General features: G+C 73.7%; 46 protein-coding genes, 1 tRNA gene and 2 pseudogenes. 34 read left to right on the plus strand and 15 right to left on the minus strand.

The annotated features are described in order from the left end of the window. From VGH76_RS07905 to VGH76_RS07920, 4 genes are all read left to right on the plus strand, one after another. A partial coding sequence (locus VGH76_RS07905) for a cytochrome c oxidase subunit I (RefSeq protein ID WP_331556083.1) occupies positions 1-955 on the plus strand: 955 nt, incomplete at its 5' end. 62 nt (positions 956-1,017) lie between these two features. Beyond that, positions 1,018-2,241 carry a phosphoserine phosphatase SerB gene (gene serB / locus VGH76_RS07910; RefSeq protein WP_331556131.1) on the plus strand — a complete coding sequence of 408 codons (1,224 nt, stop codon included), beginning with the start codon at positions 1,018-1,020 and terminating at the stop codon, positions 2,239-2,241. Continuing rightward, positions 2,241-3,053 (plus strand): peptidyl-tRNA hydrolase, encoded by an 813-nt coding sequence (locus VGH76_RS07915; RefSeq protein WP_331556084.1) that lies wholly within the window; start codon positions 2,241-2,243, stop codon positions 3,051-3,053. Before serB ends, VGH76_RS07915 begins: the two co-directional genes overlap by 1 nt. Continuing rightward, positions 3,050-3,889 (plus strand): hypothetical protein, encoded by an 840-nt coding sequence (locus VGH76_RS07920; RefSeq protein ID WP_331556085.1) that lies wholly within the window; start codon positions 3,050-3,052, stop codon positions 3,887-3,889. The genes VGH76_RS07915 and VGH76_RS07920 overlap by 4 nt, the downstream gene beginning before the upstream one ends. 75 nt (positions 3,890-3,964) lie before the next feature. Here VGH76_RS07920 and VGH76_RS07925 read toward each other — a convergent pair whose 3' ends face one another. Next, positions 3,965-6,055 (minus strand): ATP-dependent DNA helicase, encoded by a 2,091-nt coding sequence (locus tag VGH76_RS07925; RefSeq protein ID WP_331556086.1) that lies wholly within the window; start codon positions 6,053-6,055, stop codon positions 3,965-3,967. 130 nt (positions 6,056-6,185) lie between these two features. Between VGH76_RS07925 and VGH76_RS07930 the strand changes: the two genes are divergently transcribed. Then, positions 6,186-6,950: a hypothetical protein gene (locus tag VGH76_RS07930; RefSeq protein ID WP_331556087.1), complete on the plus strand. Its 765-nt coding sequence runs from the start codon at positions 6,186-6,188 to the stop codon at positions 6,948-6,950. A 16-nt stretch (positions 6,951-6,966) separates the two neighbouring features. On the opposite strand, the gene VGH76_RS07935 is transcribed toward VGH76_RS07930, so the two are convergent. Together VGH76_RS07935 and VGH76_RS07940 are read right to left on the minus strand one after the other, a co-directional pair. Continuing rightward, positions 6,967-7,533 (minus strand): isochorismatase family protein, encoded by a 567-nt coding sequence (locus VGH76_RS07935; RefSeq protein ID WP_331556088.1) that lies wholly within the window; start codon positions 7,531-7,533, stop codon positions 6,967-6,969. 55 nt (positions 7,534-7,588) lie between these two features. Beyond that, complete coding sequence (locus VGH76_RS07940) at positions 7,589-8,872, minus strand: nicotinate phosphoribosyltransferase (RefSeq protein WP_331556089.1); 1,284 nt, start codon at positions 8,870-8,872, stop codon at positions 7,589-7,591. A 60-nt stretch (positions 8,873-8,932) separates the two neighbouring features. Here VGH76_RS07940 and clpS point away from each other — a divergent pair, with 60 nt between their 5' ends. The 13 genes from clpS to VGH76_RS08005 all read left to right on the plus strand — a co-directional run bounded on the left by clpS (position 8,933) and on the right by VGH76_RS08005 (position 16,877). Then, a complete protein-coding gene (clpS, locus tag VGH76_RS07945; protein ID WP_331556090.1) occupies positions 8,933-9,271 on the plus strand; it encodes an ATP-dependent Clp protease adapter ClpS in 339 nt (112 codons plus the stop codon). A gap of 3 nt (positions 9,272-9,274) precedes the next feature. Then, positions 9,275-9,859 (plus strand): DUF2017 domain-containing protein, encoded by a 585-nt coding sequence (locus VGH76_RS07950; RefSeq protein WP_331556092.1) that lies wholly within the window; start codon positions 9,275-9,277, stop codon positions 9,857-9,859. A gap of 20 nt (positions 9,860-9,879) precedes the next feature. Next, a complete protein-coding gene (locus VGH76_RS07955) occupies positions 9,880-10,386 on the plus strand; it encodes a M67 family metallopeptidase (protein ID WP_331556093.1) in 507 nt (168 codons plus the stop codon). Between the two features lie 86 nt (positions 10,387-10,472). Continuing rightward, complete coding sequence (locus tag VGH76_RS07960) at positions 10,473-10,748, plus strand: MoaD/ThiS family protein (RefSeq protein ID WP_169182014.1); 276 nt, start codon at positions 10,473-10,475, stop codon at positions 10,746-10,748. A 64-nt stretch (positions 10,749-10,812) separates the two neighbouring features. After that, positions 10,813-11,763: a cysteine synthase gene (locus VGH76_RS07965; RefSeq protein WP_331556094.1), complete on the plus strand. Its 951-nt coding sequence runs from the start codon at positions 10,813-10,815 to the stop codon at positions 11,761-11,763. 130 nt (positions 11,764-11,893) lie between these two features. Beyond that, positions 11,894-12,469, plus strand: coding sequence for a rhomboid family intramembrane serine protease (locus tag VGH76_RS07970; RefSeq protein ID WP_414637692.1), 576 nt, complete (start codon positions 11,894-11,896; stop codon positions 12,467-12,469). Positions 12,470-12,478: 9 nt separating this feature from the next. After that, positions 12,479-13,237: an MBL fold metallo-hydrolase gene (locus VGH76_RS07975; RefSeq protein ID WP_331556096.1), complete on the plus strand. Its 759-nt coding sequence runs from the start codon at positions 12,479-12,481 to the stop codon at positions 13,235-13,237. Between the two features lie 46 nt (positions 13,238-13,283). After that, entirely contained in the window at positions 13,284-14,027 is a 744-nt protein-coding gene (rph, locus tag VGH76_RS07980) for a ribonuclease PH (RefSeq protein WP_331556097.1), read from the plus strand. Beyond that, the gene (rdgB, locus tag VGH76_RS07985) at positions 14,024-14,635 is read left to right on the plus strand and encodes an RdgB/HAM1 family non-canonical purine NTP pyrophosphatase (RefSeq protein ID WP_331556099.1); all 612 of its coding nucleotides are present in this window, start codon (positions 14,024-14,026) and stop codon (positions 14,633-14,635) included. Before rph ends, rdgB begins: the two co-directional genes overlap by 4 nt. A gap of 5 nt (positions 14,636-14,640) precedes the next feature. Further along, complete coding sequence (locus VGH76_RS07990; protein ID WP_331556100.1) at positions 14,641-15,240, plus strand: class I SAM-dependent methyltransferase; 600 nt, start codon at positions 14,641-14,643, stop codon at positions 15,238-15,240. Between the two features lie 3 nt (positions 15,241-15,243). Then, positions 15,244-16,086, plus strand: a complete 843-nt coding sequence (locus VGH76_RS07995) for an alpha/beta hydrolase (RefSeq protein ID WP_331556101.1) — start codon at positions 15,244-15,246, stop codon at positions 16,084-16,086. Positions 16,087-16,143: 57 nt separating this feature from the next. After that, positions 16,144-16,788 carry an HNH endonuclease gene (locus VGH76_RS08000; protein ID WP_331556102.1) on the plus strand — a complete coding sequence of 215 codons (645 nt, stop codon included), beginning with the start codon at positions 16,144-16,146 and terminating at the stop codon, positions 16,786-16,788. Between the two features lie 13 nt (positions 16,789-16,801). Next, a tRNA-Leu gene (locus VGH76_RS08005) sits at positions 16,802-16,877 on the plus strand. A 1-nt stretch (position 16,878) separates the two neighbouring features. Here VGH76_RS08005 and bcp read toward each other — a convergent pair. After that, on the minus strand, positions 16,879-17,352 hold the full coding sequence (gene bcp / locus VGH76_RS08010; protein WP_331556103.1) for a thioredoxin-dependent thiol peroxidase: 474 nt from the start codon (positions 17,350-17,352) through the stop codon (positions 16,879-16,881). Positions 17,353-17,532: 180 nt separating this feature from the next. Between bcp and VGH76_RS08015 the strand changes: the two genes are divergently transcribed. The 5 genes from VGH76_RS08015 (at position 17,533) to VGH76_RS27940 (ending at position 21,069) form a co-directional block, all read left to right on the plus strand. Beyond that, positions 17,533-17,754, plus strand: a complete 222-nt coding sequence (locus VGH76_RS08015) for a DUF3618 domain-containing protein (protein WP_331556104.1) — start codon at positions 17,533-17,535, stop codon at positions 17,752-17,754. A 105-nt stretch (positions 17,755-17,859) separates the two neighbouring features. After that, complete coding sequence (locus tag VGH76_RS08020; RefSeq protein WP_331556105.1) at positions 17,860-19,602, plus strand: AMP-binding protein; 1,743 nt, start codon at positions 17,860-17,862, stop codon at positions 19,600-19,602. Continuing rightward, positions 19,599-20,018 carry a thioesterase family protein gene (locus VGH76_RS08025; RefSeq protein ID WP_331556106.1) on the plus strand — a complete coding sequence of 140 codons (420 nt, stop codon included), beginning with the start codon at positions 19,599-19,601 and terminating at the stop codon, positions 20,016-20,018. The genes VGH76_RS08020 and VGH76_RS08025 overlap by 4 nt, the downstream gene beginning before the upstream one ends. Positions 20,019-20,087: 69 nt before the next feature. Continuing rightward, the gene (locus VGH76_RS08030) at positions 20,088-20,525 is read left to right on the plus strand and encodes a hypothetical protein (RefSeq protein WP_331556107.1); all 438 of its coding nucleotides are present in this window, start codon (positions 20,088-20,090) and stop codon (positions 20,523-20,525) included. A gap of 25 nt (positions 20,526-20,550) precedes the next feature. Continuing rightward, a complete protein-coding gene (locus VGH76_RS27940) occupies positions 20,551-21,069 on the plus strand; it encodes a DUF3558 domain-containing protein (protein ID WP_414637690.1) in 519 nt (172 codons plus the stop codon). Positions 21,070-21,278: 209 nt separating this feature from the next. On the opposite strand, the gene VGH76_RS08035 is transcribed toward VGH76_RS27940, so the two are convergent. From VGH76_RS08035 to VGH76_RS08050, 4 genes are all read right to left on the minus strand, one after another. After that, complete coding sequence (locus tag VGH76_RS08035) at positions 21,279-22,532, minus strand: IS110 family transposase (protein WP_331556108.1); 1,254 nt, start codon at positions 22,530-22,532, stop codon at positions 21,279-21,281. Between the two features lie 404 nt (positions 22,533-22,936). Beyond that, positions 22,937-24,199 carry an adenosylmethionine decarboxylase gene (speD, locus tag VGH76_RS08040; RefSeq protein ID WP_331556109.1) on the minus strand — a complete coding sequence of 421 codons (1,263 nt, stop codon included), beginning with the start codon at positions 24,197-24,199 and terminating at the stop codon, positions 22,937-22,939. Beyond that, the gene (locus VGH76_RS08045; protein ID WP_414637691.1) at positions 24,196-25,407 is read right to left on the minus strand and encodes a type III PLP-dependent enzyme; all 1,212 of its coding nucleotides are present in this window, start codon (positions 25,405-25,407) and stop codon (positions 24,196-24,198) included. Before VGH76_RS08045 ends, speD begins: the two co-directional genes overlap by 4 nt. Before the next feature lie 388 nt (positions 25,408-25,795). After that, positions 25,796-27,421, minus strand: coding sequence for a hypothetical protein (locus VGH76_RS08050; RefSeq protein ID WP_331556111.1), 1,626 nt, complete (start codon positions 27,419-27,421; stop codon positions 25,796-25,798). On the opposite strand from VGH76_RS08050, the gene VGH76_RS08055 reads away from it, so the two are divergent. The 6 genes and pseudogenes from VGH76_RS08055 (at position 27,384) to VGH76_RS08080 (ending at position 29,577) form a co-directional block, all read left to right on the plus strand. Next, entirely contained in the window at positions 27,384-27,623 is a 240-nt protein-coding gene (locus tag VGH76_RS08055; protein WP_331556112.1) for a hypothetical protein, read from the plus strand. The two genes, VGH76_RS08050 and VGH76_RS08055, sit on opposite strands and share 38 nt — an antisense overlap. Positions 27,624-27,651: 28 nt before the next feature. Continuing rightward, a pseudogene (locus VGH76_RS27945) lies at positions 27,652-28,017 on the plus strand (spore photoproduct lyase family protein); the annotation flags it as partial. A 121-nt stretch (positions 28,018-28,138) separates the two neighbouring features. Continuing rightward, a complete protein-coding gene (locus VGH76_RS08065; RefSeq protein WP_331556114.1) occupies positions 28,139-28,288 on the plus strand; it encodes a spore photoproduct lyase family protein in 150 nt (49 codons plus the stop codon). A gap of 20 nt (positions 28,289-28,308) precedes the next feature. Beyond that, positions 28,309-28,893 carry an SDR family NAD(P)-dependent oxidoreductase gene (locus VGH76_RS08070; protein ID WP_331556115.1) on the plus strand — a complete coding sequence of 195 codons (585 nt, stop codon included), beginning with the start codon at positions 28,309-28,311 and terminating at the stop codon, positions 28,891-28,893. Continuing rightward, on the plus strand, positions 28,827-29,135 hold the full coding sequence (locus tag VGH76_RS08075) for a hypothetical protein (RefSeq protein ID WP_331556116.1): 309 nt from the start codon (positions 28,827-28,829) through the stop codon (positions 29,133-29,135). The genes VGH76_RS08070 and VGH76_RS08075 overlap by 67 nt, the downstream gene beginning before the upstream one ends. A 10-nt stretch (positions 29,136-29,145) precedes the next feature. Next, positions 29,146-29,577: a pyridoxamine 5'-phosphate oxidase family protein gene (locus VGH76_RS08080; RefSeq protein WP_331556118.1), complete on the plus strand. Its 432-nt coding sequence runs from the start codon at positions 29,146-29,148 to the stop codon at positions 29,575-29,577. 4 nt (positions 29,578-29,581) lie between these two features. Here VGH76_RS08080 and VGH76_RS08085 read toward each other — a convergent pair whose 3' ends face one another. The 3 genes from VGH76_RS08085 to VGH76_RS08095 form a co-directional block, all read right to left on the minus strand. Further along, a complete protein-coding gene (locus tag VGH76_RS08085) occupies positions 29,582-31,765 on the minus strand; it encodes an ArnT family glycosyltransferase (RefSeq protein WP_331556119.1) in 2,184 nt (727 codons plus the stop codon). A gap of 371 nt (positions 31,766-32,136) precedes the next feature. Then, complete coding sequence (locus VGH76_RS08090; protein ID WP_331556120.1) at positions 32,137-33,045, minus strand: TIGR03854 family LLM class F420-dependent oxidoreductase; 909 nt, start codon at positions 33,043-33,045, stop codon at positions 32,137-32,139. After that, positions 33,042-33,767 carry a type 1 glutamine amidotransferase gene (locus VGH76_RS08095; RefSeq protein WP_331556121.1) on the minus strand — a complete coding sequence of 242 codons (726 nt, stop codon included), beginning with the start codon at positions 33,765-33,767 and terminating at the stop codon, positions 33,042-33,044. The genes VGH76_RS08090 and VGH76_RS08095 overlap by 4 nt, the downstream gene beginning before the upstream one ends. Positions 33,768-33,803: 36 nt before the next feature. Between VGH76_RS08095 and VGH76_RS08100 the strand changes: the two genes are divergently transcribed. Beyond that, positions 33,804-34,271 (plus strand): HIT family protein, encoded by a 468-nt coding sequence (locus VGH76_RS08100; RefSeq protein WP_331556122.1) that lies wholly within the window; start codon positions 33,804-33,806, stop codon positions 34,269-34,271. Positions 34,272-34,498: 227 nt separating this feature from the next. After that, on the plus strand, positions 34,499-34,786 hold the full coding sequence (locus VGH76_RS08105) for a hypothetical protein (protein WP_331556123.1): 288 nt from the start codon (positions 34,499-34,501) through the stop codon (positions 34,784-34,786). Between the two features lie 51 nt (positions 34,787-34,837). Here VGH76_RS08105 and VGH76_RS08110 read toward each other — a convergent pair whose 3' ends face one another. From VGH76_RS08110 to VGH76_RS08120, 3 genes are all read right to left on the minus strand, one after another. Then, positions 34,838-35,872, minus strand: coding sequence for a tryptophan--tRNA ligase (locus VGH76_RS08110; RefSeq protein ID WP_331556124.1), 1,035 nt, complete (start codon positions 35,870-35,872; stop codon positions 34,838-34,840). Between the two features lie 14 nt (positions 35,873-35,886). Beyond that, complete coding sequence (locus VGH76_RS08115; protein ID WP_331556125.1) at positions 35,887-36,237, minus strand: DUF3817 domain-containing protein; 351 nt, start codon at positions 36,235-36,237, stop codon at positions 35,887-35,889. 132 nt (positions 36,238-36,369) lie between these two features. Next, positions 36,370-37,269: a LysR family transcriptional regulator gene (locus VGH76_RS08120; protein WP_331556126.1), complete on the minus strand. Its 900-nt coding sequence runs from the start codon at positions 37,267-37,269 to the stop codon at positions 36,370-36,372. Positions 37,270-37,360: 91 nt separating this feature from the next. Here VGH76_RS08120 and VGH76_RS08125 point away from each other — a divergent pair, with 91 nt between their 5' ends. From VGH76_RS08125 to VGH76_RS08135, 3 genes are all read left to right on the plus strand, one after another. Then, the gene (locus tag VGH76_RS08125) at positions 37,361-39,496 is read left to right on the plus strand and encodes a prolyl oligopeptidase family serine peptidase (RefSeq protein ID WP_331556127.1); all 2,136 of its coding nucleotides are present in this window, start codon (positions 37,361-37,363) and stop codon (positions 39,494-39,496) included. A gap of 144 nt (positions 39,497-39,640) precedes the next feature. Then, entirely contained in the window at positions 39,641-42,394 is a 2,754-nt protein-coding gene (locus VGH76_RS08130) for a cutinase family protein (RefSeq protein ID WP_331556129.1), read from the plus strand. 127 nt (positions 42,395-42,521) lie between these two features. Then, positions 42,522-44,183: an acetolactate synthase large subunit gene (locus VGH76_RS08135; RefSeq protein WP_331556130.1), complete on the plus strand. Its 1,662-nt coding sequence runs from the start codon at positions 42,522-42,524 to the stop codon at positions 44,181-44,183. Positions 44,184-44,204: 21 nt separating this feature from the next. Here the strand turns inward: VGH76_RS08135 and VGH76_RS08140 are convergent. Next, positions 44,205-44,385 (minus strand): annotated as a pseudogene (locus VGH76_RS08140) (pyridoxamine 5-phosphate oxidase); the annotation flags it as partial.

Here is a 44,385-nt window from a genome sequence, read left to right on the forward strand (position 1 = left end):
CTTCTTCGGCATCGTCACGGAGATCTTCCCGGTGTTCAGCCGCAAGCCGGTCTTCGGCTACAAGACCCTGATCTACGCGACGCTGTCGATCGCGGCCCTCTCGGTCGCGGTGTGGGCGCACCACATGTACGCCACCGGCGCCGTGCTGCTGCCGTTCTTCTCCTTCACCACGTTCCTCATCGCCGTGCCGACCGGCATCAAGTTCTTCAACTGGATCGGCACGATGTGGCGGGGGCAGATCACCCTCGAGACGCCGATGCTGTTCGCCATCGGCTTCCTGGTGACGTTCCTGTTCGGCGGGCTGACCGGCGTCCTGCTGGCCGCGCCGCCGCTGGACTTCCACGTCTCGGACTCGTACTTCGTGGTGGCGCACTTCCACTACGTGCTGTTCGGCACGATCGTGTTCGCGACCTACGCCGGCATCTACTTCTGGTTCCCGAAGATGACCGGCCGAATGATGAACGAGCGGCTCGGGAAGTTCCACTTCTGGACCACGTTCCTCGGATTCCACACCACGTTCCTGGTGCAGCACTGGCTGGGCAACGAGGGCATGCCGCGTCGCTACGCGGACTACCTGCCCTCCGACGGGTTCACCACGCTGAACACGATCTCCTCGATCGGCGCGTTCGTCCTGGGGGCCTCGACGCTGCCGTTCATCTGGAACGCCTTCGCGAGCTACCGCTACGGGCGGCCGGTGACGGTCGACGACCCGTGGGGCCACGGCAACTCGCTGGAGTGGGCGACCTCGTGCCCGCCGCCGCGGCACAACTTCACCGAGTTGCCCCGCATCCGTTCCGAGCGGCCCGCGTTCGAGCTGCACTACCCGCACCTCACCGAGCGCATCCGTCTGGAGTCGCACGTCGGCGGCGGGGGCCACAAACCCAGCATCGGTGAGGCTGCCGCCGGGGTCACCGGGCAGGAGCACCTGCCGGGCAGCGATCCCCGGAACCGGTGAGCCCGCCGACGGAGGCGGACGGCGCGCCCCTCGCGGGCTCGACGGAGTCGGTCTCGCAGGCCCTGGCCGCGGCGAGGACGACGCTGCTCGTCACGGTAACCGGGCCGGACTTCCCGGGCGTCAGCGCCACGCTGTTCACCGTGCTCGCCGAGCACGGCGCGCAGATGCTCGACGTCCAGCAGGCGACCATCCACGGGCACCTGACGCTCTCGGCGCTGGTCGGGGTCACCGGTGACCCCGGCCGGCTCGAGCGCAGCCTCGACGTCGCGATCCCGGCGCTCGGGCTCAAGGTGACCGTCGAGACCGGGGGCGACGCGTCCTCGGTGCACCCCTACTCCACGCACGTGGTCTCGGTGCTCGGGCGGCCCATCACCGCGGCCGGGTTCGCCGAGGTGGCCCGCACGCTGGCCGCGCAACGGGTGAACATCGACCGGGTCCGCCGGGTCGCGGACTACCCGGTCACCGGGCTCGAGCTGCGCATCTCGACGCCGGCCTCGTCGCCGCCGTCGGACGCGGCGCTGCGCCAGGCCCTCGTCGGTGCCTCGCAGCGCGCGGGCGTCGACGTCGCGGTGCAGCGGGTCGGGATCGCGCAGCGCGCCAAGCGGCTCATCGTCTTCGACGTCGACTCGACGCTCGTGCAGGGCGAGGTCATCGAGATGCTCGCGGCCCACGCGGGGCGCGAGGCCGAGGTCCGCGAGGTCACCGAGGCGGCGATGCGCGGCGAGATCGACTTCGCGGCGTCGCTGCACCGGCGCGTCGCGACCCTCGAGGGGCTGCCCGCGTCCTGCCTCGACGACGTCGGGAGCGCGCTCGAGCTGACCCCGGGCGCGCGGACCACCGTCCGGACCCTCAAGCGGCTCGGGTTCAAGTGCGGCATCGTCTCCGGCGGGTTCACCCAGGTGGTCTCCCACCTGGTGGAGGACCTCGGCCTGGACTGGGCGGCCGCCAACGAGCTGGAGATCGCGGACGGCAAGCTCACCGGGCGGGTGGTCGGCGAGGTCGTGGACCGGGCCGCCAAGGCCCGCCAGCTCGAGGCCTTCGCCGAGGCGTTCGACGTGCCGATCGAACAGACCGTCGCCGTCGGCGACGGGGCCAACGACCTCGACATGCTCGCGGCCGCCGGGCTGGGCATCGCCTTCAACGCCAAGCCGGTGGTCGCCGCCGCCGCGGACACCGCGCTCTCCTACCCGTTCCTCGACGCGGTGCTGTTCGTCCTCGGCGTCACCCGCGACGAGATCGAGGTCGCCGACGCCGCGGAGGGCCTGCTGCGCCGCGTGCCCATCTGATGGGGGATCCCGCCGAGCAGCTCGCGGCGCTGGCCCCGCTCGCCGCGCGGGTGTGCCCGTGGGCGGCGGCCGACCCGGTGCCCGGTGCGACGCCCGCGGACGACGACGGGCCGGTGCGGGCGATGCCGCTGGTGCTGCGCATCGAGCGCGGGACACCGCCCTCGGCGACCGCCCTGCTCGAGGCGGCCGCCGCGGCGGCGCTCGGGCTCTGCCTCGACGAGCGGGCCGGTCCCGACGGGCCCTGGTACGACGCCGTCGCCGCCTGGGCCGGGGCCGGGCGCATCCGCAAGCTCGCCCGCCGGGCCCGCACCGCCCACTGGCGCGCCGTCGGCGAGGTCGAGGGGCTCACCGCCACGATGGGCGACCCCGAGGCCGGCGGGGGAGAGGTCCGCGCGCTCGTGCCCGGGCCCGTGGACGAGGTGCCCCACGAGGTCCGCCGGCTGCAGATCGGCGGCACCGATCTGCCCGCGGACGAGCCCGGCCCGCCGCCCCCGGACCGGCCCGTGATCTGGCTCAACCCCACCGTGGAGCAGTCCACCGGCAAGGCCGCCGCGCAGGTCGGCCACGCGAGCATGATCCTCGCGACGGTGCTGGCGTTCACCGGCGCGGACGCCCCGACGGTGGAGGCGGCGACGACGGCGAGCGTGCGGACCGCCGACGCCGCCGACTGGGAGCGCTGGACCGCCGCCCTGGCGCGCGACGGGTCCGGGCGCTCGGCCTGGGAGGACCACGGCCTCGCCCCGGTCCGCGACGCCGGGTTCACCGAGGTCGCGCCCGGCACCGTGACCTGCATCGCGGCCCGCCGCCCGTGACCACCGTCGTCGTCGCGAGCAGTCGGGTGCGCTCGGAGCGCTCGGACGCCGAGACCGTGCCCCTCGTGGCGGCCCTCGCGGAGCGCGGGGTGGACGCCCGGGTCGAGCCGTGGGACGCCGACGACGACCTCGTGGTCTGGTCGGCCGCCGACCTCGTCGCGGTGCGCACCACCTGGGACTACAGCGACCGCCGGGAGGAGTTCCTCGCCTGGGCGGCGCGGATCGCGTCCTCGACGGTGCTGCAGAACCCGCTCGCGGTCCTCGAGTGGAACTCCCACAAGCGCTACCTGCGCGAGCTCACCGAGGCCGGGGTGCCGGTGGTCCCGACGCGGCTCGTGCCCGCCGGCAGCGATCCCGAGCCGCTCGGACCGGGCCGCGTCGTGGTCAAGCCGGCCGTCTCCGCGGGCGGCCGCGGCGCGCACCGCGGGCTGGGCCCCGAGCTCGGCGAGACGCTCGCCGGGCTGGTGGCGGTCGGCGACGCGCTCGTGCAGCCCGCCGTCGAGAGCATCGACACCGAGGGCGAGGTGTCGCTGATCCGGCTCGGGGACGGGTGGTCCCACGCGGTGCGCAAGTTCCCGCCGGCCGGCGGCTTCCTGGTGCACGAGCGGCACGGCGGCCGGCTCGAGGATCACGAGCCGACCCCGCGGGAGCTCGAGGTGGCCGAGGCGGCGCTGGCCTGCTCGCCCGCGCCGGTGCACGCCGCCCGGGTCGACCTCGTCCGGCTCGACGGCGACCCGGTGGTGATGGAGCTCGAGCTCATCGAGCCCGAGCTGTTCCTGCGGCGTTCGCCCGACGCGGCCGGCCGACTGGCGGACGCGCTGCTCGCGACGGCGTGATCGGCCGGCGGAGCGAGCGGCACCCTCGCTGCTTCCAGGCCTGCGAACGGTCCGCTCGCGCCGAACCCGAAGGGCTCAGTCCGCGTCGTGCAGGCGCTCGAGCGCGCCCCGCACCACCGCCGGGTCCTGCGTCGCCCAGAACGGCGGCAGGGAGCCCCGGATGAAGGCGCCGTACTGCTTCGTCGCCACCCGGGAGTCCAGGATCGCGACGACGCCGCGGTCGCCCGTACCACGGAGCAGCCGGCCCGCGCCCTGGGCGAGCAGCAGTGCGGCGTGCGTCGCGGACACCGTGAGGAAGCCGTTGCCGCCCCGGGCGTCGACGGCGCGCTGCCGGGCCGAGACCAGGGGATCGTCGGGACGGGGGAACGGGATCCGGTCGATCATGACCAGCTGCAGCGACTCCCCGGGGACGTCGACGCCCTGCCACAGCGAGATCGTCCCGAACAGCACGCTGCCGGTCTGCGCCGCGAACTTCTGCACGAGGGTGTTGGTCGCGTCCTCGCCCTGGCAGAGCACCGTGCCGTCCCAGCGTCCGCGCAGGTCCTCGGCGGCCTGCTTCGCCGCGCGCATCGAGGAGAACAGGCCCAGCGCCCGGCCGCCCGCGGCCCGGACCAGCCCGTCGATCTCGTCGAGCACCGCGCCGGAGAGGCCGTCGCGCCCGGGCGGGGGCAGGTGGCGCGCGACGTAGAGGATCCCGGCCTTGGCGTGCGCGAACGGCGACCCGACGTCGAGGCCGTGCCAGACCAGGTTGGTCGCGGGGTCGTTGCCGTGCCCGCTGCCCTCGTCCGGAGGCGCCTCCACCGGCGTCCCGCTCTTCGCGGGCAGGCCCCACTGCCGGGCGAGCGCGTCGAACGAGCCGCCCAGCACGAGCGTCGCGCTGGTGAGCACCACCGTCGACTGCCCGAAGAGCCGCGACGCGAGCAGCCCGGCCACCGAGAGCGGGGCGACGTGCAGGGTGCGCACGGTGGTCGAGTTGAGCTCCCGCTCCGAGAGCCACACCACGTCGGGCCGCGTGGCCGGGTCCTCCCGGTCGAAGGCCGAGAGCAGCCGGCCCGCGACGTCGTGGACCTCCTCGACCAGCGCGGTCGCGAACCGGCGGGCGGCCGCGTCGGCGTCGGTGTCCTTCCCTCCGGCTGCCTTCGGCGCCGCCTTCTCCCGCTCCGGGCCCAGCGCCTGCCGGCACGCCCACGCCGCGTTGCGGATCGCGGCGAGCATTCGCCCGACCGGCTCGGGCAGGGCCTCCCAGCGTCCGACCGTCGCGTCGGTGAGCACCGTGTCGAGGCCCTCGGCGGCGTCGAGCAGCTGGTCGGAGAGCGCCTGGTCGACGAGCTTGGCGCAGCGCCGGGCCGCGGCCGCGGCCCCCGAGGAGGTGAGCTCGCCGGTGGCGACGGAGGTGACCCGGTCGACGAGGTTGTGCGCCTCGTCGACCACGACGACGTCGTGCTCGGGCAGCACCGCCCGACCCTCGATGGCGTCGATGGCGAGCAGCGCGTGGTTGGTGACGACGACATCGGACCGCCCCGCCTTGTGCCGGGCGAGCTCGGAGAAGCAGTCCTCGGCGACCGGACAGCGCGACGCCCCGAGGCACTCCTTCGCGGTGACGCTGACCTGCCGCCACGCGCGGTCGGGGACGCCGGGCACCAGCTCGTCGCGGTCGCCGGTCTTCGTCTGCTCGGCCCACTCGTGCAGCCGGGTGACCTGCCGGCCCAGCGCGGAGACCTGGAACGGGTCGAAGAGCTGCTCGTCCCCGGGGTCCTCGGCCTGCGCCCCGGACTCGATCTTGTGGCGGCAGAGGTAGTTCCCGCGGCCCTTGAGGATGGCGAAGGTCGGCTCCCGGCCCAGGACCGGCTGGAGGGCCTCGGTCAGGCGCGGGAGATCGCGGTCGACGAGCTGGGCCTGCAGCGCGATGGTGGCGGTGGAGACGACGACCGCCTGGTCGGCCTCCAGCGCGTGGCGGATCGCCGGGACGAGGTAGGCCAGCGACTTCCCGGTGCCGGTCCCCGCCTGCACGGCCAGGTGCTCCCCGGTGCGCAGCGCCCGCTCGACGGCCGCCGCCATGGCCTGCTGGCCCTCGCGCTCGGCGCCGCCGAGGGCCTCGACGGCGGTGGCGAGGAGGTCGGCCACCGAGGGCGCCTCGGACACTGCCGCGTCCGCGAGCTGGGCCACGGTCGACCACCTCCCCCTCCTGCCGGTTCAGAGTACGGAGGCGGCGCCCCGGTTCCCGGTAACCCCCGGATTGGTCTGTCCGGCGGAGTCGGCATGTCCCCGGCGGCCCGAACCGAGCAGGCTGGGCGACGTGCGCATCGAGACGGCGGAACCACGGGTGTGGGACCTGCGCTGGTCGCTGCTCTTCGTCGCGGCCGGCGTCCTGCTCGTGCCGTGGATCGTCGTGCTCGCCGTCGTGCAGCCCCGGGTCGCACCGGTCGGCGACCTGGCGCTCGCGGCCGGGGGCGCGACGGCCGCGATCGCGGTCGGCCTGCTGGCGAGTGCGGTGCTGGTCCTGACCGGCTCCCGGTTCCTCGTCCTGACGACGAGCGCGACCGCGACGGTGGCGCTCTGCACGGGCTTCTTCCACGTCGTCACGGGGACGGCGAGCAACCCGCGGGCGGCCGCCTTCGCGACCCTGCTCGTGGTGGCGCCGGTCGCGCTGCTCTGCGTCCTCGCCGCCCGGCGCGGTCCCGGCGGGTCGGCGACCGTCGACCGGCTGCTCGCCGTGCTGTTCGTGCTCGGCGCCGTCGCGGCGGCTCTGGCCTGGGCACGAGCCGCCGCGGCGGGCTTCGACGCGCAGTACGCCCACCACCTCAAGCTCGCGTGGGTCGTGCTCGACGTCGCCGAGGCCGCCGTGCTCCTGACGACGGCCGCGGCGCTGCGGTGGCACCCCGCCCGGGTCCCGGCCGCGGCCGCCGCCTCGGGGGCGCTGCTGTGTTGCGACGTCTGGTTCAACGTCGTCGGGGCGGTCGGCGAGGCACGGACCGCCGCGATCCAGATGGCGTTCGTGTCGCTCCCGTTGGCGGTCGTCGCGTTCCTGCTGGGGGTCCGCGCGGTCGGTCGGGCCCGGTGAGTCAGGCCCCGGGTGATCAGGCGCTGTGGACCAGCACGACCCCGGCGTCGCGCATCTCCTCGAGCGCCCGCTCGGTGGTCTCCGGCAGCACCCCGGCGGTGAGGTCGAGCAGCACCGTCGTCGTGAAGCCTTCGCCGGCGGCGTCGAGGGCCGTCGCGCGCACGCAGTGGTCGGTGGCGATCCCGCACACCTCGACGAGGTCGACGTCGCGGGCGCGCAGCCAGTCGGCGAGCTTCTCCCCGGAGCGCGAGGCCGCCTCGAACGCCGAGTAGGCCGCGGTGTTCCTGCCCTTGGAGAACACCTCCTCGAACCGCGCGACGTCGAGCTCGGGGTGGAACGCCGCCCCGGGCTCGCCGACGCGGCAGTGCACCGGCCAGCTGTCGACGAAGTCGGGATCCTCCGAGAAGTGCGCGCCCGGGTCGTCGTGGTAGTCCCGGGAGGCCACGACGTGGGCGTAGCGGCCGTGCTCGGCGGCCATGTAGGCCGTGATCGCGGCGGCCGTCGCCGTACCGCCCGCGACCCCCATCGAGCCGCCCTCGCAGAAGTCGACCTGGACGTCCACCACGATCAGCGCGCGCGCCATGGGTCGAGCCTAGGACGGGCCTCAGTCCACGGCCCGGCTCAGTCCACGGCCCGGATCAGTCCAGGAACGTGGTCGGGATCGCCGGCTCGCCCCGGGAGAGCTTGAGCCCCTCCCACGGGATCGCGACGAGGTTGGCGCGCAGGCGCTCCCGGGCCTCGCCGAGCGAGGACCGGCCGTCCACCGGCTCCCCGCTCTTGACCAGCTCGACCGGCACCACCCGGTCGTGCTCGCCGACCTCGACGGGGTGCGCGAGCCGGTGCACGACCTCCTCGGTCGCGGTCCCGGTCGGCTTGTGCCGGCGCACCGCGGACTTCGCGCCGCCGCGGGACTCCTTCGACGACGAGCGCTTCGCTACCGGCCGCCCCTCGACCTCGACGAGCTTGTAGACCATCCCCGCGGTCGGCGCGCCCGAGCCGGTGACCACCGAGGTGCCGACCCCGTAGGCGTCGACCGGCTCGGCGCGCAGCCCGGCGATCGCGTGCTCGTCGAGGTCGCCGGAGAGCACCACCCGGGTCGAGGTGGCGCCGAGCGAGTCCAGCTGCGCGCGGGCGCGCTGCGCCATGACGCCGAGGTCGCCCGAGTCGATGCGCACCGCGCCGAGCTGCGGGCCGGCGACGCGCACCGCGGTCTCGATGCCCTCGGTGATGTCGTAGGTGTCGACGAGCAGCGTGGTCCCGACGCCGAGCGACTCGACCTGCGCGCGGAACGCCTCCTCCTCGCTGTCGTGCAGCAGCGTGAAGGCGTGGGCCGAGGTGCCCGTCGTCGGGACCCCGTAGCGCGCGGCGGCCTCCAGGTTGGACGTGGCGTCGAACCCGGCGAGGTAGGCCGCGCGGGCGGCGGCGACGGCCGCCTCCTCGTGGGTACGCCGCGAGCCCATCTCGATGAGCCGGCGGCCGTTGGCGGCGGTCGTCATGCGGGCGGCGGCCGAGGCGATCGCGCAGTCGTGGTTGAGGATCGAGAGGACGAGGGTCTCGAGCAGCACGCACTCGGCGAAGGTCCCGGTCACCGAGAGGATCGGCGAGCCCGGGAAGTACAGCTCGCCCTCGGGGTAGCCGGCGATCTCCCCCGCGAAGCGGGTCGACGCCAGGTGCTCGAGCGTCCGGTCCGACACGGACCCGGCCGCGCGCAGCGCGTCGAGCTCCTCCTCGCCGAACGAGAACCGGCCGAGGGCGTCGAGCAGCCGGCCGACGCCGGCGACCACGCCGTAGCGGCGACCGTGCGGCAGGCTGCGACCGAAGACCTCGAACGTGCACCGCCGGTGGGCGGTCCCGTCGGCCAGCGCCGCGTCGAGCATAGTCAGCTCGTACTGGTCGGTCATCAGCGCCGTACCGCTCGTCATCCGTCCAGCCTAGGGGGCGGGCGCGTGCACGACCCGCCGCGGAGCTGAGACCATGGGGAGATGCGCGTGCACGTCGGACGGGGAGGCAGCCCGGTCACACGACTCTCGGCGCCCGCCGAGCCGGCGACCGCCGTCGAGGAGCTCCCCGACGAGCTCGTCGACGCCGACACGCCGTGGCAGACGATCGTGTGGAACGACCCGGTGAACCTCATGTCCTACGTGACCTGGGTGTTCCAGAAGCTCTTCGGCTACGACAAGGCCAAGGCGACCGCGCTGATGATGGACGTGCACCACAAGGGCCGGGCGACGGTGTCGTCGGGCAGCCGGGAGAAGGTGGAGGGCGACGTCGCCAAGCTCCACGCCGCCGGTCTGTGGGCGACGATGCAGCGGTCGTCGTAGCCCGTGCGCGCCTGGAGACGCCACGGCCGCGGGGAGCGGGCCCGCTACGTCGCCGTCCTCGACCCGCCCGAGGCCTCGGTGCTGCGCGGTCTGGTCGGGCAGGTGGACGACATGCTCTCCGGTCGCGCGGACGCGTCCCCCAGCGATGAGCTGTCGGCGCTCACCGGAATCCGCACCGGCCCCTCGACCCCGCCGGACGACCCGGTGCTCGCACGGCTGCTGCCCGACTTCCACCGTGCCGACCCCGATCCGGGCCACGACGCCGACGGCGGCGGCGAGGGCCCCGCGCTCTCGGCCGCGCTGCGCTCGGTGCGGGAACCGGAGCTCATCGAGGCCAAGCGCGACGCCATCGCGTCGCTGCTCGCGTCGCTGCCCACCGGGGGCGGACGGGTCGAGCTGACCGCGCCCCAGGCCGAGGCCTGGCTGACCGCGATCAACGACGTGCGGCTGGCGCTGGGCACCGCGCTCGAGGTCAGCGAGGACATGCCCGAGCAGCTCCCGCCCGACGATCCGCGCACGGACCACCTGCCCGTCTACCACTGGCTGACGTGGCTGCAGGACTCCCTCGTCACGGTGCTGGTGCGCTGACCGACACGTAGGGTGGGTGCGTGCTGGTGATCCGCGCCGATCTCGTCGAGGAGATGGTGGCGCACGCGCGTCGTGACCATCCCCGCGAGGCGTGCGGCCAGCTCCTCGGCCCCGGGGACTCCGACCGGCCCGAGCGCTACGTGCCGATGACGAACGCCGACGACGCGGACGCCCGCGGCAGCGACTACCGGTTCGACTCCGGCGAGCAGTTCCGGGTGTACAAGCAGGCGATGGAGAACGACGAGGAGACCGTCGTCGTCTTCCACTCCCACACCCGCGTGCCGCGGCGGCCGCTGACCGACTCGGGGCTGCCCGAGGCGTACCCGTCGGTCAAGGACATCGAGTACATGGGCCTGCAGCCCGGCGTGCACTTCGCGATCGTCGCGCTCACGGGGCCCGACGCGGAGCCCGACCTGCGGTCGTTCCTGCTGGACGCCGACGGCGAGGTCATCGAGGACGAGGTCCAGGTCGTGGAGCGCTACATGCTCTCCCACACCGGCGCGGACGACGTCCCCGACCGCAGCTGACCGCTCGCACGACGGTCCCGGAACAACGGGTACCCGTGCGACGCTGTCCGTCAAGACGCATCCGAGCACCCCCAGGAGGAATTGCCGTGTCCGCCACCGTCTCGATCCCGACGATCCTGCGCACCCACACCGGTGGGGAGAAGCAGGTCAAGGCCGACGGGTCGACGCTGCAGGAGGTCATCGCCGATCTCGAGGCGAACCACCCCGGCATCAAGGACCGCCTGGTCACCGACGGCGCGCTGCACCGGTTCGTCAACGTCTACGTCAACGACGAGGACGTCCGCTTCGCCGGGGGCCTGGACGCGCAGGTGCCCGACGGCGGCACGGTGACGATCCTGCCCGCGGTCGCCGGCGGCCGCTGAGCCCTTCCCGTGGCCGGGCCCCCACCACGGTCCGGCCCCGGGTCCCCCTTCTCCTGGAGCACCGATGGCGCGGTACGACTCCCTGATCGACGCCCTGGGCGACACCCCGATGGTCGGTCTGCCCTCGTTCTCGCCCGCCCCGCACGTGCGGCTGTGGGCCAAGCTCGAGGACCGCAACCCGACCGGCTCGATCAAGGACCGTCCGGCGCTCCGCATGATCACCAAGGCCGAGGAGGAGGGGCTCCTCACGCCGGGCTGCACCATCCTCGAGCCGACCTCGGGCAACACCGGCATCTCGTTGGCGATGGCGGCCAAGCTCAAGGGCTACGAACTGGTGTGCGTCATGCCGGAGAACACCTCGGCCGAGCGCCGCCAGCTCCTCGAGATGTACGGCGCGAAGATCATCTTCTCGCCCGCCGCGGGCGGCTCGAACCAGGCGGTGGCCACGGCGAAGGAGATCGCCGCCGAGCACCCCGACTGGGTCATGCTCTACCAGTACGGCAACCCGGCGAACGCGCTCGCGCACTACGAGGGCACCGGCCCCGAGATCCTGCGCGACATGCCGACGATCACGCACTTCGTCGCCGGCCTCGGCACCACCGGCACCCTCATGGGCACCGGGCGCTACCTGCGGGAGCACAAGCCGGACTGCCAGATCATCGCCGCCGAGCCCCGCTACGGCGAGCTCGTCTACGGGCTGCGCAACATCTCCGAGGGCTTCGTTCCCGAGCTCTACGACCCCGACGTGCTCACCGGGCGCTACTCGGTCGGCGCGCACGACGCGCTGCGGCGCACCCGCCAGCTCGTCGAGCAGGAGGGCATCTTCGCGGGCATCTCGACCGGCGGGATCCTCCACGCCGCCCTGGCCCAGGCCGAGAAGGCCGCGGGCGGCGACGCGGAGGCCGACATCGTGCTGGTGGTCTGCGACGGCGGGTGGAAGTACCTCTCGACCGGTGCGTACGCGGGGACGCTCGAGGAGGCCTCGGAAGGGCTCGAGGGCCAGCTCTGGGCCTGACCGTTCCTCACGCTCATCCACGGTTCTCCGGCGTACGCTCGGCGCCGTGACCAGCACCGGAGGCGTCGTACCGGCAGGGCCGACCAAGCCCCGGGTGTTCCCGGCCCACCCGCTGCGCGCCGCGATCGGCATGGCGCTCTTCCTGGCGCTGCTGTGGGTGATCGAGGCGGTCGACCAGTTCGTGTTCGGCGGCTCGCTCGACCAGGACGGCATCGTCGCGCGGCAGGTCGACGGGCTCGACGGGATCCTGTGGGCGCCCCTGCTGCACGTGGGCTGGCAGCACCTCATCGCGAACTCGGTGCCGTTCTTCGTGCTCGGGTTCCTGGTGCTCGCGGGCGGGCTCGGCCAGTTCGTCGCGGTGACGGCGCTGGTGTGGCTGCTCGGGGGCTTCCTCACCTGGCTGACCGGGTACGGCGTCACCGTGGGCGCGTCCGGGGTCATCTTCGGCTGGCTGGCGTTCCTGCTGTTCCGCGGCGTCTTCGCGCGCTCGGCGAAGCACATCGCGCTGGCCGTCGTGCTGCTCCTGGTCTACGGCAGCGTGCTCTGGGGAGTGCTGCCGGGAACCCCCGGCGTCTCCTGGCAGGCGCACCTGTTCGGGGCGCTCGCGGGCGTCCTCGCGGCACGCCTCGTGGCCTCCGCCGACCGCCGGGCACGGCCCGGTAGCCCTCCCACCGGTCCGGTGTCGCCCTCTCCGATCGGCCCGTAGGGTGCGGCCGTGGAATTGATCGTCCTGGGGTGCTCGGGCAGCGGAGCCGGACCCACCTCACCCGCCTCGGGGTATCTCGTGCGGACCCGCGGGACGACGCTCGTGATGGACCTCGGCAACGGCACGTTCGGCACCCTGCAGCGGCACATGGACCCGTTCGAGCTCGACGCCGTCGTCCTCTCCCACCTGCACCCCGACCACTGCGCCGACGTGTCCGGCCTCGTCGTGCACCGCCGCTACCACCCCGACGGGCCGGGCAAGGTGCTGCCGCTGCACGGGCCCAGCGAGTCGGAGGTCCGGCTGGCGGTGGCCTACGCCCCGTCCTCGGACGAGCGCGTCGCCACCGACCTCACCGACGTCTTCGACTACCACGTCTTCGCCGACGGACCGGCCGGCGTCGGCGACATCGCGCTCTCCAGCGCCCCGGTCGACCATCCGTGCGAGGCCTACGGCGTGCGTCTCGAGCACCAGGGGCGCACCCTCGTCTACTCCGGCGACACCGGCCCGTGCCGCAGCCTCGTCGAGCTCGCCGCCGGTGCCGACGTGCTGCTCTGCGAGGCCACCTGGACCGACTCGCCGGACCGGCCGCCCGGCGTCCACCTCTCGGGCACCCAGGCGGGCCAGGTCGCCCGCGAGTCCGGCGCGAAGCGGCTGCTGATCACCCACGTCCCGGCCTGGTACGACGGCGAGGACCTGCTCGCCGAGGCGCGCGAGCAGTACGACGGGCCCACCGAGCTCGTCCGGCCCGACGCGCACTACACCATCTGACCCGGTCTACCGCTCGTCCTGCGGCCCCTCTCTAGGGTGGACGCCCGTGGCACGCAGCGACGGCAGGTCCGACGACGAGCTCCGCCCTATCGAGATCCGCCGCGGGTTCCAACAGCACCCCGCCGGATCCGTCCTCGTCTCCTTCGGCAACACGCGGGTGCTGTGCGCAGCGAGCGTCACCGAGGGCGTCCCGCGGTGGCGCCGAGACTCCGGCCTCGGCTGGCTGACCGCCGAGTACGCGATGCTGCCCTCGGCCACCCACACCCGCAGCGACCGCGAGTCGGTGAAGGGCCGGGTCGGCGGACGCACCCACGAGATCAGCCGGCTCGTCGGGCGCTCGCTGCGCGCGGCGATCGACCTCAAGGCCCTCGGCGAGAACACCATCCAGCTCGACTGCGACGTGCTGCAGGCCGACGGCGGCACCCGCACCGCCGCGATCACCGGCGCCTACGTCGCGCTCGCCGACGCCGTGACCTGGCTCGGGGCCCACAAGCGCCTCGCCGACCCGCAGCCGCTGTCGTGCTCGATCGCCGCGGTGTCGGTCGGCGTCGTCGACGGCCGCGTCCGTCTCGACCTGCCCTACGACGAGGACAGCCGCGCCGAGGTCGACATGAACGTCGTCGCCACCGACGCCGGCACGCTCGTGGAGGTCCAGGGCACCGGCGAGGGCGCCACCTACACCCGTGCGACCCTGGACGCGATGCTCGACTCGGCGCTGGCCGGGATCGCCCGCCTCACCGAGATCCAGGCCGCCGCGCTCGCCGAGCCGTACCCGGGAGAGCTGCCGTGACCAAGGTCCTCCTCGCCACGCGCAACGACGCCAAGCTGGCCGAGCTCCGACGCATCGTGTCCGGCCTCGGAATCGACGTCATCGGCCTGGACGAGGTCGAGCCCTTCGACGAGGCCCCCGAGACCGGCGCGACGTTCGCGGACAACTCCCTGGCCAAGGCCCGCGACGCCGTCGCTGCGACCGGCATGCTCGCCGTCGCCGACGACTCCGGGCTCGCCGTCGACGCGCTGAACGGCATGCCGGGGGTCCTCTCGGCGCGGTGGTCCGGGTCGACGGGAGACCGTCGGGAGAAGGACGCCCGCAACCTCGCGCTGGTGCTCGACCAGATGGCCGACGTCCCCGAGGAACGGCGCGGCGCCGCGTTCGTCTGCGCCGCCGCGGCCGTGCACCCCGACGGGCGCGAGGTCGTCGTCACCGAGCGGTGGCCCGGCCGGCTCATCCGCTCCCCGCGGGGGCTCAACGGCTTCGGGTACGACCCGGCGTTCGTCCCGGAGCGGGAGTCCCGGACCTCGGCCGAGATGTCGCCCGGGGAGAAGGACGCGGTCTCGCACCGGGCCCGGGCGTTCCGGGCGCTCGCCCCGAAGCTGCAGTCGCTGCTGTCGGACTGAGACGCGTGGCCGACCAGTACTTCGCCGAGCAGCCCACCGCGCCGTCGTCGCCGGCGCCGGCGCGGCTCGACGTCGCCGGGCTGTCGTTGACGGTCACCACCGACTCGGGGGTGTTCTCCCGGGGGCGCCTCGACAAGGGCACGCGGGTGCTGCTGGAGCACGTCCCGGAGCCGGAACAGGGCGGGGACCTGCTCGATCTCGGGTGCGGCTGGGGCCCCATCTCGCTGTGGCTCGCGACGGTCCGGCGGCGGTCGACGGTCTGGGCGGTCGACGTGAACGAGCGGGCCCTCTCGCTCGTGCGGGCGAACGCGGAGGCGGCCGGGCTGGGGAACGTCCACGCGTGCCGGCCGGACGAGGTCCCCGACGACGTCGTGTTCGCGGGTATGTGGTCCAACCCGCCGATCCGCTCGGGCAAGGCGGCGCTGCACGAGCTGCTCGCCGAGTGGCTGCCGCGTGTGGCCGGACCGTCGTACCTCGTCGTCGCGAAGAACCTCGGGTCGGACTCGCTGGCGCGGTGGTTGGGCGAACAGGGGTACTCGGCGTCGAGGTTGTCGTCGAACGCGGGCTTCCGCGTGCTGGAGGTCCGCTCTGCTGTAGAGGAGTGAGGCGTGGTCGCGGTCGAGCGCAACGGGTCCGGACCGGCGGTGCTCTGCCTGCACGGCTGGCCCGGCGGACCGTCGGACTACCGGCTGCTCTCGCCGCTGCTGGCCGCGGAGGCCGACGTCGTCGTCCCGCACCTGCTCGGCTACGCCGACTCCTTCGAGCCCGCGGACGCCCAGCGCCCGCCGTCGGACTTCGGGCGTGACGCCCAGGTGCGGATGCTCGTCGAGCTGATCGACTCGCTGGGGCTGGAGCAGCCCGTCGTCGTCGGGTACGACGTCGGCGCGACGCTGGCGGTGACGTTGGGCCGCACGATCCCGGAGCGGCTGCGCGGCATCGTCGTCGGGAACACCCTCGCTCCGTCGCAGTTCGGCGCGTGCGCGCTCGACGACGACCACCGGGCCGAGTTCTGGTACCAGGACTTCCACCAGCTGTCGGTCTGCTCGCAGCTGTGCGACGGCAACCCGGCCGCCGTCCGCAGCTACCTGCAGCACTTCTGGTCGCACTGGGGGAACCGGTCGGACGCCGAGCTCACCGAGGAGCTCGTCGAGGAGTACTCGCGGCCGGGGGCGTTCACGGCGGCGTTGAACTGGTACCGGTCGGGGTCGGCGACGCTGGCGACGGCGTTGTCGTTGCGGGGCGCGGCGGAGCTGCCGCCGCCGGTGCAGGTCCCGACGACGGTGCTGTGGGGCGTGCAGGATCCGCTCTACCCGCGGCGGTTCGCTGAGTCGCTCGACGAGCTGTTCCCGCAGGGGTCGGTGCGGGTGCTCGACGGCGTCGGGCACTTCACCCCGCTCGAGGCGGCGGCGGAGATGGCGGAGGCGGTGCGGGACTTCCTGCAGGAGAAGTAGTGGTGACGCCCGGCGCGTCACCCGTTCATCGAACACGTGGTCGACTACCGTTGACGCATGCCACGTCAACGCTCCTGGACCGACGATCAGCTCCGCGAGGCCGTCGCCGCCAGCACCACCTTCGCCGAGATCTATCACCACCTCGGGCTCCGGCCCGGCAAGTACGAGGTCATGGAGACGTTGCTCGAACGTCTGCACATCGACTCGTCGCACATCGCTCGTCGACCGCAGCTCCGTCGGAAGGTGAGAGCTTGGACCGACCAGGACCTGGCGGCCGTTGTCGCGCGAGTCAACACCCTCAGCGACGTCCTGCGTGAACTCGGCTACCGGCCGAGTGGCGGCATGCATCGCTTCATGACGGCTCGGATCAAAGCTCTCGAACTCGACACGTCGCACTTCGTCGGTCGGGGTTCGATGGCCGGGAAGCGGTTCCCCGGTCAGCGGCGCCCACTGGAGGACCTGCTCGTGGAGGGATCGACCGTGACGTCGGCCAAGCTCCGGGCTCGCTTGATCGACGCCGGGTTGAAGGACGCGCGCTGCGAGCGCTGCGGCCTCTCGGAGTGGCAGGGCAAGCCGCTCCCGCTGCAGCTGGACCACATCAACGGTGACCACACCGACAACCGGTTGGAGAACCTCCGTATCCTCTGCGGCAACTGCCACTCGCAGACGGACACATGGTGCTCCCGAGGACGGAGGCCGTAGGCCAAGCGGCAGAGCCGGCGTAGCCCAATTTGGCAGGAGGCCCCGGAATTAGGCTCCGGACAGTGTGGGTTCGAGTCCCACCGCCGGCACTCAGAGCTCCAGATCGCGCAGCAGCCGGCCCACGTGGCCGGTCGCCTTCACGCCGTACTGCGCGTCCTCGATCTTCCCCTCGGCGTCGACCAGGAACGTCGAGCGGATGACGCCCATGGAGGTGCGGCCGTACATCGTCTTCTCGCCCCATGCGCCGTAGGCCTGCATCGCCGTCTTGTCCGGGTCGGAGAGCAGCGGGAACGTCAGCCCCTGGTCGGCGCGGAACTTGGCGAGCTTCTCCGGCTTGTCGGGTGAGATGCCCACGACGGAGATCCCGGCGTCGTTGAAGGTCGCGAGGTTCTCGGTGAAGTCGCAGGCCTCCTTCGTGCACCCCGGCGTGCCGGCGGCCGGGTAGAAGTACACGATGACGCGTCGGCCGCGGTGGTCCGCGAGCGACACCGTCTCGCCCGTGTCGGAGGTGAGGGAGAACTCCGGGGCAGCGTCACCCGGGGTCAGACGGTTATCGGTGGCCACGGGCGGGCAGGATACCGCTGACATGTGATCGCCGACCGTGCGGCGCGTCGTCGCCGACCCGTGCGGACGGGGCGTGACGATGCGGCCACGATGGGCGGCCAGCAGGCAACGGGCTGCGTCGACGAACAGCACGGCGACCGGCAACGGCACCGCCGGACGGGACAGGACGAGGGAGGCTCCGTGGCACGCGACCCGGACACCATCGAGCGGGAGATCGAACAGGCGCGGGAGGCGCTGGCCGGGGCGCTCGACGAGCTCTCGGACCGGGCCAGCCCGCAACGGCTCAGCGAGCACGGCAAGGAGATCGCGGCCGAGAAGTGGGCCGACCCGAAGATCAAGTACGGCGTGATCGCAGCGGGCGCGGTGCTCGGCCTCCTGATCCTGCGCAAGCTGCTCAAGTAGGGCACGACCGGCTGATCGCACGGCTGTGGGCGGGTGCCCCGAGGTGATAGGAACCTCGGGACGCCCGCCCTTCGTCGTAACAGGACAGCTCGGAGGTCTCCCACCGTGTCGACGCCGTCGTCGCAACTCACCTCTGCGGCCCAGCGCTTCCGCGCGGCCCGCGACCTCCTCGTCGAACGGCAGACCGACTACGACGCCGCCCGCCGCGACTTCGCGTGGCCCGATCTCGACGAGTTCAACTGGGCGCTCGAGCACTTCGACCCGATCGGGGCGGACCCGGCCTCGGCCGACCGGCCGGCGCTGTGGATCGTCGAGCAGGACGGGAGCGAGGGGAAGTACTCGTTCTCGGAGATGACGCGGCGGTCCAACCGCGTGGCCAACTGGCTGCGCTCGCAAGGCGTCGGCCGTGGCGACCGGATCATCCTGATGCTCGCGAACCAGGTCGAGCTCTGGGACACGATCCTGGCCACGATGAAGCTCGGCGCGATCCTCATCCCGTCGACGCCGATGCTCGGCGCGGCCGACCTGCGCGACCGCATCGACCGGGGCGCCGCCAAGCACGTCGTGGTGCGCGACGCCGACGTCGACAAGTTCGACGACGTCCCCGGCGAGTACACGCGCATCGCCGTCGGACCGGCCACCCCCGAGGGCTGGCTGGACTTCGCCGAGGCGGACTCGTGGTCGGAGACCTTCGAGCCCGACGGCCCGACCAAGGCGTCGGACACGCTGCTGCTCTACTTCACCTCGGGCACCACGTCGAAGCCCAAGCTCGTGCAGCACACGCACGTGTCCTACCCCGTGGGGCACCTCTCGACGATGTACTGGATCGGGCTCGAGCCGGGCGATGTCCACTGCAACATCTCCTCGCCCGGCTGGGCCAAGCACGCGTGGTCGAACGTCTTCGCGCCGTGGTGCGCCGAGGCGACGATCTTCATCTACAACTACTCGCGCTTCGACGCCGACGCGATGCTGAAGACGCTGGTCGACAAGGGCGTCACGACCTTCTGCGCGCCCCCGACGGTGTGGCGGATGCTCATCCAGGCCGACCTGAGCCGCTGGCAGGTGCCGATGCGGGAGCTGGTCGGTGCCGGGGAGCCCCTCAACCCCGAGGTCATCGAGCAGGTCCGCGACGCCTGGGGCCTGACGATCCGCGACGGGTTCGGTCAGACCGAGTCGTCGCTGCAGATCGCGAACACGCCCGGGCAGCCGGTGAAGGACGGCTCGATGGGACGGCCGCTGCCGGGCTTCGAGATCGCGCTGGTCGATCCGGTCAGCGGCGCGGTCGGCGACGAGGGCGAGATCTGCGTCGACCTGTCGAAGCGGCCGGTCGGGCTGATGGTCGGGTACGCCGACGACGACGAGCGCAACGCCGAGGTCATGCGCGGCGGCTACTACCACACCGGCGACGTCGGGGCCCGTGACGCCGACGGCTACATCACCTACGTCGGCCGCTCCGACGACGTGTTCAAGGCGTCGGACTACCGCATCTCGCCGTTCGAGCTCGAGAGCGTGCTGCTCGAGCACGAAGCGGTGGCCGAGGCTGCCGTCGTGCCCTCGCCGGACCCGCTCCGCCTGGCCGTTCCGAAGGCCTACGTCGTGCTCGCCCGGGGCTGGGAGCCCGGAGAGAAGGCCGCGCGGGCGATCCTCGAGTACGCCCGCGAGCAGCTCCCGGCCTACAAGCGGGTGCGCCGTCTGGAGTTCGCGGAGCTTCCGAAGACGATCTCGGGGAAGATCCGGCGGGTCGAGCTGCGGACCCGGGAGACCGACCTGCGCTCGGACCCGGCCGGCGGCGCGGCCCCCGAGGGTGAGTGGTCGGACGAGTCGCTGGGCCTGCGGTCGTCGTCGTGAACTTCGCGTTCGACGTGGTGCCGAGGTACGCCGAGATCGACCAGCAGGGCGTCGTCTTCTTCGGGCACTACCTGACGTGGTGCGACGAGGCGTTCGCGGCCTTCCAGGAAGCGGTCGGCTACCCGTACCCGGACATGATCACGGACGGAGTCGACGTCCAGGTGGTGCACGCGGAGCTCGACTACGGCGCCGCGGTGCGTTGGGGCGACGCGGTGCTCGTCGTGGTGGAGAGCGAGAAGGTCGGGACGACGTCCCTGACGACGCGCTTCTCCATCCGGCGGTCGGCGTCGGCGGGGGAGACCTGGACGGACGCCGTGACCGTGCGGCTGGTGCACGTCTGCGTGGACGCCTCCGCGTTCACGAAGATGCCGGTGCCGGAGCGGTTGGCCTTGGGGTTGGCAGGCTCGCGAAGCTGATTCGTGTTGCCGCGTCGTTCTGCACCGTTCGGCCTCGGACGGGCGGTTCGGTCGTCTAGTTTGCGGAGCATGAGTGCTCCGGTGCCGCCGCCCGCCCCGGGGTCGCCGCCGCCGGTCCAGGCGTCCGACCCCGCCCGCCTGACCGACGGTCAGGTCCTCCCGCGGCAGGTCGTGGCCATGCCGACGGGCGGGTCGTTCACCGTCGACCTCGAGCGCGCTCCCCAGACCCTCCGCGACCTGACCGCGGCGCGGGACGAACTCCGTGACCTCGTGACGGAAGCCCAACGTCTCGGGAAGGTCGACCCGAGCTCCGCCGACGACGTTAGCCGCGATGCGGCGACGTTGTTGGGAGCAGTTGCAGACGGCGGTGACGGCTCGCTGGTGAATGCGCTCAACGCAGGAGTCCAACGGCTGGATTCGTTGATCAACGCGATCAAGAGCGAGCTGCGGAGCTACTCCCGTACAGAAGAGCAGGGGCATCGAGGCTTTGATGCGACCAGCGCGTAGGGCGCTCCTCGCGGTTGCCTCGCTGATGGTTCTTCTCGGTGCCTGCAGCGCCAAGTCGAACCCTCCGTCCGGTCCCGTACCGACCTCGCCCCAGCACGGCGCGCCCGTCGTGGCTAACCCGCGCGACGGCTCAGCTTTCGCGGATACTCCGTGTGCCCTGCTCTCGCCTAGCGAGGTAGCCCGGCTCGGGCTGGGAACCCAGGGACGCCAGCGCACAACAGTTGATGTGCAGGAGTGCGACTGGCGCTCGGAGTCGCAAGAGCTCGCGTTGTACGTCGACCCCAAGCGAGACCTCCTCGCCGATACTTACAGGACGTGGCGTGGAGTGCTCTCACCAACAACCGTCGAGGGGATGCCCGCTGCACGCCAGAAGAGCGGGCACGGTGAGTTCAACACGTGCACCGTGACGACGGGTCTCGGCCCGCACCAGGCTCTCGAAGCGACTTGGTTCGGTGTGGGTGAACCTGGGCCAGGGAATGATGCGTGCGAGTTCGCGGAGCAGGCCACGGCGCTCGTGATCCGCAAGCTCCCGCCCCAGCGTTGAGTCCAGCAGAAGCCCCGACCGGTGGTCAGGGTTTCTCACGCGACGACCGGGCTGGGCCCATCTCGCCGCCGTCTCGGATGAAGATCTGAACTTCGTGCGCGAGTCGCATCGAATCTTGCGCGTGTCGCTCCCGAAGAGTCGATCAAGGTCATAAGGAGTCGAGCCGGCGACGGCGCCGAGTGGCCTCAGACATCCCATGGTCTTGGGTGTCAAGCTGCGGTCGGTGTCCGATGGGCCCAGGCGGTGGTCTCGTCATAGGCGGTGCGGGTCTTGAGGCAGCCGTGCAGGATGCCGATGAGGCGGTTGCCGAGCTGGCGCAGCGCGGCGTGGTGGCCGACCTTGCGGGCGCGGAGTTGGTCGTAGTAGGCGCGGGCGCCCGGGGAGGCGCTCAGGGCGCAGAACGCCCACTGGTGGACCGCGTCACCGAGACGACGATTGCGGGCGTAGCGGGCCAGCACCACGAGCTTGCGCCCGGAGGCGCGGGTGATCGGGGAGGTGCCGGCGTAGTTGCGGCGGGCCCTGCCGTCGCGGTAGCGGAGGGGGTCGTCGCCGAACTCGCCGAGCACTCGGGCGCCCAGCACGACCCCGAGACCCGGCTGGCTGAGGTAGATCTCAGCGTTCGGGTGCTGGGAAAAACCCTGTTCCACCACCTGCCCGAGGGTGGGGATCTGGGTGTTCAGCGTGGTGATCAGCTGGACCTGGGTGGCTGCGATCGCGGCGTAGGCGGTCTCGATCGCGGCGGGCTGGGCCAGGGCGGGGGCGCGTAGCGCGGCCTGGATCGCCTCGGCCTTGGCCTCCCAGTTGCGGCGCCGCCCGCGGGCCAGGACCGCCATGATCTTGCTGCGGGACAGCTGCCGGGCTCGCTCGGGGGTTCCGGCACGTTGGAGCAGCTCGAGGGCGTCGGCGTCGACGAGTTCGAGCCCACCGGCGGCCACCGCGTCAAGCATCGCCGGGAAGTACTCGCGCAGCACCTGGCGCAGCCGCTGCAGCTGGCGGGTCCGGTCCCAGATCAGCGACTGGTGCGAGCGAGCGGTCAACTTCATGCCCTCGACCAGATCGCTGTCCCCGGCCACCGGGCGGTGATGATCCCGGTCGAGCCGCACGATCTCGGCGAGCACGTGCGCGTCCCCGGGATCGGACTTCGCCCCCGAGGTCGAGTGCCGCTCGCGATACCGAGCCGCCGACATCGGATTGATCGCGAACACCTCGTAGCCCGCGGCGACCAGCGCGACCACCCACGGGCCACGGTCGGTCTCGATCCCCACGATCACCTGCCCCGCGGCGAGCAGCCCGGTCGCAGGATCGCGGGCGTCATCATCGAGATGTTCGGCGATCAACTCGTGCAGTCGGGCCATCCCGACCGCGCCCTCGGGCAGCTTCGCCCGCGCCAGCCGGCGGCCCGCCTCGTCGAGGACCTCGATGTCGTGGTGATCTTCGGCCCAGTCATCTCCGACGAACAGCATCACAGCCCCTCCGAACAACCCGTGCCGGCAACGTTCGGCAGCGTGGAGCAGACCAGCCGCGACCTAATGGTCAAGTGCTCACCGCACCGCACACGGCGAGACGGGGCACGGCATCCCATCAGCGGTTCAAGGTCCGCTCACGACCGGTGGGCGCACGATCTGAGGCTAGAGCTGATCACCACTCGGGCCAGGCGAGTGCTGACCCACCGGCCGCTACCGGCACCGAGCCTTCCACGGAAGCCCCGGTAGCCCCCATTAGGCCAGCGGTCGGCGTGGGTGGCGTCGGACGGAGTGTATGGCGGGACCTCTCGTGGCGTACTCGCTCGTCAGTCGCCGATCAGCCTCGCCGAGCGGGCACCTGGAGGGGTCGGACCGATGTCGCGAGCCCTCCAAGTGCCGGGTGATCACCGAGCGCGAAGCGCGAACGGCAGGATCGAGCCACGGAGCAGCGCCGGCCCGTCGATCGACGTCAGCGACGGGAACCGCGAGAGCCGCGACGTCGCCAGCGCGATCGGGTCGTCCACGGGGTCCAGCCGGCCGGTGAGGTAGGCCCACTCGTGCTCGTCCGAGCAGTACGGCAGCACCGTCGGGAACACCTCGGAGAACCGTCCGACCATCCGCGCCAACGTGTCGTTCCGCCACATCGTCGGACACCCGGCCTGGGAGCACACCGCCCCGCCCGGCGCGAGGACCGACGCACAGCGCTGCAGGAAGGGTGTGCCGTAGAGCCGCGCGTGCTGGGCGGGGTCGTCGACCTCGACGGGCTCGTCGGGCAGGTCGACGATCACGACGTCGTAGCGGTCGCCACGGGCTGCTGCGTCCGCGAGGAACTGCCAGCCGTCGGCGTAGTGCACCTGAACCGGGCCGGAGCCGAACTCGGCCGCCTCGAGCTCCGCCGGCGAGTAGCCGTAGGGCAGCAGCTCGGCGCAGCGGCGGACGCACTCGGCGTCGATGTCGACGTGGTCCACGTGCTCTGCTCCGGCGGCGACCGCGAGCTGGGACACGACACCCTCGCTCGACCCCACCACGAGCACCCGCGATACCGAGTCCGCGAGCAGCAGCGGCGGGACGGCGAGGGCCTCGTGGTAGGTCAGCTGGGTGGCCTCGGTGGACTGCCGCTCGCCGTCGCAGAACAGCGAGATCCCCTGCGCGGTGCGGGCGACGATCATGTCCTGCCACGCGGTCCGGCCGCGCCAGAGCACCTCGTCGATCCGCCAGCGGCGCCGCATCCCGGCCGCGAGCGGCTCGTCGACCTCGCGCTGCCCGACGACGTCGGGAGCCAGCCCCGCCCCGCGCGCCACGATCTGCGCCCTGACCTCGACCGCCCCGACCTCACGCCCGAGCACCTCGACGATCCGCTCCGGGTCGGCGTGCTCCCCGCAGGTGAAGACGTCCACGAACGCCGCGCCGGCCTCGGGGTAGGCGTGCACCGAGGCGTGCGACTCGGCGAGCAGCGCGAGCACCGTCGTGCCCTGCGGTTCGAACCGCCGGGTGACGACGTCGAGGGTGGTCGCCCCGCAGTCGTCCAGCGCAGTGCGCAGCGCGCAGGCGACGGCGGCGTCGTCGGCGAGGAGCGCGGCCGGGACGCCGCGGAGCTCGGCGAGCACGTGGCGCCCCGCGAAGGAGGCGGCGGTCGTGGGGGAGGGGCAGGGTGCGGAGGTCGTCAACCGGTCTCCCGGGGCGCGTGGTCGGGGGCGGGGTGGATGACGGTCGGCAGCGGCGGGAGGCCGTTGAAGCCGACCGAGGCATAGCTGGCGGTGTAGGCACCCGCGCCGAGGAACTCGACGACGTCGCCGGGGGCCAGGTCGAGGGGGAGCCGGACGTCGGCGTGGCGGTAGAGGACGTCGTCGCCGTCGCAGGTCGGACCGGCGAGGACGACGGGGCCGCGCGCAGCGCCCGGCGGGTGCCCGGGCGTGCGCAGCCGGTACACGATCATCTCGCCCTCGGTCTCGGCGAGGCCCTGGTAGCGCCCGACGTCGAGGTAGACCCACCGGCGGCCCGCGCGCTCGGTCACGAGCACGACCTCCGCGACGAGCACGCCCGCGTCGGCGACGAGGACTCGTCCCGGTTCCGCGACCAGGTGCGGGCGCCAGGTCCCGACGCCGGGCACCGCGGCGTGGGCGGCCAGGGCGCCGCGGATCGCGTCGGCGCAGGCCGTGAGGTCGGGGACCGGGCCGGCACCGTGGCGCGTCGGGAACCCGCCCCCGACGTTCAGCTCGGCGACCGGGGCGCCGAAGCGCTCGACCGCCCGGGTGGCGGCGGCGATCCCCCGACGCCAGGCATCCGGGTCGGTCTGCTGCGACCCGGGGTGGAAACCGAGGCCGTGCGGGTGCAGGCCGGCGGCGCGGGCCCGGGCAAGCAGGGCCGCGGCCCCGTCGGGGGTCACCCCGAACTTGCCGGCGAAGGGGGTGGCCGAGCCGTCGTCGTCGACGCCGAGGCGGACGGTCACGGCGGCGCCGGGGGCGAGGCGGGCGAGGAGGTCGACATCGTCGGTGGCATCGGTGGTGAAGCGGGTCACGCCCGCGGCCACCGCGGCCCGGACGTCGGCGGGCTTCTTGACGGGGTTGCCCCAGCTCATCCGCGCGGGGGCGATGCCCGCGAGCAGGCAGGCGTCGAGCTCCCCGACGCTCGCGAGGTCGACGCTCGCGCCGAGGCCGGCAAGCAGCGCGAGCACCTCGGGATGCGGATTCGCCTTGACGGCGTAGGCGACCTCGGCCTCGGGCAGGGCCTCACGGAACGCGCGGAATGCGCGGGCGACCGCGGGGAGATCCAGCTCCAGTCGGGGAGTGGCCGTCACCCGATCGTCGGAGTCGGCGGGCGGTTCGGCGACACGTCCGTGTGGCGGCGCGGCCCGCTGTGCACCCACGGCTCCCATCGTGCCCGGTGTGGTCTCCCGGGATGCACGAAACGGCTGACCTGAGACGTATCGGACGCGTAGCCTCTGGATCTCTCGGCCCAAATGGGACGGGGGAGGCGGATCGGGGAGAGAGTGGGACAGGTATGCCTTCGGGCTCCCTGAACGGATGGGGGACTGACCGTCGTCGACGGAGGTGGCCGCGCTGGTCGGCCCGGAGCGCGGCGGTCACCGGACTGTTCGCGGTGGCGATCCTCGCGGCAGCGCTCGGCGTCGGCCGCACCGTCGTCGCGCCCGCCGGGCCGGGCGAGGCCGCGGGGACGGCGGGTACCTCACGCGCGCTCGGGAGCGACACCCCGGCCGCGACGTCGGACGCCGGCACCACTCCGGGCTACGGCGCCGTCCCGGGCTACGGCCCGGCGACCGGCGGTTCCGGGACGAGAGGCTCCGGCTCACCGCCGCCCGGCGCCGACCTGGGGACGGCGGCTCCGGCGCCCCCGGGCGGCTCGGCGGCTCCGGCGCCCGGGGCGGCGTCGGGCGGCCCGGATGCGGCGAGCTCCGACGACGCCCTCGCCCCGCCGCTGACGCCCATTCCGCTGCCCGGTGCCCGGCCCCTCGGCAGTGCCCCGGCCCCGGCGTCGAGCACCCCGTCGGGGTGGGAGCCGGCGCTGGCCCCGGTCGTGCCCGGCGGCCCGTCGTCGCCCGCGCCCGCTCCGTCCGCCGAGCGTGCCGAGACCGAGTCGCCCCTCGTCCCCATCGTGCCGCCGGGGGGCCGGGCCTCGAGCCCGGCCCCGCCGACGGTGGCCGCGCCGCCGCGAGTCCAGGACCTGCCGGGCCAGGTGCTCGGCGGGGTCCTGCCGGACCGGGGGCGTGCCGAGCGGGGTGGGGCGGGCGGGACCGCGCCGACGGCCCACGCGCCGAAGGTCGACGCCCCGAAGAAGGTCGACGCCCCGAAGAAGGCCCACTCGCCCGCGAAGGAGGCCCCGAAGGCCGAGGCGCCGAAGGTGGACCTCCCGAAGGCCGAGGTGCCGACGGTCGGCGGGTCGAAGGCCGACACGTCGAAGAAGGGCGAACCCGGCCGGGGGGCGGCGAACCAGCACGACGGCGCCGGTGAGTCCCGAACCCCCGACGTCGCGGTGCCCGCCGTCGCCCCCGAGGGCTGGCCGATCCCGATGCTCGGCCCGAGCAGCTCCGACCCGCCGTCGTCCTCGGCGTCGCCGTCGTCGGCGGACCTGCCCGGCGAGGCGACCGCGACCGGCACTGGGTCGACCCTCGCGCCGGGCACCGGCGGGAAGGACTCGCCCCTGGCTCCGGGCAACAAGGGGAGGACGGGGTCGGGAGCGCAGCCCGACGGCTGGCCGATCCCGACCCTCGGCCCGCCGTCGACCGACGCGCCCTCCGGGTCGTCGGACTCCATCACGACGGCCAGCGGGGCCGTCCCGACCGGGTCGGCCGCGCCGCGGGTCACGACGTCCCCGGACGGCAACTCCTCGACCGAGACCGATCCGTCGACCGGTGTCGTGAGCACCCGCGCCCGGGCGGTCGACCCCTCGACGGGCGCGGTCACGACGCGCTCGACGCGGACCGACCCGTCGGACCGCTCGCGGACGACACAGGTCACGAGGCGCTCGGCGGACGCCTCCGCGGTGGAGGTCACGACCACGCGGGAGTCGACGGACGACACCGACGCGGCGGACCGGTCAGCGTCGAAGGACACGTCGACGTCGAAGGACTCTGCCGGGGCGAAGGACCCGACCGTGGCAGAGGACTCGGCCCCCGCGACGGGCTCGACGGGCGCGGAGGCCACACCGGAGTCCTCGGCGGCGGGCGGCAGGTCGGCTGACGGCAGCACGGCGGCGGGCTCGAAGTCCTCGGCGCCCTCGAAGTCAGCGTCGTCGAAGGCGCCGTCGACGAAGTCCTCGTCCTCGAAGTCCTCGTCCTCGAAGTCGTCGGGGTCGACGTCCTCCTCGTCCGGCTCGAAGAAGTCGACGTCCTCGGTGAAGTCGACGACCTCGAAGGGCTCGGACGGGTCCACCGTCCGGGAGACGACGACCTCCGACGGCGACGGCAACAAGGTGACCCGCAAGAGCGTCACGAGCTCCGACGGCGGCTCGAAGACGACCTACACCGCGCAGTCCTCGGACGGGAAGAAGGTCGACTACTCCGACACGTCCAGCCAGTCGTTCGCGGGGACGTCAGGCACCGGGGGATGGTGGTCACGGCTCTGGACGTGGTGAGGCCGGCCGTCGTCGGGTATCCGCCCCGATGGCCGCCCCGGCACGATCCGCGTCGGGCCGCGAGGCCCGTCTCCACCGGCCCTGGGTCCCCCGCCACGTCCGCGTGACCCGCTCAGCACAGGAGCACCCGCACGCCGCCGAGGTCGTCCGGCGCTGCGAGGCGCTCGGCGCCACCGACATCGAGCTGCTCACGGGCGACCGCATCACCGGCGCGCGCGGCGAGACCGAGCGCGAGACCTACGCGCGGGCCAAGGCGACCCTCGCCGTCGTCGTGAGCCCGGACTCCGCCCGCAAGCTCGACCCGATCCCGCCGAGCGCGGACTGGCGGGTCGACCTCGCGCGCGGGTGCCCGGCGCACTGCCAGTACTGCTACCTGACGGGGCCGCCGATCACCCGGGTCTACGCCGACCTGGACCGGATCCTCGCGAACCTCGACGGCTACGTCGGGCACGGCAACGTCACCTCGACCAACGAGGCCCGCGCTCACGAGGGGACGACGTTCGACCCGCCTCGAGATGGACCCCGAGCAGCGTCGCACCAAGCGGGGCCGCTTCGGGTCGGTGAAGCACGTCTACCCCGACGACGTCATGGGCGCGCTGCGCGGCCACGTCACCGGGCTGATCGACGACCTGCTCCCGGACGCGGGCCTGCTCTACTGGACGTGACGTCGGGGTACAGACGGCCCATGCCGCTGCCGCCCCCCGGGCCTGACGCCCACGTCCTCGTCACCGGCGCCTCCTCCGGGATCGGCGCCGCCATCGCCCGGGCCCTCGCCGGGCGCGGCTACCCCACCCAGCTCGTGGCGCGCCGCGAGGAGGCCCTCCGCGAGCTCGCCGCCGAGCTGCGCGGGCTCTCCGGGCTCACGGCCGAGGTGCACGCCGCCGACCTGGGCAGCGACGAGGGCCGCGACACGGTGCGCCGGCTGGTGCTCGACGACGAGCGCGTGCTCGGCGTGGTCAACGCCGCGGGCTACGGCGTGACGGGACGGGTCGCTGACCTCGCCGACGACGAGGGCCGCGCGAAGCTCGACGGCCTCGTGCGGCTCAACGTGCTCGCGCTGCACGACCTCTCGGTGGCCGCGGTCGGCGCGCTCGTGCACCGGGCCCGGGCGAGCCGACGGCCCGGCGCCATCCTCAACGTCTCGTCGATCACCGCGTTCCAGCCGCTGCCCGGGTGGCGAGCTACGCGGCGAGCAAGGCGTTCGTGCAGTCCTTCTCGGAGGCGGTGCACGCCGAGCTGCACGGCACCGGGGTCAGCCTCACCACGCTGAGCCCCGGCCTCACGCGGACCGGGTTCGCCGACGCCGCCGGCACCGACGCCTTCGACACCGCGCCCGACCTCGTCGTCGGGGGGGCCGCCGACGTCGCCGAGGCCGGGGTCGCCGCCATGGCCGCCGGCCACCGCAGCGTCGTGCCCGGCCTGGTCAACCAGCTCAGTGCCGCCGGTGGGCGGCTCGCCCCGCGCACGCTGCTGCTGCCGGCGCTCAACACGGCCATGGACTGGTTCACCTGATCCGGCTGCGATGATCGTCCCCGTGGCCGTCACCGCAGAGGACCTGCAAGCCCGCAGCGAGGAGTTCGCCGAGTTCTGGCGCGAGTACCACCTCGCGACTCTGACAACGCTGCGCCGTGACGGCAGCCCGCACGTGGTGGCGGTCGGGGTGACCCTCGACCTCGACACGGCGACCGCCCGCGTCATCACCCGGCGCGGGAGCCAGAAGGTCGCCAACGTCCGCCGGGCCGAGGGCTCGCCCGACGGCGGGGCGCGGGTCGCGGTCAGCCAGGTCGACCGGGGCCGGTGGTCGACGCTGGAGGGGATCGCGGTCGTGCGGGAGGACCGCGAGTCGGTCGCCGACGCCGAGGCCCGCTACGCGGCCCGCTACCGCACGCCCCGGCCGAACCCGGAGCGGGTGGTCATCGAGATCGCGCTGACCCGGGTCCTCGGGAGTCGGTGACCCCTCACGACGACCTCGGGTGGGTCAGGTCGTAGACCGTGGTCCCGCCGACCGTGGTCGCGGCGAAGTGCTGCTTCACCCACGCCGTGATCTGCACGGTGTCGTCGCTCCCGCCGGTGTCGGGGACCTCGGAGAGGCCCTCGCCCACGAAGTAGTGGACCTGGTCGGAGGCGACGAGCGCCTGGAACTGCGCGAGCGTCGGGGAGGGGTCGGTCCCGTTGAAGCCGCCGAGCGGCATCACGGGTGCCCCGCTGGCGAGCTGGTAGCCCGCCGCGGCCATCGAGCCGGCCGTCGCCGCGACCCACGTGTGGCCCGCCGCGCCGGCCTGCAGGAACGCCGCCAGCTCCGCCGACGGGTTCGAGGCCTGCAGCAGCGCCATCGCCCCGCCCGGGCCGCCGCGCGCGCCACCGGGGGAGCCGGTGGCGCCACCCTTGCCACCGGCCGGGGCCACACCGGTCGTGCCCTGGCCCGTGCCGCGCTGACCGCCCTGGCCACCCGGACCGCCCTGACCCGGGGCCCCCTGACCCGGCCCGCCGAACCCGCCCCGGTGGCCGTGCCCGCCGCCGAGCCCGCCGAACCCGGACGAGGGACCCGCCGTCGGGATGATCTCGGTGTGGGCCGTGCTCGCGGTCTGCACGGCGTAGGCCGCCGACCCGCCGAAGGCCGCGACGAGCGACGTCGCGAGCACCGCCGCCGTCACCACCCGCCGCATCCCGGCCCGCACCGGCCCGGCGACGACGAGGCCGACCGCGGCCACGAGGCCCGTGACGAGCACGACGGCGCGCAGCCAGGGCACGAACTCGGGCGTCTCGCGCAGCAGCCACCACGACCACAGCGCCGTCACCGCCACGGCGACCGCCAGCACCCACCGCGGCCAGCCGACCCACCGGGCCCGCCACAGCTCGACCACCCCGACGGCGGCCAGCGCCGCGACCCACGGGGCGAGGGCGATCGAGTAGTAGGGGTGGATGATCCCGGCCGCGAGGCTGAAGACCCCACCGGTCACCAGGAGCGACCCGCCCCAGAGCAGCACCCCGGCGCGCCGCCTGTCGGTGCGCACCGCCCGGCCCACGAGGACGAGCAGCGCCACCGCGAGCACCAGGGCGGCCGGGAGGAGCCACGAGACCTGGTTCGCCATCGAGCCGGTGAACAGCGCCGACCAGGAGTCCGTGGACGTGGCACCGCCCACGCCGCCGCCCCCGCCGGGCGGGGGACCGCCGGCGAACCCCGCGCCGGGCCCGCCGCCGACACCTCCCGGGGCGCCACCGAAGCCACCGCCGCCCCCGCCGGCGAGCTGGCCGGTCTCGTCGCCGGTCAGCCGCCCGGCACCGTTGTAGCCGAACGCCAGCTCGAGGACGTTGTCGGTCTGCGAGCCCCCGACGTAGGGCCGCGACGACGCCGGCCACAGCTGCACGACCGCGACCCACCAGCCGGCCGAGACGAGTAGCGAGCCGGTCGCGGGCAGCAGCGCGAGCAGGCGCCGCCGCCACGTGCCCGGCCCGGCGACCAGGTGCAGCGTCAGGAACGCCGGCAGCACGAGGAAGGCCTGCAGCGACTTCGTCAGGAACCCGGTGCCGACCAGCGCGGCCGCGAGCACCAGCCACCACGTCGAGGCCCGCGTCGAGGCGGCGTCGACCGAGCGCACCATCGCGTAGGCGCCGGCGACGAGCAGCAGGCACAGCAGCGCGTCGGGGTTGTCGAACCGGAACATCAGGACGGCGACCGGCGTGACCGCCAGCGCCGCGCCCGCGAGCAGCCCCGCGACCGGCCCGGACCAGCGCCGCACCGCACCGGTGAACAGGCCCACCGTCCCGACGCCCAGGAGCGCCTGCGGCGCCAGCACCGACCACGACGAGAGCCCGAACAGCCGCACCGAGAGGCCCATCACCCACAGCGAGGCCGGCGGCTTGTCCACCATGATCGAGGCGGGCGCATCGGACGCGCCGAATAACCAGGCCTTCCAGCTCTGCCCACTGGCCTGCGCGGCGGCCGCGTAGAAGGCGTTGCCCCAGCCCGAGGCCGAGAGGTCGACCAGGTAGAGCACCGCCGTCCCGGCCAGCAGCACCCCGAGCGCGGGCACGTACCAGTGCGGCGGTCGCCCGCGGTCGTCCGGCGCCGGGCGCGACACGGGCGCGGTCGGCGGGTCGGGGGTCGGGGGCGTGGGTCGCCGACCGGTCAGCAGGCTCATGACGCCGAGGGTGCGCAGCCGGGGTGATCACCGGGTTTGCCGGGACTGTGGGCCGCCTGTGCGTCGGGGCAGGGTCGCTCGTGGACCGGCTCAGCGGGCGAGGTCGGTCCGCCGGTCCCTGGCGGTCTTCATCCCGCCGAACAGGATGATCGACGCTGCGATCGCGATCATCACGACCATCAGACCGAACGTTCCGCGGGGACCGAAGGCCGCCAGCCCCGCCACGACGATGTAGGGCTGAACCGTGCCACGAGGTGGCCCAGGCCGTCACCGATATATGCCGGAAGCCCTCGCCCGGGTGGGGAACACCTCCGAGGTGTACGCCTACAGCTGATCCAGCCGCGGGGCAGCTCTGAGGCTTCCCGGCGCGCCTACGTCTCCAGCGGGCCGAGCTCCGCGACGAAGGCGTCCAGGAAGTCCTCCCAGCGCGGCGGGGCGGCGGCGGGCCGCACCACGAACTTCGTGATCCCGCCCTCGACGAACTCGCCGACGAGCCGCCGCGCCTCCGCCCAGTCCCGCGCGATCAGCGCGGCGGGGTCGACCTCCGGACGCCGCCGGGCCGTCGTCGCGAACGCCTGCTCGACGTCGTCCTCGGTTGCCTCCGGCGGCAGGACCAGCAGGTTCGTGCCGTAGTGGTCCTCCTCCACCTCGCGGCCGGCGGCGTCGGCGGCGTCGGCGATCACCGTGCGGGCCCCGGTGGCCTCGGCCGGGGTGACGAACGAGGCGAGCCAGCCGTCGGCGAGGCGCCCCACCCGCTCGAGGGCGGCGGGCACGAGCCCGCCGAGCCAGAGGTCGAGCGGCTTGGCCGGGCGGGGGCCGACCGAGGCGGCATCGAGGGTGAAGAAGCGGCCGTGGTGGGTGACGACCTCCTCGGTGAGCAGCCGCCGGACGACGACGAGGGCCTCCTCGAACACCGCGGCGCGCGGGCCGGGCACCGGGTAGGCGGTGCGCTCGGAGCGCGTGGCGGGCTGCAGCCCGAAGGACGGGAGGATGCGCCGCGGGGCGAGCGCGGCCAGCGACGCGAGCTGGTGGGCGACGACGGCGGGGTTGCGACCGGGCAGCACGACGACGCCGGTGCCGAGCTTGAGGTGCTGGGTGCGGCCCGCGGCCCAGCCGAGGGCCGTGAGGGGTTCGACGGCGTCGGAGGCGATCCGGTCGGGGAACCAGAGCGAGTCGATGCCGCGGCGCTCGCACCCGTCGACCAGGGCACGGGTGTCCTCGAGGGGATCGGCGAGGGCGAGCCCGGCCCCGAGGCCGAGCCGGACCTTGAGGTCGGTCATGCCGCGCCCGCTTCCCGGCGCAGGAGCCCGCTGCGGCGGCCGAAGTCGTCGAAGAGCCGCCAGGACGCGACCCGGGAGGCCTCGGTCCGCTCGGCGGTCTCGGCGCGCAGCCCCTCGGTGGAGATGCCCAGCTCGTCGAAGCGGGCCTCGATCGACGTGCCGGTCCAGCGCGAGACCCAGGTCTCGAACTCCGCGGGCGTGATCTCGGGGTGGAACTGGACCCCGAGGTGGCAGTCCTGCCGGAAGGCCTGGTCGCAGCGGGCCGAGCGGGCGAGGACCTCGGAAGTGGGCGGCGCGGTGAACGAGTCGAAGTGGAACTCCATCCAGGGGCCCTCGGCGATCACATCGGGGACGTCGGTGGTGATGGTCCGCCAGCCGTTCTCGTGCCGGCCGTCGGCGCGGTGCGCGGTGCCGCCGAGCACCCGGGCGAGCAGCTGGCCACCGAAACAGATCCCCAGGACCGGCACCTCGACGGCGATCGCCCGCTCCAGATAGGCGATCTCGGCGGCGAGCCAGGGCACCGCGTCGTCCCATGCGCCCTCGGCGGAGCCGAGCACGGCGATCGCGTCGAACCCGGTCGGGTCGGGGAGGTCGCCGCCCGCCACGCCGGGGACGAGCTCGATCCCATGCCGCGCCGCCCAGGTTCCGAGCGTCCCGGCCTGCACGAGCACCACCTCGGGCGTCACCTCGTGGCCGATCACCAGCATCGTCGGGGAGTCCATGTCACGCACAACGCCCAGGATGGTGGACTTCGTCCGGTGAAGCCCTGTGCGTTCTGCGCCATCGTCGCGGAGACTTCCCCCGTCGCTCCGCTCGCCCGAGAAGATGCCCCGGCCCACCTCGTGCACACCGACGACGACACGGTCGCTTTCCTGGACGCCAAGCCGGTGTTCCACGGCCACGTGCTGCTCGTCCCGCGGGTCCACGTGACGACGCTGGCCGAGCTCCCGCCCGAGCGGGTGCCCGGGTTCTTCGCGCTCGCGCAGCGGCTCGAGCGGGCGGTGGAGTCCGCGATGGACGCGCCCGGCTCCCTCGTCATGATCAACAACGTGGTGAGCCAGTCCGTGCCGCACCTGCACCTGCACGTCATCCCCCGCCGACCCAAGGACGGGCTGCGCTTCTTCCTCGGCCCCCGTCACCCCTACCGCGACACGGACGAGGCGGACTCGGTCGCTCAGCGCATCGCGGAGCGGCTCGCGGGTGACGCCGAGGCGCCGTCGGACTAGAGCGTTCGCACCAGGATGTAGGGGTGCTCTTGGGGTGGTGCCGGGCGCCGTTCGGGGGCGAGCGGCCGGTGCGACGCGCTCAGCGGTCTCAGGTTGTACGTCCGATCAGGTGGATCCGGCCCATCCTCACGGCTCGTGCTGAGATAGTCACGATGCGCGGACGGGCGGCGAAGATGGTCGAGCGATCACCGTCCGCGACGAACACGACGCCGACGACGGAGGTGGGCATGACGGTCCTGGGATGGGTCGCCGTTCTCGTCGGGGCGTGGTGCGTCGTCTCGGTGCTGGCGGCCCTCGGGCTCGGTGCGCTGCTGCGCCGGGGTTCGGTGGTCGACGGAGACCTCAGCGACCAGGGCTGCGGGCGCGGCGGGCTCGCCGACGGCGTGCTCGCGATGTGGCTGGCCGAGGTGCCGCGCGTTCCGGATACCCCCGGCATCCTGCTCGACGACGCGCCGGCGCAGCGTCCGCGCGACGTCGACTCGGGCTTCCACCAGGTGGGTGCCTTCGGCTCGTGAGCACTGATCCGTGTCATAGGGCGGATCAGTGCGCACGAGCGCGCAGCGCACCTATGAGTCGACGCCGACGGCCTGACGCACCGAGCCCAGCACCCGCCGGGCCCGCTCGCGGGCGATCTCTCCGCCGCGGGCGAGGACCTCGTCGAGCTCGCTGCCCGGCTCCATGAGGACCTCGTAGCGCTCGCGCATCGGCGCCAGCCGCTCCTCGAGGACGTCGGCGAGCTGGTTCTTCAGGTCGCCCCAGCCGACCCCGCCGGCCTCGAGCCGACGGCGGGTGTCCGCGACGACGTCGTCGGGCGCGAACTGGGCGAGGATCTGGAAGACCGCCGACGAGTCGGGGTCCTTGGGGGCCTCGACGGGGGTGGAGTCGGTCGGGATCCGCCGCACGAGCTTGCGCAGCTTGGACGCGGGCAGGAACAGCGGGATGTAGTTGTCGTAGGACTTCGACATCTTGCGGCCGTCGAGCCCCGGCAGCGTGTGCCCCGTCGTCTCCGCCGGGATCACCGCCTCGGGGATGGTGAATCGGTAGCCCGCGCCGTAGAGATGGTTGAAGCTCCCGGCGATGTCGGCCGCGATCTCCACGTGCTGGGCCTGGTCACGCCCGACGGGGACGAGGTCCGCCTCCATGATCAGGATGTCGACGGCCATGAGGATCGGGTAGTTGTAGGTCCCCATGTTGATGCCGGCGTCGGGGTCCTCCCCGGCCGCGACGTTGGCGTCCCGGGCGGCCTTGTAGGCGTGGGCGCGGTTCATCAGGCCCTTGCCGGTGACGCAGGACAGGATCCACGTCAGCTCGAAGGTCTCGGGCACGTCGGACTGCTTGTAGAACACCGTCCGCTGCGGGTCGAGCCCCGCGGCGAGCCAGGTCGCGGCCACCGAGCGCGTCCACTGGTGGAGCAGCTCGGGGTCCCGCGCGGTGGTCAGCGCGTGGTAGTCGGCGATGAAGTAGAGCGACTCGTGCTCGCCGGCCATCGCGATCGCGGGCTCGATGGCGCCGATGAGGTTCCCCAGGTGGGGCTCGCCCGTCGGCTTCACACCGGTCAGCGAGGTCTTCGTGCCCGTGACCGGGGCGTTCTCCGTGCTCACCACGATCCTCGACCCTATCCCTGCCGGGCGCGCTCCCCGTCGATCAGGCCACGCCGGTGTGCCGAGTGCTCGAACCACAGCGTGGTGAGCGGCGGGATGCTCGCGAGCAGGCCGACGACGGTGGTGCCGACGCGCCAGCGGAACGTGCGGGCCGTGGCGAGGGTGATCACCACGTAGGCGATGAACAGCACCCCGTGGATCGGCCCGAAGACCTTCACACCGACGTCGTCGAACACCACGAGGTACTTGAACACCATCCCGATCAGCAGCCCCGTCCAGGAGCAGGCCTCGGCGATCGCGACGGTGCGGAACGCGCGGGCCAGCAGGACCGGGTCGAGGCGGCGGCGGGTGGTCGAGGTCGTCACGGTCGATCACTGTGCCGTAGACGGCCGTCAGCGCGGTGTGACGGCGGGCCGGAGGTCGCGCAGGTCACGACGGATCTCCGATGCCAGTAACGGCGCGATCCTGTCATCTGACGTCAGTACGGCGCCGGTCACTCACGCCTGCTCCGGCACCGCCTCGAGCAGCGCCGCCCGCAGCGCAGCCGCCGCGGGGCTCGCCTCCCCCCGCGGCCAGGCGAGCACCAGCCGCGACCTCACCCCCGGGGCCTCGAACGGCACCGTCACCAGCTCCTCGGTCCGCAGCGCCGACACCGACGACGGCAGCACCGCCATCCCGAGTCCCCGCGCCGCCATCCGGGCCAGCACCGTCGGGTCGCTCGCACTGCAGGTCACCCGCGGTCCGGGCGAGACCGACGCGCACGCGAGCTCCACCGCCTCGCGCAGTGCGTTTCCCTCGACCGGCAGGACGAGGTCGCGGCCCGCGAGGTCGGCCGGACCCGCCGACGCCACCCCAGCGAAGCGATGGTCCGGCGGCACCGCGACGACCAGCGGCTGCTCGCTGACCGTCCGCCCCTCGAGGTCCGCGGGCAGCGGCCCTGCCGCCCCGACCAGCGCCACGTCCAGCCGACCCGAGCGCAGCCCCTCGACCAGCGCACCCGACCCCTGCTCCACCAGCGAGCACTCCACCGCCGGGTGCGCGGCCGAGAACTCGGCGACGACGCCGGGCACGTCCAGGAAGGGTCCCGACCCCACCATCCCGGCGCGCACCGACCCGCGGAGCAGCCCGTCGAGGTCCTCCACCACCCGCCGCACCCCGGCGACGGCGTCCAACGCGGCCCGCGCCGCGGCCACCACCTCGACCCCCACCGGCGTCGGCCGCACCTGGTGCCCTGACCGGTCGAGCAGCGTGTGCCCCAGCTCGCGCTCCAGTTTGCGGACCTGCGCGCTCACCCCGGGCTGGGCGACCCGCAGCCGGTCCGCGGCCCGCGTGAAGCCGCCCTCGTCGACGACCGCGACCAGGTACTCGAGCTGGTGGAGCTGCACGTCGAGCATCATCACCGCTTCTCGCGCCCGGCACGACCAGCTGGCGGGCTTCTGGACCCGCCACCCACGCGCCGGCCCTCCGCGGCGGGCAGGATGGCGGGCCGTGACCGCCGACGACCGCCTGATCCCCGAGACACCGGGCACCGACTCGTTCCCCCGCCGCCAGGCCGCGACCCGGCGGTTCACCCTCGGCGCCCCCCGCGGGGTCACCGTCTCCCCGGACGGGGCCCGCGTGGTGTTCCTGCGCAGCCGCGGCGGCGACGACCCGGTGACCTGCCTGTGGGTGCTCGACGTCGCCACCGGCGAGGAGCACCTGCTCGTCGACCCGCTGGTCCTCGACGTCCCGGGCGAGGAGGACCTCCCGCCCGAGGAGAAGGCGCGTCGGGAACGGGTGCGGGAGCAGTCCGGCGGCGTCGTCGACTACGCGACCGACCGCGCCGTCGCCACCGCCGCCTTCGTGCTCTCCGGGCGCGCGTTCACCGTCGGGCTCACCCCCGGGTCGGTGCCGGCCGCCCTGCCCGTCGAGGGCCCCGTCGTCGACCCGCGCCTCGACCCGTCGGGCACCCGCGTCGCCTTCGTGCGCCGGGGCGCGCTGCACGTGTGCACCCTCGCGTCGGAGGAGACGACGACGCTCGTCACCCCGGACGGCGAGCACGTCTCATGGGGGCTCGCCGACTTCGTGGCCGCCGAGGAGATGAACCGCTACCGCGGGTTCTGGTGGGCTCCCGACGGCGGGTCGGTGGCGGTCGCGCGGGTCGACGACGCCGCCGTGCCCCGCTGGTACATCGCCGACCCGGCCAACCCGGAGCGCGAACCGACCCCGGTCGCCTACCCCGCCGCCGGCACCACCAACGCGACGGTGACGCTGCACGTCCTGCGCCTCGACGGGACGCGCACCGACATCGACCTCGGCGGCGACGAGTACCTGGCCGCGGTCGAATGGGGAGAGCACGGCCTGCTCGTGACGACCGAGCCGCGCGACCAGAAGCGCGTGACGCTGCGCGCGGTGGACCCGGCGTCGGGAACCGCCACCGAGGTGCGCTCCGACGTCGACGACGCCTGGGTCGACCTCGTGCCCGGCATCCCCGCCCACCTCGACGGCGGCGCGCTCGTCTGGTGCGCGGACGCCGACGACGCCCGCCGCCTCGTCGTCGACGGCGAGGCGGTGACAGGCCCGGAGCTGCAGGTCCGGGGCGTGGCCGCCGTCGAGGGGGACACGGTGCTGTTCAGCGCGTCGCGGGTGGGCGCGCCGACCTCGACCGTGCTGCACGTCTGGTCGCCCGAGGCCGGGGTGAGCCCGGTGAGCGCGGAGCGGGGCGTGGCGTCGGGACGGCTGGCGGGCGGGGTCCTCGTCGTCGCGCAGGCCTCGCTCGACCACGACGGGACCGTCACGACGGTGACCGGGCCCGGGACCTCGACGACGCTGCGGTCCTTCGCCGAGTCGCCTCGCCTCGAGCCTCGGGTGCACCGCTTCGCGGCGGGGGAGCGGGGGCTCGCGACGGCCGTCCTGCTGCCGCGCCACCACATCCCGGGCTCGGTGCCCCTCCCGGTGCTGCTCGACCCCTACGGCGGGCCGCACGCGCAGCGGGTCGTCGACGCGCGCGGGGCGTTCCTCACGAGCCAGTGGTTCGCCGACCAGGGGTTCGCGGTGGTGGTCGCCGACGGGCGCGGGACGCCGGGACGGGGGCCGGCCTTCGAGCGGGCGGTGCACGGCGACCTGGCCGAGCCGGTGCTCGAGGACCAGCTCGACGCGCTGGCCGCCGCCGCGGCCGAGGTGGAGGACCTCGACCTCACCCGCGTGGCGATCCGCGGCTGGTCGTTCGGGGGCTACCTCGCGGCGCTGGCGGTGCTGCGGCGCCCGGACGCGGTGCACGCCGCGGTGGCGGGCGCCCCGGTGACCGACTGGGCCCTCTACGACACCCACTACACCGAGCGCTACCTCGGGACGCCGTCGTCGTGGCCGGACGCCTACGCCCGGTCCTCGATCGTCGCCGACGCCGAGCGGCCGGCGACCCGCGAGGCGCCGATGCGCCCGCTGATGCTCGTGCACGGGCTCGCCGACGACAACGTCGTGGCCGCCCACACCCTGCGCCTGTCCTCGGCGCTGCTCGCGGCCGGGCGGCCCCACCAGGTGCTCCCGCTCTCCGGGGTCACGCACATGACGCCGCAGGAAGTGGTGGCCGAGAACCTGCTGCGCCTGCAGGTCGCGTTCCTCGAGGAGTCCCTCGGGGTGGGCTGAGCGGAATCCCGTGCCGCGGGTTTCTCCAAACCGCACCCACGCGCGTCGTCGACCGCCGACCCTGGTCGGCGGTTCGGGGTGGATGACCGGTGGAGGACCCAGGTGGGTGCGGAGCGGCCAGACGGCGCGGGTACGGCGCCGCACGTGCGATTGGAGCTGACGCACGGTCCGGCGGGTCCCGGCGTGCTCGCCGACGGGCGTGCGCTCCCGATCCCACCGCACAGCTCGGCGACGGAGGTCGGCCTGGCCGCGGCGCGTCGGCACGCGGCCCGCTCGGGCCGCGACCTGCGGGTCGAGGTCGTCGACGGCGCCGCGGTGACGCTCGTGGCGGTGAGTCCCCACGGCGCCGTCACCCTGCTCGAGGCGCCCGCGACGGCGCCCCTCCCGCGGGTGGTCGTGACGCCGGAACCCGCCACCGCGCTCGATCGCACGACGGTGCACGTCGCGCCGCCCGCGTCGTCGTGGCCCACCACGCCGCCCGTCGCCGCGTGGGTCTCGCCCGCGCCGCCGAGGCCGCGCCGCCCGGTCTCGTCGCTCGTGGTCGCCGGGCTCGTCGCCGTCGCGGTGCTCGTGGGTGCGGTCGGGACCGGGGTGGCCACGCTGTCCTCGGCGCAGGCCCTCCCCGACTCCTGCCGCCCCGTCACCGTCTACGCCGTCGACGGGCAGGGCGGCTCGTCGGACGTGCTCAAGGGCGTCACCGACCCGCTCGCCCGGCAGTTCGGCGAGAAGGTCTCGGTCGTCACCGTCCCGGCGCCGCCGACGGGCGGGTCGTTCGCCTCGGCCGAGTCCGAGGCGGTCGGCTCCCTCGCGACCGCGGTGGGCGAGCACGTCGACGGCTGCCCCACGGGCTCGCTCATGCTGTTCGGCTACTCGCAGGGCGCGCAGGTGGCCGGTGACCTCGCCTCCCGCGTCGGCACTGGCCTCGAGCCGCGCATCCCCGCGAAGCTGGTGCAGGCCGTCGGCCTCTTCGGGGACCCGGCACGCAGCCCCCGCACCCGCGCCGTTCCGGACGGCACGACCGGGCAGGGTGCCCTGCCCCCGCGGGCGGTCGGCTTCGGTTCGCTCGACGCGCGCACCATCGAGGTCTGCGCCCCGGGCGACCCGGTCTGCGACAGCCCGGCGAACGCCGCGTCCCCGTCGCTCGAGCAGGCCCTCGCCTCTCCGGTGCACGGCTCCTACCAGCAGCTACCCGTCGCCGCGGGCACCACGGCGCCGCAGTGGGCCGCGTCGTCGCTCGGCAAGGTCGTCGCCGCCATCCCCACGACGTCCGGTCCGGCGAGCGCGGGCACGGCGCCACAGTCCGGGCCGGTGAGCACGACGCCGGGTGCCGGGTCGCGATCGGGCTCGGACACGTCGACCGGCGGCGCGGCGGCCGTGACAACGACGCCCGAGGCGACCGGGGGGAGCAGCGGCTCGGGCGAGGGCTCCTACGACCAGGGCACGACTGGCGGCGGCTCGGCGACAACCGGGGCGTCCGGTTCCTCGGGATCGGTGACCTCCGGTCAGGGTTCGGGCGGGACCTCGAGCACCGGGTCGGGGGACACCGGGACGTCCGGTTCGTCCACCGTCGAGCCGTCGCCCACCGGGTCGGCGCCGTCCGCGGGCACAGGCGACCGCGGTTACGGCACGGGGACGGGCGGTGGCGGCTCGGGGTCGGGTTCGTCCGCCCCCGCGTCGACCCGGGCGTCGTCCGGCTCCGGCGCGGAGGAGCCGACCACGACCACCTCCTCCCGCGAGCGCGGCAAGGAGAAGACCGGCCAGAAGGGGTCCGGGACGACGACGAGCACCACGACGGCGAAGGGCGGCACCACGAGCTCGGCGACGGGCGCCGCGTGGTCGTTGGTCGAGGGCCTCGAGGGGTTCAAGTCGACGCCGTGGAACAACCAGAACGCGACCGACCCGAGTGCCGCGGCGTCGCCGAACGTGCCGGGCCGCGAGGCGGTGAAGTTCGAGATGCCCGGGGGCGGCAAGCGCACCGAGGCCGAGCCGGACGTCCCCGAGTTCCGGGAGGGCCAGAAGGCCTTCATCGGCTACTCCGGGTTCTTCGACAAGGGCTTCCCGACGAACACCGACACCTGGCAGGTGATCATGCAGTTCAAGCAGCCGGGGACGGGGAGCCCGCCGCTCTCGGTGGAGGTCGGGAAGGGGCAGCTGCGCCTGGCGAACAACGGCCGCAACCAGAAGGACTTCTGCCCGGTCACCGACGGCGGCGCGTTCTCCTTCCAGCTCGGGGTGACCTTCGGCGGGGCGGTCGACGCCTGGTGCAACGGGCAGCAGACGCTCAGCGCCTTCAGGACGCCCGAGCCGAACGTGCAGGGCAGCGCCTACCTCAAGACCGGCATCTACCGCGACGAGTCGATCAAGCAGGACAGCACCCTCTTCGTCAACGACCTCAAGGTCGGCAAGACCCTGGACTCGGTGTCCGTGCTGGCGGGCGCCGCGAACGGGTCGGGGACCACGGCGTCGGCGAGCGCCGTGGCCGACACCGGCACCGGCACCGGGACGACGGCGCAGCCGGCCTCGGCCTCGACGGGTACGGGCACGACCGCGCAGCCGGCCGCGGCCACGGCGGGGAGCAGGGCGACGGCCGGCGGCACGCAGAAGCTGTGCGACAAGTTCGGGTCCACCGACGTCGACGGCGGGCGCTTCGCCGTGCAGAACAACGAGTGGGGTGCCTCGGGCCAGTGCGTGACGGCGCAGCGGCAGGGCTTCACCGTCGAGTCCGGTGACCACACGAAGTCCGACACCCCGGCCGCCTACCCGTCGATCGTCTCCGGCTGCTGGATGGGCACCTGCACCCGTGGCACCCCGCTGCCGGCGCGCATCGGCGACCTCGGCCCGATCACCTCGAGCATCGCGGGCACGATCCCGCAGCGCACGACGTCGAACCTCGCCTAGCGACGTGACGTACCGGGGTGCCGCGCCGGCCGCTTCCGCCGGGTGAGCGATCTCTCCCCACCGGGGATAACGCAGGGGCCCGACCGGGTACAGGCTGAGGCGTCAGCGATCAGTGGGGAGCGTGACCGTGAGGGCCAGCGATCTGTTCGTCCGTTGCCTGGAGGCCGAGGGCGTCGAGTACGTGTTCGGGGTCCCCGGTGAGGAGAATGCGGATCTCCTCATGTCGATGCGCGACTCGAAGGTCCGCTTCGTGCCGACGCACCACGAGGCGGGTGCGGCGTTCATGGCCGACGTCTACGGCCGGCTCTCGGGCCACCCGGGGGTGTGCCTGTCCACGCTCGGCCCCGGCGCCGCCAACCTCGTGACGGGTGTCGCGAACGCCAACATGGACAACTCGCCGGTGGTCGCGATCACCGGCCAGGGCGCCACGACGCGGCTGCACAAGGAGTCGCACCAGGCGATGAACGTCGTCGAGATGTTCACGCCGATCACCAAGTGGACGACCTCGCTGCGCGACGAGACCACGATCCCCGAGGTCATCCGCAAGGCGTTCAAGCTCGCGGCGGCCGAGAAGCCGGGCGCCACGCACGTCGAGCTGCCCGAGGACATCGCGAAGCACGAGGTGGAGAGCGCCCCGATCGTGCCGCCCGAGAAGGTGCGTCGGCCGGTGCCCGACGACAAGTCGGTGCAGGCCGCGCTCGACCTCATCGCCCGCTCCGAGCGCCCCGTCCTGCTCGTCGGCCAGGGCTGCGTCCGCACCCGGGTGAGCCGTCAGCTCCAGTCCTTCGTCGACCAGACCGGCATCTACGCCGGCATGACCTTCATGGGGAAGGGCGCGCTGTCCGACCGGCACGAGCGCAGCCTCTACGCCGTCGGGCTCGGGTCGCGCGACTACGTGACCGAGGTGTTCGAGGCCGCCGACCTCGTCATCGCCGTCGGGTACGACATGGTCGAGTGGCCGCCCGCGCGGTGGAACATCGGGCGCAGCAAGCGGCTGCTGCACATCGACTTCGACCCGGCCGAGGTCGACGGTGCCTACCGCCCGAATGTCGAGATCGTCGGCGACATCGCGGCCGCGCTCTGGGCGATCAACGAGGGCCTGACCGACGAGCACCACTTCGCCGACATCGACGCCCACGCCCGGGCCCGCACGCACCTCACCGAGGAGATCAACGAGGGTGGGGCGGCCGCCGAGGCGGAGACCGGTGACTTCCCGATGAAGCCGCAGCGCATCCTGGCCGACCTGCGCGCCGAGATGGGCGACGAGGACATCCTGATCTCCGACGTCGGGGCCCACAAGATGTGGGTCGCGCGGCACTACCCGACCTACACCCCGAACAGCTGCATCATCTCCAACGGCTTCTGCTCGATGGGGATCGCCGTGCCCGGCGGGGTCTCGGCGTCGCTGGTGCACCCCGACCTGCGGGTGTGCGCGATCTCGGGCGACGGTGGGTTCCTCATGAACGGCCCCGAGCTCGCGACGGCCGTGCGCCTCGGCGTCGCGCCGGTCAACCTGGTGTGGGAGGACAACGGCTACGGCCTGATCTCCTGGAAGCAGGAGGTCGAGTTCGGCCGCCACTTCGGCACCGACTTCCCCTCCCCCGACCTCGTGAAGGTCTCCGAGGGCCTCGGGTGCCACGCACGCCGGCTCACGAGCGCCGACGAGCTGCGCCCCGCGCTCAAGGAGGCATTCGACCAGCGCGACCGCCCGTCGGTGATCGTCGTGCCGGTCGACTACCGGGAGAACGTCAAGCTGACCCGGCGCCTCGGGCAGCTCATCGCGCACTAGCCGGGACGCGCCCCGCGCGGGTCAGGTCCGCTCCACGCGGCGGACCTGCTCGCCGGGGCGCCACCACGTGATCACCAGCTTGTCGGCCGACGGCGCGATCTCGGTGAGCACCAGCTCGGTGACGTCGACGGAGAAGTAGCTCCCGTCCGGGCCCTCGCCCGGGTAGGCGGCCTCCCGCACCCGCCCGGACACCCGCGCCTCG

Origin of the sequence: Actinomycetospora sp., assembly GCF_036497585.1 — a bacterium.
GTDB lineage: Bacteria > Actinomycetota > Actinomycetes > Mycobacteriales > Pseudonocardiaceae > Actinomycetospora.

What these genes read in the sequence shown, in the direction of transcription:
- VGH76_RS08120 (WP_331556126.1), bottom strand. Translation starts at nt 37,269, where the DNA reads ATGATGCTCGACGTGCAGCTCCACCAGCTCGAGTACCTGGTCGCGGTC.
- VGH76_RS08045 (WP_414637691.1), bottom strand. Translation starts at nt 25,407, where the DNA reads ATGGGAGCCGTGGGTGCACAGCGGGCCGCGCCGCCACACGGACGTGTC.
- VGH76_RS07970 (WP_414637692.1), top strand. Translation starts at nt 11,894, where the DNA reads ATGGCGCTCTTCCTGGCGCTGCTGTGGGTGATCGAGGCGGTCGACCAG.
- VGH76_RS27940 (WP_414637690.1), top strand. Translation starts at nt 20,551, where the DNA reads ATGGTTCTTCTCGGTGCCTGCAGCGCCAAGTCGAACCCTCCGTCCGGT.
- VGH76_RS08090 (WP_331556120.1), bottom strand. Translation starts at nt 33,045, where the DNA reads ATGACCGACCTCAAGGTCCGGCTCGGCCTCGGGGCCGGGCTCGCCCTC.
- VGH76_RS08085 (WP_331556119.1), bottom strand. Translation starts at nt 31,765, where the DNA reads ATGAGCCTGCTGACCGGTCGGCGACCCACGCCCCCGACCCCCGACCCG.
- VGH76_RS07940 (WP_331556089.1), bottom strand. Translation starts at nt 8,872, where the DNA reads ATGACGAGCGGTACGGCGCTGATGACCGACCAGTACGAGCTGACTATG.
- VGH76_RS07915 (WP_331556084.1), top strand. Translation starts at nt 2,241, where the DNA reads ATGGGGGATCCCGCCGAGCAGCTCGCGGCGCTGGCCCCGCTCGCCGCG.
- VGH76_RS08080 (WP_331556118.1), top strand. Translation starts at nt 29,146, where the DNA reads ATGATCGTCCCCGTGGCCGTCACCGCAGAGGACCTGCAAGCCCGCAGC.
- VGH76_RS08035 (WP_331556108.1), bottom strand. Translation starts at nt 22,532, where the DNA reads ATGCTGTTCGTCGGAGATGACTGGGCCGAAGATCACCACGACATCGAG.
- VGH76_RS07965 (WP_331556094.1), top strand. Translation starts at nt 10,813, where the DNA reads ATGGCGCGGTACGACTCCCTGATCGACGCCCTGGGCGACACCCCGATG.
- VGH76_RS08000 (WP_331556102.1), top strand. Translation starts at nt 16,144, where the DNA reads ATGCCACGTCAACGCTCCTGGACCGACGATCAGCTCCGCGAGGCCGTC.
- VGH76_RS08105 (WP_331556123.1), top strand. Translation starts at nt 34,499, where the DNA reads ATGACGGTCCTGGGATGGGTCGCCGTTCTCGTCGGGGCGTGGTGCGTC.
- VGH76_RS08095 (WP_331556121.1), bottom strand. Translation starts at nt 33,767, where the DNA reads ATGGACTCCCCGACGATGCTGGTGATCGGCCACGAGGTGACGCCCGAG.
- VGH76_RS08030 (WP_331556107.1), top strand. Translation starts at nt 20,088, where the DNA reads ATGAGTGCTCCGGTGCCGCCGCCCGCCCCGGGGTCGCCGCCGCCGGTC.
- VGH76_RS07935 (WP_331556088.1), bottom strand. Translation starts at nt 7,533, where the DNA reads ATGGCGCGCGCGCTGATCGTGGTGGACGTCCAGGTCGACTTCTGCGAG.
- clpS (WP_331556090.1), top strand. Translation starts at nt 8,933, where the DNA reads ATGCGCGTGCACGTCGGACGGGGAGGCAGCCCGGTCACACGACTCTCG.
- VGH76_RS08070 (WP_331556115.1), top strand. Translation starts at nt 28,309, where the DNA reads ATGCCGCTGCCGCCCCCCGGGCCTGACGCCCACGTCCTCGTCACCGGC.
- VGH76_RS08065 (WP_331556114.1), top strand. Translation starts at nt 28,139, where the DNA reads ATGGACCCCGAGCAGCGTCGCACCAAGCGGGGCCGCTTCGGGTCGGTG.